At 46.8% G+C, this 57,671-nt stretch carries 54 protein-coding genes and 1 other RNA gene (2 of these 55 only partly in view); 36 read left to right on the top strand and 19 right to left on the bottom strand.

What is annotated here, in order from left to right:
* On the top strand, positions 1 to 711 hold the 3' end of the coding sequence (gene thiI, locus U0358_RS10840; protein WP_317497402.1) for a tRNA uracil 4-sulfurtransferase ThiI. It extends 741 nt beyond the left edge of the window; the window shows 711 of its 1,452 coding nt (coding positions 742-1,452); the start codon falls outside the window, past its left edge; its stop codon occupies positions 709 to 711.
* Between the two features lie 18 nt (positions 712 to 729).
* Positions 730 to 1,062 carry a VanZ family protein gene (locus U0358_RS10835; RefSeq protein ID WP_322406263.1) on the top strand — a complete coding sequence of 111 codons (333 nt, stop codon included), beginning with the start codon at positions 730 to 732 and terminating at the stop codon, positions 1,060 to 1,062.
* Here the strand turns inward: U0358_RS10835 and srmB are convergent.
* The 9 genes from srmB to U0358_RS10790 all read right to left on the bottom strand — a co-directional run bounded on the left by srmB (position 1,059) and on the right by U0358_RS10790 (position 11,785).
* Positions 1,059 to 2,288 (bottom strand): ATP-dependent RNA helicase SrmB, encoded by a 1,230-nt coding sequence (gene srmB / locus U0358_RS10830; RefSeq protein WP_317497400.1) that lies wholly within the window; start codon positions 2,286 to 2,288, stop codon positions 1,059 to 1,061. The two genes, U0358_RS10835 and srmB, sit on opposite strands and share 4 nt — an antisense overlap.
* A 34-nt stretch (positions 2,289 to 2,322) precedes the next feature.
* Positions 2,323 to 3,171 carry a universal stress protein gene (locus tag U0358_RS10825; protein WP_322406262.1) on the bottom strand — a complete coding sequence of 283 codons (849 nt, stop codon included), beginning with the start codon at positions 3,169 to 3,171 and terminating at the stop codon, positions 2,323 to 2,325.
* A 17-nt stretch (positions 3,172 to 3,188) separates the two neighbouring features.
* Positions 3,189 to 4,679 carry a SulP family inorganic anion transporter gene (locus U0358_RS10820; RefSeq protein ID WP_322406261.1) on the bottom strand — a complete coding sequence of 497 codons (1,491 nt, stop codon included), beginning with the start codon at positions 4,677 to 4,679 and terminating at the stop codon, positions 3,189 to 3,191.
* 210 nt (positions 4,680 to 4,889) lie between these two features.
* On the bottom strand, positions 4,890 to 5,567 hold the full coding sequence (locus tag U0358_RS10815; RefSeq protein WP_322406260.1) for an NADPH-dependent FMN reductase: 678 nt from the start codon (positions 5,565 to 5,567) through the stop codon (positions 4,890 to 4,892).
* Positions 5,564 to 6,784 carry an organoarsenical effux MFS transporter ArsJ gene (gene arsJ / locus U0358_RS10810; RefSeq protein WP_322406259.1) on the bottom strand — a complete coding sequence of 407 codons (1,221 nt, stop codon included), beginning with the start codon at positions 6,782 to 6,784 and terminating at the stop codon, positions 5,564 to 5,566. The genes U0358_RS10815 and arsJ overlap by 4 nt, the downstream gene beginning before the upstream one ends.
* Positions 6,784 to 7,779 (bottom strand): ArsJ-associated glyceraldehyde-3-phosphate dehydrogenase, encoded by a 996-nt coding sequence (locus tag U0358_RS10805; protein ID WP_322406258.1) that lies wholly within the window; start codon positions 7,777 to 7,779, stop codon positions 6,784 to 6,786. Before U0358_RS10805 ends, arsJ begins: the two co-directional genes overlap by 1 nt.
* 161 nt (positions 7,780 to 7,940) lie before the next feature.
* The gene (arsB, locus tag U0358_RS10800) at positions 7,941 to 8,969 is read right to left on the bottom strand and encodes an ACR3 family arsenite efflux transporter (RefSeq protein ID WP_322406256.1); all 1,029 of its coding nucleotides are present in this window, start codon (positions 8,967 to 8,969) and stop codon (positions 7,941 to 7,943) included.
* Positions 8,956 to 9,687 carry a metalloregulator ArsR/SmtB family transcription factor gene (locus U0358_RS10795; RefSeq protein WP_322406255.1) on the bottom strand — a complete coding sequence of 244 codons (732 nt, stop codon included), beginning with the start codon at positions 9,685 to 9,687 and terminating at the stop codon, positions 8,956 to 8,958. The genes arsB and U0358_RS10795 overlap by 14 nt, the downstream gene beginning before the upstream one ends.
* Before the next feature lie 433 nt (positions 9,688 to 10,120).
* Entirely contained in the window at positions 10,121 to 11,785 is a 1,665-nt protein-coding gene (locus U0358_RS10790; RefSeq protein WP_322406254.1) for a dipeptidyl-peptidase 3 family protein, read from the bottom strand.
* Between the two features lie 97 nt (positions 11,786 to 11,882).
* On the opposite strand from U0358_RS10790, the gene U0358_RS10785 reads away from it, so the two are divergent.
* Positions 11,883 to 12,731, top strand: a complete 849-nt coding sequence (locus U0358_RS10785; RefSeq protein WP_317497391.1) for an HDOD domain-containing protein — start codon at positions 11,883 to 11,885, stop codon at positions 12,729 to 12,731.
* On the opposite strand, the gene rdgC is transcribed toward U0358_RS10785, so the two are convergent.
* Together rdgC and U0358_RS10775 are read right to left on the bottom strand one after the other, a co-directional pair.
* Positions 12,728 to 13,618 (bottom strand): recombination-associated protein RdgC, encoded by an 891-nt coding sequence (gene rdgC / locus U0358_RS10780; protein ID WP_322406253.1) that lies wholly within the window; start codon positions 13,616 to 13,618, stop codon positions 12,728 to 12,730. The genes U0358_RS10785 and rdgC overlap by 4 nt on opposite strands.
* Positions 13,619 to 13,688: 70 nt before the next feature.
* Positions 13,689 to 15,422 (bottom strand): sensor histidine kinase, encoded by a 1,734-nt coding sequence (locus tag U0358_RS10775; protein WP_322406252.1) that lies wholly within the window; start codon positions 15,420 to 15,422, stop codon positions 13,689 to 13,691.
* A 176-nt stretch (positions 15,423 to 15,598) separates the two neighbouring features.
* On the opposite strand from U0358_RS10775, the gene U0358_RS10770 reads away from it, so the two are divergent.
* From U0358_RS10770 to phoU, 15 genes are all read left to right on the top strand, one after another.
* Positions 15,599 to 16,393: a DUF3450 domain-containing protein gene (locus U0358_RS10770; protein WP_317497388.1), complete on the top strand. Its 795-nt coding sequence runs from the start codon at positions 15,599 to 15,601 to the stop codon at positions 16,391 to 16,393.
* Between the two features lie 12 nt (positions 16,394 to 16,405).
* Positions 16,406 to 17,785, top strand: a complete 1,380-nt coding sequence (locus U0358_RS10765; RefSeq protein ID WP_322406251.1) for a MotA/TolQ/ExbB proton channel family protein — start codon at positions 16,406 to 16,408, stop codon at positions 17,783 to 17,785.
* A 2-nt stretch (positions 17,786 to 17,787) separates the two neighbouring features.
* Positions 17,788 to 18,318 carry a MotA/TolQ/ExbB proton channel family protein gene (locus U0358_RS10760; protein WP_322406250.1) on the top strand — a complete coding sequence of 177 codons (531 nt, stop codon included), beginning with the start codon at positions 17,788 to 17,790 and terminating at the stop codon, positions 18,316 to 18,318.
* A gap of 21 nt (positions 18,319 to 18,339) precedes the next feature.
* Positions 18,340 to 18,747: an ExbD/TolR family protein gene (locus tag U0358_RS10755; RefSeq protein ID WP_011235344.1), complete on the top strand. Its 408-nt coding sequence runs from the start codon at positions 18,340 to 18,342 to the stop codon at positions 18,745 to 18,747.
* Entirely contained in the window at positions 18,748 to 19,356 is a 609-nt protein-coding gene (locus U0358_RS10750) for an energy transducer TonB (RefSeq protein WP_322406249.1), read from the top strand.
* Positions 19,357 to 19,367: 11 nt separating this feature from the next.
* Positions 19,368 to 20,624: a tetratricopeptide repeat protein gene (locus tag U0358_RS10745; protein WP_322406248.1), complete on the top strand. Its 1,257-nt coding sequence runs from the start codon at positions 19,368 to 19,370 to the stop codon at positions 20,622 to 20,624.
* 134 nt (positions 20,625 to 20,758) lie between these two features.
* A complete protein-coding gene (locus U0358_RS10740; protein WP_322406247.1) occupies positions 20,759 to 21,733 on the top strand; it encodes a porin in 975 nt (324 codons plus the stop codon).
* Between the two features lie 89 nt (positions 21,734 to 21,822).
* Positions 21,823 to 22,740 (top strand): AEC family transporter, encoded by a 918-nt coding sequence (locus U0358_RS10735; RefSeq protein ID WP_317497382.1) that lies wholly within the window; start codon positions 21,823 to 21,825, stop codon positions 22,738 to 22,740.
* A 94-nt stretch (positions 22,741 to 22,834) separates the two neighbouring features.
* The gene (gene phoB, locus U0358_RS10730) at positions 22,835 to 23,521 is read left to right on the top strand and encodes a phosphate regulon transcriptional regulator PhoB (protein WP_011235339.1); all 687 of its coding nucleotides are present in this window, start codon (positions 22,835 to 22,837) and stop codon (positions 23,519 to 23,521) included.
* Positions 23,522 to 23,538: 17 nt separating this feature from the next.
* Positions 23,539 to 24,834: a phosphate regulon sensor histidine kinase PhoR gene (gene phoR, locus U0358_RS10725; RefSeq protein WP_322406246.1), complete on the top strand. Its 1,296-nt coding sequence runs from the start codon at positions 23,539 to 23,541 to the stop codon at positions 24,832 to 24,834.
* Between the two features lie 97 nt (positions 24,835 to 24,931).
* A complete protein-coding gene (locus tag U0358_RS10720) occupies positions 24,932 to 25,909 on the top strand; it encodes a PstS family phosphate ABC transporter substrate-binding protein (RefSeq protein WP_322406245.1) in 978 nt (325 codons plus the stop codon).
* A gap of 161 nt (positions 25,910 to 26,070) precedes the next feature.
* A complete protein-coding gene (locus tag U0358_RS10715; RefSeq protein ID WP_322406244.1) occupies positions 26,071 to 28,335 on the top strand; it encodes an ABC transporter permease subunit in 2,265 nt (754 codons plus the stop codon).
* Positions 28,336 to 28,358: 23 nt separating this feature from the next.
* Positions 28,359 to 30,014 carry a phosphate ABC transporter permease PstA gene (gene pstA / locus U0358_RS10710; RefSeq protein WP_322406243.1) on the top strand — a complete coding sequence of 552 codons (1,656 nt, stop codon included), beginning with the start codon at positions 28,359 to 28,361 and terminating at the stop codon, positions 30,012 to 30,014.
* A 46-nt stretch (positions 30,015 to 30,060) separates the two neighbouring features.
* Positions 30,061 to 30,879 carry a phosphate ABC transporter ATP-binding protein PstB gene (gene pstB / locus U0358_RS10705; protein ID WP_322406242.1) on the top strand — a complete coding sequence of 273 codons (819 nt, stop codon included), beginning with the start codon at positions 30,061 to 30,063 and terminating at the stop codon, positions 30,877 to 30,879.
* 10 nt (positions 30,880 to 30,889) lie between these two features.
* Positions 30,890 to 31,609, top strand: a complete 720-nt coding sequence (phoU, locus tag U0358_RS10700) for a phosphate signaling complex protein PhoU (protein ID WP_253618975.1) — start codon at positions 30,890 to 30,892, stop codon at positions 31,607 to 31,609.
* Here the strand turns inward: phoU and serA are convergent.
* The 3 genes from serA to U0358_RS10685 all read right to left on the bottom strand — a co-directional run bounded on the left by serA (position 31,606) and on the right by U0358_RS10685 (position 34,164).
* A complete protein-coding gene (gene serA / locus U0358_RS10695; RefSeq protein ID WP_317497376.1) occupies positions 31,606 to 32,832 on the bottom strand; it encodes a phosphoglycerate dehydrogenase in 1,227 nt (408 codons plus the stop codon). The two genes, phoU and serA, sit on opposite strands and share 4 nt — an antisense overlap.
* Positions 32,832 to 33,503: a ribose-5-phosphate isomerase RpiA gene (rpiA, locus tag U0358_RS10690; protein WP_317497375.1), complete on the bottom strand. Its 672-nt coding sequence runs from the start codon at positions 33,501 to 33,503 to the stop codon at positions 32,832 to 32,834. The genes serA and rpiA overlap by 1 nt, the downstream gene beginning before the upstream one ends.
* Positions 33,504 to 33,576: 73 nt before the next feature.
* On the bottom strand, positions 33,577 to 34,164 hold the full coding sequence (locus tag U0358_RS10685) for a 5-formyltetrahydrofolate cyclo-ligase (protein ID WP_322406241.1): 588 nt from the start codon (positions 34,162 to 34,164) through the stop codon (positions 33,577 to 33,579).
* 50 nt (positions 34,165 to 34,214) lie between these two features.
* On the opposite strand from U0358_RS10685, the gene U0358_RS10680 reads away from it, so the two are divergent.
* Complete coding sequence (locus tag U0358_RS10680) at positions 34,215 to 35,786, top strand: amidohydrolase family protein (RefSeq protein ID WP_322406240.1); 1,572 nt, start codon at positions 34,215 to 34,217, stop codon at positions 35,784 to 35,786.
* A gap of 3 nt (positions 35,787 to 35,789) precedes the next feature.
* Here the strand turns inward: U0358_RS10680 and ssrS are convergent.
* A non-coding RNA gene (gene ssrS / locus U0358_RS10675) (6S RNA) lies at positions 35,790 to 35,974 on the bottom strand.
* 34 nt (positions 35,975 to 36,008) lie between these two features.
* Complete coding sequence (gene zapA, locus U0358_RS10670) at positions 36,009 to 36,320, bottom strand: cell division protein ZapA (RefSeq protein WP_317497372.1); 312 nt, start codon at positions 36,318 to 36,320, stop codon at positions 36,009 to 36,011.
* A 133-nt stretch (positions 36,321 to 36,453) separates the two neighbouring features.
* Between zapA and U0358_RS10665 the strand changes: the two genes are divergently transcribed.
* From U0358_RS10665 to U0358_RS10650, 4 genes are read left to right on the top strand one after another with little or no spacing between them, the layout of a single operon-like run.
* The gene (locus U0358_RS10665; RefSeq protein WP_317497371.1) at positions 36,454 to 37,020 is read left to right on the top strand and encodes a UPF0149 family protein; all 567 of its coding nucleotides are present in this window, start codon (positions 36,454 to 36,456) and stop codon (positions 37,018 to 37,020) included.
* Between the two features lie 24 nt (positions 37,021 to 37,044).
* Entirely contained in the window at positions 37,045 to 38,367 is a 1,323-nt protein-coding gene (gene pepP, locus U0358_RS10660) for a Xaa-Pro aminopeptidase (protein WP_322406239.1), read from the top strand.
* Positions 38,349 to 39,515 carry a 2-octaprenyl-6-methoxyphenyl hydroxylase gene (gene ubiH, locus U0358_RS10655; RefSeq protein WP_322406238.1) on the top strand — a complete coding sequence of 389 codons (1,167 nt, stop codon included), beginning with the start codon at positions 38,349 to 38,351 and terminating at the stop codon, positions 39,513 to 39,515. Before pepP ends, ubiH begins: the two co-directional genes overlap by 19 nt.
* Entirely contained in the window at positions 39,512 to 40,705 is a 1,194-nt protein-coding gene (locus U0358_RS10650; RefSeq protein WP_322406237.1) for an FAD-dependent oxidoreductase, read from the top strand. Before ubiH ends, U0358_RS10650 begins: the two co-directional genes overlap by 4 nt.
* Before the next feature lie 189 nt (positions 40,706 to 40,894).
* Here the strand turns inward: U0358_RS10650 and U0358_RS10645 are convergent, their stop codons facing one another.
* A complete protein-coding gene (locus U0358_RS10645; RefSeq protein WP_317497367.1) occupies positions 40,895 to 41,737 on the bottom strand; it encodes a LysR family transcriptional regulator in 843 nt (280 codons plus the stop codon).
* A gap of 141 nt (positions 41,738 to 41,878) precedes the next feature.
* Here U0358_RS10645 and gcvT point away from each other — a divergent pair, with 141 nt between their 5' ends.
* The 3 genes from gcvT (at position 41,879) to gcvP (ending at position 46,412) form a co-directional block, all read left to right on the top strand.
* Positions 41,879 to 42,958, top strand: a complete 1,080-nt coding sequence (gene gcvT / locus U0358_RS10640; RefSeq protein WP_322406236.1) for a glycine cleavage system aminomethyltransferase GcvT — start codon at positions 41,879 to 41,881, stop codon at positions 42,956 to 42,958.
* A gap of 50 nt (positions 42,959 to 43,008) precedes the next feature.
* Entirely contained in the window at positions 43,009 to 43,398 is a 390-nt protein-coding gene (gene gcvH / locus U0358_RS10635) for a glycine cleavage system protein GcvH (protein WP_322406235.1), read from the top strand.
* 125 nt (positions 43,399 to 43,523) lie between these two features.
* Positions 43,524 to 46,412, top strand: a complete 2,889-nt coding sequence (gene gcvP, locus U0358_RS10630) for an aminomethyl-transferring glycine dehydrogenase (RefSeq protein WP_322406234.1) — start codon at positions 43,524 to 43,526, stop codon at positions 46,410 to 46,412.
* A gap of 96 nt (positions 46,413 to 46,508) precedes the next feature.
* Here the strand turns inward: gcvP and U0358_RS10625 are convergent, their stop codons facing one another.
* A complete protein-coding gene (locus U0358_RS10625) occupies positions 46,509 to 47,087 on the bottom strand; it encodes a hypothetical protein (RefSeq protein WP_322406233.1) in 579 nt (192 codons plus the stop codon).
* A gap of 381 nt (positions 47,088 to 47,468) precedes the next feature.
* Between U0358_RS10625 and U0358_RS10620 the strand changes: the two genes are divergently transcribed.
* The 6 genes from U0358_RS10620 to U0358_RS10595 all read left to right on the top strand — a co-directional run bounded on the left by U0358_RS10620 (position 47,469) and on the right by U0358_RS10595 (position 55,280).
* Positions 47,469 to 47,732 carry a S41 family peptidase gene (locus U0358_RS10620; protein ID WP_322406232.1) on the top strand — a complete coding sequence of 88 codons (264 nt, stop codon included), beginning with the start codon at positions 47,469 to 47,471 and terminating at the stop codon, positions 47,730 to 47,732.
* 426 nt (positions 47,733 to 48,158) lie between these two features.
* Positions 48,159 to 50,348: an AAA family ATPase gene (locus U0358_RS10615; RefSeq protein ID WP_322406231.1), complete on the top strand. Its 2,190-nt coding sequence runs from the start codon at positions 48,159 to 48,161 to the stop codon at positions 50,346 to 50,348.
* 12 nt (positions 50,349 to 50,360) lie between these two features.
* On the top strand, positions 50,361 to 52,529 hold the full coding sequence (locus U0358_RS10610) for a UvrD-helicase domain-containing protein (RefSeq protein WP_322406230.1): 2,169 nt from the start codon (positions 50,361 to 50,363) through the stop codon (positions 52,527 to 52,529).
* Between the two features lie 640 nt (positions 52,530 to 53,169).
* A complete protein-coding gene (locus U0358_RS10605; RefSeq protein WP_322406229.1) occupies positions 53,170 to 53,454 on the top strand; it encodes a hypothetical protein in 285 nt (94 codons plus the stop codon).
* Between the two features lie 183 nt (positions 53,455 to 53,637).
* Positions 53,638 to 53,958 (top strand): helix-turn-helix domain-containing protein, encoded by a 321-nt coding sequence (locus U0358_RS10600; RefSeq protein ID WP_287796225.1) that lies wholly within the window; start codon positions 53,638 to 53,640, stop codon positions 53,956 to 53,958.
* Positions 53,955 to 55,280: a type II toxin-antitoxin system HipA family toxin gene (locus U0358_RS10595; protein ID WP_322406228.1), complete on the top strand. Its 1,326-nt coding sequence runs from the start codon at positions 53,955 to 53,957 to the stop codon at positions 55,278 to 55,280. The genes U0358_RS10600 and U0358_RS10595 overlap by 4 nt, the downstream gene beginning before the upstream one ends.
* 41 nt (positions 55,281 to 55,321) lie before the next feature.
* Here the strand turns inward: U0358_RS10595 and U0358_RS10590 are convergent, their stop codons facing one another.
* Positions 55,322 to 55,669, bottom strand: coding sequence for a VOC family protein (locus U0358_RS10590; protein WP_322406227.1), 348 nt, complete (start codon positions 55,667 to 55,669; stop codon positions 55,322 to 55,324).
* A 223-nt stretch (positions 55,670 to 55,892) separates the two neighbouring features.
* Here U0358_RS10590 and U0358_RS10585 point away from each other — a divergent pair, with 223 nt between their 5' ends.
* The 4 genes from U0358_RS10585 to U0358_RS10570 form a co-directional block, all read left to right on the top strand.
* Entirely contained in the window at positions 55,893 to 56,114 is a 222-nt protein-coding gene (locus U0358_RS10585; RefSeq protein ID WP_322406226.1) for a hypothetical protein, read from the top strand.
* Between the two features lie 15 nt (positions 56,115 to 56,129).
* Positions 56,130 to 56,363 (top strand): GNAT family N-acetyltransferase, encoded by a 234-nt coding sequence (locus U0358_RS10580; RefSeq protein WP_322406224.1) that lies wholly within the window; start codon positions 56,130 to 56,132, stop codon positions 56,361 to 56,363.
* Between the two features lie 29 nt (positions 56,364 to 56,392).
* Positions 56,393 to 57,079, top strand: a complete 687-nt coding sequence (locus U0358_RS10575; protein WP_322406223.1) for a hypothetical protein — start codon at positions 56,393 to 56,395, stop codon at positions 57,077 to 57,079.
* A 219-nt stretch (positions 57,080 to 57,298) separates the two neighbouring features.
* Positions 57,299 to 57,671, top strand: partial view of a DUF4269 domain-containing protein gene (locus U0358_RS10570; protein WP_322406222.1) — the 5' portion only. Its footprint extends 155 nt past the window's final position; the window shows 373 of its 528 coding nt (coding positions 1-373); it begins with the start codon at positions 57,299 to 57,301; its stop codon lies off the right edge, out of view.

Genomic DNA, 57,671 nt, shown 5'->3' with positions numbered 1-57,671 from the left:
CCTATTGTTGACGACATTCTGACAAACGTGGATAACGGTCAGATGGGCGTGGTATTAAAACGGCAAATGCTGCGGGCTGCGGATAAAGTTGCTCGTTATGTCAAAGCGCAAGCGTTGGTCACTGGTGAAGCTATGGGGCAGGTGTCCAGCCAGACTCTGTCTAACCTGAGGGTAATTGATCAGGCTACGTCTGCTTTGGTTTTACGCCCGTTAATAACCAAAGACAAACAGGAAATTGTGGACGAAGCAAAGCGCATTGGCACCGAGCCATTGGCTAAATCCATTCCTGAATATTGCGGTGTTATTTCTAATAAGCCCACAGTTAAAGCCATTCCGGCGGTTATCGAAGCCGAAGAAGCGAAGCTTAACAAAGATTTACTGGAGCAGGTGGTTCAGGCGGCAAACGTACTGAGCATGCAGGATATAGCGACGCAAACAGACGCAGAACTGGCACTGCCGGATACCACAACGGAACTCAGTAGCCAGACAACCATCATAGATATTCGAAACGCGGAAGAAATTGAAGCAGCGCCTTTGTCAGTAACAGCCGAGGTTATTGAAATTCCATTTTTTAAGCTAGCCACTCAGTTTGCTGAACTGGATCAAAGCCGGGAATACTTGCTGTTCTGTGATCAAGGCATTATGAGTCGGATGCAAGCCTTGTTATTGCACGAAAGTGGTTATAACAACGTATCGGTTTATAAGCCCTAAATAAGAGAGAAGGAAACTATGCTGGCAAGAGCCCTTTTTTTAATTGTGTTATCGACAGCCACCTTTCTCTTTTTGTGGCAATTCCCAAGTGCCGGAGCTCAGAGCATTCCGCATCTGGATAAGCTGGTTCACTTTGGCATCTTCTTTGTTCTGGCACTAACCTTTCACAGAGCGTTTGCATTGTCAGTTAAACTGTCGCTACTGATTTTAGTTTGTTATGGCTTATTAATAGAAATAGCCCAGTCTTATGCGCCCGGGCGTAGTGCTGATGTTTACGATTGGTTAGCGGATGCCAGTGGGGTTGTTGCTTACTTTATTTTGCACCATTTATTAAGCAAGAAGCCGCGTTAACGCGACTTCTTCTTTTTATCCGTTTTCTTTTTCACTTTTTTCTTCGACCGGGACTTTTCAGTCGATGGAAATTTATATTGAGGCTTTAATCCTTCAATTGTCCGCCTGTCGAGTTTGGCGTCCAGGTAACGCTCGACACGCCCCAGTAATAGAGCATCGTGCGCTTCTACCAGTGATATAGCCGTTCCTTTTTGTCCGCCACGGGCTGTGCGCCCAATACGGTGTAGATAAACGTCAGCCTGTTTAGGTAAGTCGTAGTTAACTACCAAAGTAATGTCGTCTACATCCAGTCCTCGCGCTGCAACATCAGTAGCTACTAAGGTAATGTCTGTCGTTTGCTTAAGCTCATTCATAATGCGCTGGCGATCGCTTTGTGGCATATCACCCCGTAGCGTCACAATTTTACGGCCGGTACCAAACTGGCTGCGCAGAAAGTTTGCAATAAGCTCCACGCGCTCACGCGTTCTGACAAAGACAAACTGCCGGCCAGGGTGCGTTTGAAGCACACTCATTAACAGTTTGCGCTTATGTTCATCGGTATCCGCTAAATGAGCCCATTGAAGAATTTTACCGCGCTCACGTTTAGGTGGCTGCACATCAATGTATTCGGGCTCAGTTAATAACTCGCGGGAAAACTTAATAACGCCAGAACTGTTTAACGTTGCCGAAAGTAATAACGACTGCTGGCGATGACGTGCCTGCAATGCCATTTCTTTTACTGTTGCGGCAAACCCCATATCCAGCATGCGGTCGGCTTCATCAATAATGAGCCATTCAATGCCTTCCAGGTTGTATTGCTCGGCTTCGAGCAAATCCATAAGTCGCCCAGGAGTCGCTACCAGTATGTCGTGTGTCTTCTCTAATACCGACAGCTGCGAACCATAGTTGATGCCTCCGGTAACAACCACAGAGGTTAATCCGGTTTTGCCCTCAAACTGTTTTGCCTGCTCATGAATTTGTTCAGCCAGTTCGCGCGTTGGTGCCAGCACCAGTATACGAGCTGGTCCCGGTTGCTGACGCGGGAAATCCAGCAAATGTTGCAGTGCCGGCAGCAGGAAAGCCAAAGTTTTACCTGTTCCGGTTGGTGCGCTAATAAGTAGATCGCGACCATCCAGAGCGGCAGGAATACTTTGCTGTTGTACTTTTGCTGGTTTGTTCAGTTCGGCATCGCGAAGAACCGCTATTAAGCGGTCATCGAGGTCAAACTCTTCCCAGTCTGGCGTCATGTTATTTTCCTTGAAATCGTCTTGTCTGCTGCAATTAACGTAGCAGCAATAAAGCGGAGTTAGTTGTCTGTAGCAGGCTGGTTGTGGTGCTGCCTACTAAAAACTGACGAATACGTGAATGACCATAAGCTCCCATGACCAGAAGATCAATATTATGCTCTTCCTGGTACGCATGAAGTGCAGGCTCAACTTCGCCCGAGCGTATTTCAAACCGCGAGTCATGTCCCAGCTCTCGCAAGTGGTTAGAGGCCGCTTCGATGGATGCGCGGCTGTCGTTTGTATCAGCGCCGACCATAACCAAATGTAACGGAAGGCCTCTGAATATTGGGCTTTCCGCAAGCATGCGAATACCTTTACGGGAGGAATCACTGCCGTCGAATGCTAACATCACGTTTTTAGGCTCAGTAAATTCCTCAGGTGCGACCAGAATCGGTCTGTGCATGGTTCTTACAACGGTCTCAAGTTGGCTTCCGACACGGTTGGTACGGGTAGTTTCTTCGCCATGAAGACCCATAACAAGCAGTCTCATGGAATCCTCTATTTCTAACAAGGATTCCGCTAAGTCGCCGTGTCGCTGGCGTAAATTAACCTGTTCAACACCACTTTGGGCGGCGCGCAATTTTGCACTTTCCAACATGTGATGGCCTTGTTCTAAGGCCAACTTGCTGCGTTGCTGATCAAGTTCTGCTAGCTGCGCAAGCAAAGCCTCCCGGCTGCCTAAGCCGATGTTTCCGGTCATATTGGTTTCGGTCGGGTAACGTGCTTCGTCCAGAACATGAAAAAGCGTCAAAGGCGTTTCTAAGCGTAAGGCCGCCCAACTGGCGTAATCACAAACAGATTGAGTTGACGCAGAACCATCAATACAAGCAACAACATGTTTCATTATTGAATCCTTTTCCATTAGTGTCCGCCCATCAGCTTATCAACAGCGTCGGGTTTATCATGTACGCCAAAGCGGTCAACGATGGTCGCGCTGGCTTCATTAAGCCCTATTACTTCCACTTCAGCACCTTCACGGCGGAATTTTACTACAGCACGGTCAAGAGCATCGACGGCGGTGATATCCCAGAAATGGGCCTGGCTGAGGTCGATGACAACCTGCTCAACCCCTTCTTTGAAATCAAATGCGCCAAGAAACTTTTCAGATGAACTGAAAAATACCTGACCAATGACCCGATAAGTGCGTTTTATGCCGTCAGAGTCAATCTCCGACTTAATGTAAAGGTAATGTCCAATTTTGTTCGCAAAGAACATAGCGGCCAGCAGCACACCAACCAATACACCATAAGCCAGGTTATGCGTTGCGACAACGACCGCAACTGTTGCAACCATGACAATATTGGTGGACAGCGGATGTTTCCTTAAGTTCTTAATGGAACTCCAGCTAAAGGTACCTATAGAGACCATGATCATTACGGCAACCAGCGCCGCCATAGGAATTTGTACCAGCAGCTTGTCCAGAACCAGAACCATAATCAGCAGGAATATACCGGCAGCTAATGTAGACAACCGCGTGCGACCACCTGATTTCACATTGATAATCGACTGACCAATCATAGCGCAACCGGCCATACCGCCTAACAGACCTGCGCCGATATTAGCAACGCCCTGACCTTTACATTCGCGGTTTTTATCGCTGGGGGTATCGGTTAAGTCGTCGACAATAGTCGCTGTCATCATGGACTCAAGTAAACCCACTACGGCAAGCGCTGCCGAGTAAGGGAAGATAATGGCTAAGGTTTCGAAGTTTAATGGAACGTCAGGCCACAGGAAAATAGGCAGGGTGTCCGGCAATTTACCCATATCACCAACGGTACGAATATCCAAACCTAAGAATACGGCGACGATAGTTAGGGATACAATACAAATCAGCGGAGAGGGCAGTATTTTCCCAATAACGGGAACATAAGGAAAACCGTAAATAATGGCGAGGCCAGCTACGGTCATGGCATACACATGCCAGGTGACGTTTGTCAGTTCAGGCAACTGCGCCATAAAAATAAGAATGGCCAGAGCATTTACGAAACCGGTGACCACCGAACGCGAGACAAAGCGCATCAGTTCGTCCAGTTTAAGGTAGCCGGCAGCAATTTGCAGCAACCCGGTCAGTAGGGTGGCCGCTAGCAAGTACTCAAGCCCATGCTCTTTGACCAGCGACGCCATAAGTAACGCCATAGCACCGGTTGCGGCAGATATCATCCCCGGACGACCGCCGGTAAAGGCAATAACAACGGCAATACAGAAAGAGGCATAGAGGCCCACTTTAGGGTCAACGCCGGCGATGATAGAGAATGCGATGGCTTCAGGAATAAGCGCTAAAGCGACCACAATACCTGACAACAAATCACCACGTATATTAGAAAACCAGTTCTGCTGGATAGACTTCAACATAGATAGATAACACCAAATTTTAATAGTAAATATAAAGCGGCCGGAATGGCCAGAAAAGCAGTGAACAGCCTACTGCGCACCTGTGACAGGAAAGTGACGGCTAGGGTGGCGTAATACGCGTCAGCACGTAGGTGGCTCCTTATAGTTTGAGGCTGGTCAAAAAAAGAGCGCGAATTTTAGCATAAAATGTGCCAACTACAACCGAAAAAATTATTTTCGGTTGCTGTCTGGTGCATTGCGTTGTGACGGGTCACTTTTAAAATCGCTGACCAGCTTGCGCGGGTTCAGCGCTTCGCGTTGCTTTTGTGCCGCCTCGGCCCACCAGAATAACTGATTCAGAGTGCGGCCGAAATATTGGATCCAGCGCTCAGTGTCTTCAACCTCCTGAGTGAATTTGCCGTTTTCCTCAAACACGGTTTGCGCTTTAGGCACGTGGATCATAGCGGATACCGGCAGGCAGCCTAATTCAGACAAGAAGGTACGCATATTAACCGCCGCGCGAACGCCGCCCCACTGACCAGCTGAGTAAGTCACAATGGCACTGGGTTTATAAGAGTACAACGACGCACCGAAGTGGTTCAGTAAATTTGCTAAGGCAGGACTCATGGAGTGGTTGTACTCAGGGCTGACCACCACGTAAGCATCGGCGGCTTCTATTTTTTTAGCCAGGGCGTCCAATTGCTCGGGAACGTCTTTTTCATGGTATGAAAAATGTGGCTTAAAAACATCGTCAAATGAGTAATCTAAAGGGTCAATAAGTTCGACTTCTGCGTTATCGAAGCTTTGCTCCAGGTAATTAACGCAGGCCTTTGCTACACGTTCGCCCAACCTGGCTGGTTTGGGTGGAGTGCTGTCACGTACCGTGCCTAAAAACACTAAATATTTCATTGTGGTTCCTCCTTAACTGAATCCCGCGCTGGTAAAAAACTAATAGCGGCTGTGGATAATAGCAATAACAGCGTTGATATCATTAGGCAAGCAACCAGGCCCCATTGCTGATACACCCAACCGGATAAAACGGTACCCAATAGACGCCCGGCGGCGTTGGCCATGTAGTAAAAGCCTACGTCCAAAGACACACCGTCGGCGCGTGAGTAAGAGACAATAAGGTAACTGTGCAACGACGAATTAATGGCAAACAGAATGCCGAACAGCCCTAAGCCAATAATAATGCTCTGGGTAACGGGTAAGCCCTGCCAAAGTGCCAGAGCAAGCGCTAGAGGGCTAAGAGTCAGTAGCGCATTCCATATAACAGCCTGAGTTTTCGGTACATCATTGCCCGTTTTTGTGAATTTAGGCGCAATGCTTTGCACAAAACCGTAGCCAATAACCCACAAGGCCAAAAAGCTGCCGACTTGCCAGTGGTTCCAGTCCAGCTGGCTGGCTAAGAACACGGGTAAGGCAACCACAAACCAGACGTCGCGGGCACCAAAGAGTAAAAAGCGAGCGCCCGATAAAATATTGATAGGTCGGCTTTTCGATAAAATGTCCTTAAACTTAGGCTTGAATTTGGCCTTACCCGACTCTTTTTTCAGGAAAATTAAACTGGCTACCCAGACCAGGCTGAGCATAACCGCCATGGAGAGCACGGCACCCTGGAAGCCAATTAAGGTAAGCAACAAGCCACCAAGGAAAAAGCCAACGCCTTTTAAGGTGTTTTTTGAACCGGTTAGTATGGCGACCCACTTATATAGCTGGCCTTGTTTGTCGTCCGGCACCAGCAGTTTAATGGTGCTTTTGGCGCTCATTTTATTGAGGTCTTTGGCAATGCCAGACAACGCCTGTGCGGCCATCACCCAAATGACGGTGAGCATAGAACCCGGTACAAGCAGCATGGCAAGCGCCACAATCTGTATACCGAGCCCAATGTTCATGGTGCGATTGAGCCCCCAACGAGCCCCCAGCCAGCCACCAAATAAGTTGGTGACTATGCCGAAAAACTCGTAGAACAGGAACAACATAGCCACTTCAAGCGCACTGTAACCCAACTGGTGGAAGTGCAGCACCACCAGCATGCGCAGTGCGCCGTCGGTCAGGGTAAAAGCCCAGTAGTTACCCGTAACAATTAAGTATTGGCGTATAGCCGGCGACAGCTGACTCAGCATTAGCCGACCTTTTCGACCAGTTCAACCGCGCGGTTGGCATAACCCCATTCATTGTCGTACCAGGCATAAATTTTCACGTGCGTGCCGTTAATAACCTTGGTCGACAGCGCATCCACAATGCTGGAGCGAGGGTCGGTTTTGTAATCTATTGATACTAACGGTCGCTTTTCATAGCCAAGAATGTCTTTGAGTTCGCCTTCAGAAGCCTCTTTCATCCAGCCATTAATTTCTTCAACAGAAGTGGCTTTTTCCACCTCGAACACGCAGTCGGTTAATGACGCGTTTGCTAGAGGTACACGTACCGCGTGTCCGTCAATTTTGTCCTTAAGTTCCGGGAAAATCTCCACAATGGCGGTTGCCGAACCGGTGGATGTCGGAATTAAGCTCATGCCACAGGCGCGTGCGCGCCGTAAGTCTTTGTGCGGCGCGTCCAGAATGGTCTGCGTATTGGTTAAATCATGAATGGTGGTAATTGACGCATGCTTAATACCAATTTTGTCCTGTAGTACTTTGACCACAGGTGCCAGACAGTTGGTGGTGCAGGATGCAGCGGTGAGTATTTGATGCTTCTCAGGGTCGTAAAGGTGATCATTAACGCCCAAAACAATGTTCAGCGCGCCGGGCTCTTTGACCGGAGCTGAAACCACCACGCGCTTAACGCCCTGTGACAGGTAATCGTTGAGCACTTTCACTGTTTTCATCTTGCCGGAGGCTTCCAGAACCACATCACAACCACTCCAGTCATTGTCAGCAATGGTTTTGTGTTGAGTGAAAGTTATGCGTTCATCACCAATTTGAATGGCGTTGTCCTGACCTTCGGCTTCATAACCCCAGCGACCATGTACCGAGTCAAAATTCAGTAAATGGGCAAAAGTAGCCGCATCAGCGCCCGGGTCATTCACCTGAGCAATTTCCAGATCAGGGTTTTCCCATGCTACGCGAAGCGCCAAACGACCAATACGACCCAAACCGTTAATTCCAACCTTAATAGTCATAAAAGACTCCTTTTGTGTATCTCTTACCTGCCTGCTATAGGGCTCGGGGGGAGTTTGCTGTCTTGTTTCGCTTAAGCATTGCGCCCCCTATGGCGGAGACGCTACAAGCTCATCCATGAGGGCTTGACGAAGGCCATCCTTGGCCTTCGACACTCCACGCCTTAACTTGATGCAAACCAGTGTTTGGTTTTATTCGCGAACCAGACTAATGAGAGCATCACCGGTACTTCTACCAGCACACCAACAACCGTGGCTAACGCTGCACCGGACTGCAAACCAAATAATGAAATAGCTACAGCAACGGCCAGTTCGAAAAAGTTTGAGGTACCAATTAAGCAGGCCGGAGCCGCAATGCGGTGGGGCAGCTTAATGAGTAACGCAATAATAAAGGTAATAGCAAAAACGCCGTACGTCTGTACCAATAATGGCGTAGCAATCATGGCGATATCCAGCGGACGGCTCAGTAGAACTTCGGCCTGAAACCCAAACAGCAGTACCACGGTCAGAAGCAGACCGACGATTGACCAGGGTTTCATGTTCTGATCAAAGTTCGCGAGTGCTTTATCACTGTCTGAATTTGAGCGTGTAATGTACTGACGCGTTATAAATCCGGCAATAAGCGGGGCAATAACATAGAGCCCCACACTTAATAGCAGGGTTTGCCAGGGCACAATAATATCTGTAACACCGAGTAACAAGGCGGCAATAGGCGCAAAGGCGAAAATCATAATAATATCGTTAACCGACACTTGTACCAGCGTGTAGTTAGCGTCGCCTTTGGTCAGCTGGCTCCAGATAAAAACCATGGCAGTACAGGGCGCAACCCCTAATAAAATGACTCCGGCCAGGTATTCATTTGCAGTTTCGGGCTCAATAAAGTCGGCAAATATACCTTTGAAGAATAGCCAGCCCACCAAGGCCATGGTAAAAGGTTTCACCAGCCAGTTAATGATAACCGTCAGAATTAAACCTTTGGGCTCTTTCGCTATTTGCGTGATAGCAGCAAAGTTCACCTGCACCATGACCGGGTAAATCATCAGCCAGATAAGTACTGCAATAATTAAGTTAACCTGAGCAAATTCAAAAGCTGAAAGCCATTCGAAAACGCTAGGGAAGAAGCTGCCCAGGGCGGTTCCGGCAATAATAGCTAAAGCTACCCAGGCAGAGAGAAAACGTTCAAACACACCCATTATCGATGTCCTTTATCAGTTGGGGATTATAGTCGGCGGTGGTGATAATGATTTTACGCATCCAGTCAGGCAGTGCCGGATTCAGCTGGTAGTAAACCCAGCGTTGGTTTTTGCGGTCAATCAATAGGCCGTATTCGCGTAGCTGTGCCAAATGGCGCGAAACCTTAGGCTGCGACATGGCGGTAGCATCAACAAACTCGCATACACACAGTTCTTGGTGTTTTGCTAACAGGCTTATCATGGTTAAACGTAGCGGGTCCGACATAATTTTGAAGAAATCTTCCGGTGCATTAAATAAATGCGGGTTGCCAATGTTTTTGCGCAAAATGAGCAAAAACATTTTGATACGCTCACTCAGTTCATGAGCGGTCTTCTTAAAGGCATTGGGCTTTTTACTGTTTACCGGATCGGGGAAGTTCCAGGCGATAAAGTGATTTTCTTTGTATTGTAGCTGGCATTCAGAGCGGGCGCGGTCACACAGGCTGATAACGTAATCAAATTCATCAATGCTTAAATCTGAGATGGTCTTTGAGCATAACCCTTCGGTACTAATCCCAAGGGCTTGCAGCGCTTCAATAGCTTTAGGTTCAGGCTGGGTTGGTTCAGTGCCAGCACTGTAAACTTCCAGTTCATCATTACCAAACTGTCGCAAAATGGCTTCGGCTATTAAAGAGCGAGCCGAGTTGGCCGTACAGAGAAACAGAACCTTCGTGGTCATGGGTATCACTATATATTCGATATTTCATATATATGGTAGATCGAATATGTGGAAGGTGCAACAGGATAGGGACTGAACCAAGAGCGCTGAGGTTACAAGAACCATTGTGGAGGACGCCCGTGAATACATCCCTGTAGGGCTTGGGCAGCGCCATCCGTGGCGCTGCACACCTCCACCGTGGTCCGCTGTAACCGTCGTACGCGCTCCTGTTTCAGTCCCTATCCTAATATCAATGCCAGGCTGGATCTCGCAGATGTAGATAGGGCAGGTTGCTCACTTTAAGCGTTATGAATGTTGAGCCCCTTGTGGCGGAGTGTCGAAGGCCAAGGATGGCCTTCGTCAAGCGTTCATGGATGAACTCGTAGCGTCTCCGTCACAAGGGGCTCAATGTTCAAGCGAAAAAAGTGAGCAACCTGTCCCGTTAGCGCCCAGGCTACAGCCCCAGCACCTCTTTGCCTTGGTCAAAGGTGACGTCAACCGGTATGCCGGCGTCGGTCAGTTTGTCTAAATCGGCTTTTAGCTGTGGGCTGACAACGCCTAGCGTTGCGACTAGTTCAGCTACGCCGTTGTAATCGCCGTCGCCTTGCAGTGTCAGAATTTTTTCCGACAGGCTGTTCATAGCGCCACGCATTTTTTCCATATTAATGGCGTATTGGCCGCTGGCGTTACGCTCAAAGGCACCTGCGTCAGCAAAGTAGTTAAAGCGGATCATGTTGGCTTTGCCGTGCGCACTTGAGGCCCCAAAACGAACGGAGCGGAAAATACTGGCCATAAAGGTGGTGTAGTAGTCTTTCAGTTCGCCTTCGGCTAGAACGCCTTGTTCGAATAACTGAGTCACCATGTACAAACCCAGAATATCGGCTTTGCCTTCTTCTAAAGCCGAAGCGTGTTCTTTTAACGCTGAGCGCACGGTGCCTTTGTCATTCAGAGTATTTTTAATGCCTAAGCCGTGAGCCACTTCGTGAAACATGGTGTTGGCAAAAAAGGCGTTGAAGGTAATGTCTTCACGTTGCTCGGGTACAATGAGCTGTTCGGCAATTGGCACCAGAATTTTATCGAACTTAGCTTGCATGGCGTTTTTAAGTTGCAGGCGACGTGTACCTTTTTCTAACTGAACTTCTTCGTCGTTAGGCAGGTTAATAGCAATGGTTTTACTGCCAGCATTTGAATGACCGGCATAATACACCACATCGTATGCGTTTAGCTGAGCATTAGCACCGGGTTTTTCTGCTTTGTAAGCCGACTCAACCGGCAGACCTTCCTGCAATTGCGGCAAGTATTGAGCATACTTTTCCAGACGTTGGCTCCAGGCTTTATCTTTTATTAACACGTAAGATTCAAAAGCGGTTTTGTAACCAAATAAATGGTCTTCATAATTCTCAATAGGACCGATAACCACATCAATATCGTTACCTGTCATGTCCATCCAGGCCATATCGGAAGGTTGATACTCATTACTTAAAAAGGCATCGGCGCGCAAACGCAGGTACTCTGAGAAATCGTCGTTTTCTGCTAAATCAGCAGCTTCACGCAGTAAATCAGCAGCTTTAGTCAAAGACTCTTTATAAGCTTCTGAGTAGGCAACTGTTTTTAATTCGCCTTCATCGTCGCGACGCAACAAGGTGTATAAGCTGTCTTTGTCCGCAAGCTCTGCGTTTTCAAATTCCGTTTTGGTCATGTCGGCAGGGTAAAAGTTGGCGCCTGCCGGTTTGTCTTCAAAACCGGTTAAGAAAGGCTGGTTATTGTTTAGCCTATCCCATGGTCCGTAGTTAATAACAGTAAACTCGCGGGCTTTTTCTTCCACTTGGTTTAAAAGCTCCTGTTTTTCACCCGAAAACGCCTGCTGCCAAAACAGGTTGTCCATAATTTTTGACGCGTCTATGAGTAAACCAACCATTTTTTTCTGCTCGCCTGATAAATGCGACAGGTCTGTTTTTAGTTGGTAGGGCGTGTAAATATCCAGTCTTTGTTCTGTCCCCGCAACTAATTCGTAGTGACCTTTTTGTCCGCTATCAGGGCTTTGTGTGGTGGTTTGAGGCTCGCTGCAACCCATTAAAACCAGCGCAAGTGGTGCTAAGCTAAACAGTGTTTTTTTCATAATAGGACGTTTCTAAAAATTGAGTTGTTGTAAAGTTCTGTTAATCTACTTCCAAGCTTTTTCAGAAGCAAGAAAACCATAATAATAAGGAACTAAAATGTCATCGCAAAATGCACTCTACCTGCTAATTGACGAGCGACTCAGACGTGATGAATTAAAACTTCCCGGCTTACCTGAAACGGCAGAGCAAGTGCGTAATGCCACCATGGATCCAGACTGCAACCTGCACGACCTCAGTCATATTATCCAGCAAGATACCGTTTTGACAGCGCGGCTTATTCGCCTGGCCAACAGTGCTTACCTTGGCGGCAGAAATAAAGCCGAAAGCTTAATGCAGGCGTTAACTCGTATTGGTATGCGGCGCATTCGGACACTGGCACTCGCGATGGCTATGGAACAGGTATTCAAACCGGGTAATGACATAGTGCAAATGTTTTCCCGGAAGTTTATTGTCGAAAGCAGAGAAATTGCCGCGGCAGCCGTTGTTATAACCGAAGACTTACAACGCAGAGGCATTGGCCACCGATTGCATCAGGACGTGGCGCTGTTAGCTGGGATGGTGTCGCGCATTGGCGTTGCTCCAATTTTGCATATGGCCAATGAGTTTGAAGACAGCTTTGCCAATCCTTCTTTTATTAAAGAGTGTATTACCCAGTTCAGCTCAACTTTAGGCAGTAATATTCTCAGTTATTGGCAGTTTACGCCAAACTTAGTGCAGGTGCCGCCTCACTATTACAGTGGCAGAATGACCTTAAACGATGCGATAACCGTGAACTATTGTGACATTGTGCATTTGGCTGCTTTGTTAACCGGAAACGTGAAACCTGGCAAGGACAGTGTGACTCTGGTTGAGTATCAAATGCTGGGGGTCATCAAGACCGATGATTTTTGGCAGCAGGAGTCTGTGCAGAAATCCTACCGCCAAATGCTGGATTTGCTGTCTTAGCCAAACGCTTTCTTTAAATCGTCAAACAAAAGCCCGACTTCAGCGCTCACCAGTGCAAAGTCGGCGTCGATTTTTTCTTCCGGGCTAGGGTCAACTAAATCGTCTTTGGCGTCGAGCAGGCGGTCTGTTGGCTTAACTCGTTTTAACGCCATATCCGACTCGATAATAAACTCTAAGTTTTCCTGCCATACCAGACCCAAACGAGTGACTTGCTTGCCACCAGCCAGGTGTGCGTGAATATCCTCTCGGGTTAAGTCTTCCTGCTTGCAGCGAATAATGCCGCCGTCCGCTTGTGGTGAACGCAGTTCTGCTTCATCACCAAACTCGAATGGGTTTGGCAATTCAGCATTTTGTAACCAGGCCGTAAGATAAGTTTCAACTGCGTCATTCGGGCTTACCGGGCGTACAGGTAACGAGCCGACGGATGAGCGTAACAGGCCTAAAAAGTCTTCGGCTTTATTGGCTGCTGACTCATCAACAGCAATAATTTGGCGGTCGAGGTCGATGTAACCCCAGCTTTGGCGAAAACGGCTGAATGCCTGTGGCAGAAGCTGGTGAATTAAGTCTTCTTTTAAGTTTTGTTTTTCTTTGCGAGGCACCGAGCGGCCTTCGGCTTCACTGATTTGGCGTACCTTTTCATCCAGCTGGGCGTTAACAACCGTGCTGGGAAGTACTTTTTCTTCTCGTTTGGCACACAGCAGCCAGCAATTACCCAGGCTGTGGGTTAGTACTTCATTGTCTGCGCCAAAAGGCGAACACCAGCCAAATGAGCTTTGATCCGAACGCGAACAGGGATGAAAGCTGTGCTCAGCTAATTGCTCAGAGAAATCATCAGGCAGAGAAAAGGTTTCGCTGAATTGATAAAAACGAAGATTTTTAAACCACATAGGTAAGCGTTCCTGTCGCAACAAAAAACAAAAATAAGGGCAGGGATTGTAGCCCGTTAGGGCAGAGCTGTCAGTTTAAAACCTGTACAGAAAAAGAAAAGAAATAGCTTAAACCTTTGCCGGGTTCGCTTTCAGCGCTGATTTCACCAGACAGTGTCTGAGTGACCAGGTTTCGGACAATATGCGTACCCAGGCCGCTGCCACCCTGGTCTCTTTTCGTGGTAAAGAAGGGGTCGAATAGCCGTTTAAGCTGAGTCTCAGATAAACCATTACCATTATCTGAATAGTGAACCTGAAGGGTCTCACCCTCAAGCCGGATAGAAATGACCATAAGCCCCTGACTAATCCCGTCAAAGGCGTGGCGTAGCGAGTTAAGAATCAGATTTGTGAAAATCTGCGATAACGCGCCGGCCGGGCAGCGTATGAAAATGTCATCGGCACATTCAAGACGCACCTGATGGTTGGTCTTTTTAAGGTGAGGCTGCAAGGACTGAACTAAATCTTCGATATAGCTTTTCAGATTAATGTCGCGGATAGCGTCTGACGCCTGGTCGACCGCTACTTGTTTAAAGCTGCTAATAAGATCAGACGCGCGATGCAGGTTACTGTCCAGTAAATTAAGGCTTTCGCGACCTTCCTCTATAAACTTCTTCAGCTGCGTCTGCGTCAGTTCTTTATTAAGCAGCGACTGATCGAGAGTGTCGAGCTTCTCGCGTAAATAAGAAGACGCTGTAACGCTAATGCCTATGGGCGTATTCACGTCGTGCGTAATACCGGCAACCAGCCCGCCCAGCGACGCCATTTTTTCCGATTCTATAAGTTGCTGCTGAGTTTCACGCAAGTTATTCAGTGAAGACTCCAGCCGCTGGTTAGACTGACGCAGTGTATTTTCAATTGCGCGGCGCTGGCCAACTTCGCGCTCCAGTTTCTCCTGACGCATTTCCAGCTCGTTTTTACGTTGTTCAAGGTCAAGCATAACCTGACTTAAACTGGAGGTTTTGCGCGCCACTTCCTGTTCAAGAATGGCATTTTGCTCGTCAAGTTGACGGTTAGCCGCTTTGAGCTTTTTCTGGGTTCGGTCCAGGTCCGACTGATATTCCTCAATATTATCCAGCAGCTGGTTATAGGCCTGCTCTACCAGCACCAGTTCATTGTTGTGCTGGTCAGCTAAGCGAATTCTGGAGCGTTCTAAGTTATCCAGCCGGAAGCCTTTAATTTGCTGAGTTAAGTCACTGAGTGGCCGGTTCAGCATGCGGTTAAAAGCAATAGTGAAAAGCACAATAAGGAAGAGACTTTTAATAATGGCGTTACCGATAATAAAGGCAAGGCTCACTTTAATGCGGTCAATAGCAATGTCGCGGGACGTAAACAGGCTAACATCACCCACTTTGGTGGAGTGACCGGAAAATTCAAATATGAGTGAATCGTAGTAGCCGAAAATGCCCTTACGTTCTGGCAGAAGAGCCCCTTCGCTATTGTCATCAGGTAAGTCGCTCATGGCTGTGGTTTCGCCCAGCTGCACCAAAATATTACCGGCATCGTCGCGAATAAGAACACCGGCAATAGCGGGAATACTAATAAGGCCGTCGGCAATGGTATCAATTTGATTGCTATTGAACTCCCAAAGCGAACGCGTCAGGGAGCCATTAAAGGTGCTTTGCTGGTTCTGCAGTTCGGCAATCAGTACCCGCTTAGTGTCAAAGTATTCAGCCCCAATTTGTATCGCGGTCACAATTAACGTCAACAAAAAGTAGACGGAAAGCACACGAGTTAATAAGGAGGATGAAATACTTTTAATTGCCATAGACTGAGGTCAACGAGTTGTATAGATAGGGATAAACTAATTCATTGACTGAAATAACGCAATAAAGCAATCCGGCCAATTAAAAGCACTGACACAAAAATGACATATTACAGTCATTAAGCTGTCACGAAAAGTCACTAGAGTCGCCACAAATTAATTCACAAAGGTCATAACTTATGAAGTTAATTACTTCTGCTGGCGCTTTAGCTGTTGCAGCCTTAGTCGCGGCTCCGGCTTATTCGCAACAGGACACACTGGAACCTGTGGTCGAGCAGGCATCCTCTATTAATGAGTCTGCCCGTCAGTCGCAGCTGACTATAGACCAAATTTCCGATGATATGCAGGAACGACTGCAACAGTATAAACGCATCATGAAAGAAATTGATGGGTTAAAGGTTTATACCGCGCAAGTCGAGCAGCAAATCGATAGCCAGGAAAGCGAAAAAAGCGACATTAATAACTCTATTGATCAAGTCAGTTATGTCGAGCGCCAAATTACCCCATTAATGTTGCGGATGATTGACTCGCTTGAGTCTTTTGTTGAATTAGACGCACCGTTCTTGCAGACCGAGCGAAGTGAACGCTTACAGCAGCTGAACGACCTGATGGAAAGAGCCAACGTCGATGTCTCTGAGAAGTTCCGCCGGGTTATGGAAGCTTACCAGATAGAAGCTGAATATGGTCGCAACATTGAAGCTTATACCGCCGAACACGAAATTGATGGTCAGCAACAAGACGTTACCTTCCTGCGTGTTGGCCGTGTCGCCTTAATTTATAAAACCCGCGACGGTCAGCATTTGGGGTTATGGAACCAACAAACGCGCAGCTGGGAAGAGCTTGATAGTAAGCACTTACCTGAAATTGACGAAGCTATTCGTATTGCCAGAAAACAACTGGCCCCAGATTTACTGATGATGCCGCTGTTCGCAAATAAATCGACCAGTTCTACTAACAACGGCAGCGGCCAATAAGGAATGATAGCCATGAGATTAAGTAAGCAGATTGCAAAATGGTTCTCAGTAACGCTACTGGCCATCACTTCTGGTGCGGCTTTGGCAGCACCGGTTCCGCAGGAACCCATTAATTTAGATGAGCTTTTACAGCAACTGCAACAGGGCAAGTTCTCACAGTCAGAGAACAATAAAGAGCGTGAACAGCGCTTTCGTGAAAAAGAGCAAGAACAAAAAGCCATGCTGGAAGACGCCATTGCCGAGCGCAATCGTCTGGAACAACGGGCGGAGCAACTGGAAACTCAGTTTGAACAAAATGAGACCGACCTTGGCAATTTAAGCGATACCCTTACACAGCGCATGGGTTCACTTAAAGAGCTGTTCGGTGTGTTGCAGCAGGTTGCTAACGATGCCTCCAGCAGTTTTGATAATTCGGTTATTTCGGCTCAGTACCCCGGGCGTGCCGAGAATTTATCAGAACTTGCTGAACGTATGGGCTCCTCGTCCAAGCTGGCTTCTATTGAAGACATAGAAAGCGTCTGGTTTGCCTTGCAACAGGAAATGACCGAATCCGGAAAAGTTGCTGAATTTACCACTCAGGTTACCGCAGCAAACGGCGATAAGTCAGAAAAAGAAGTGGTTCGGGTTGGTGCATTCAACCTGGTTGCAGACGGCAAGTATCTGGAACGCGTTGGTGAAACCGGTTCGGTTGCCGAACTGATACGTCAGCCGGCGGGTCGTTATCTGGGTACTGCAGAAGACATTCAGAAAACTGATAGCGGTATTGTGACTTTTGGTCTTGATCCCACCGGTGGCTCAATCCTGAGTCTGTTAGTTCAGGCGCCAAGCCTGGGTGAGCGTGTCGATCAGGGCGGAACCGTTGGTTACATCATTTTAGCCTTGGGTGCTATCGGTCTGCTGTTTGCGCTGGAACGTTTTGTTTCACTGATGCTGCTGGGTAACAAAGTGAAACGTCAGCTGAAAAAAGACAAGCCAAGTGACGATAACCCGCTGGGCCGCGTTATGCTCATTAAGGATAAATACCCACAGGCAGATACCGAAACTCTCGAGCTTAAATTGAGCGAAGGTATTTTACGGGAAGTGCCTAAGATTACCCGCAACCTGACGTTCATTAAGATTATTTCAGTCGTCGCACCGCTAATGGGTTTGCTGGGAACCGTAACCGGTATGATCAAAACCTTCCAGGCCATTACCTTGTTTGGTACGGGTGACCCGAAACTGATGGCGGGCGGTATTTCGCAAGCCCTGGTAACAACGGTACTGGGTCTGGTGGTTGCGATTCCAATGACGTTACTGTTCGCGACGTTGCATACGCGTAGCAAAAACCTGATTCATATACTGCAGGAACAAGCATCCGGCATTATCGCGGAGCGGTCTGAGCGAGGAGAGTAACCGTGTTATTCCTCATTGAATTCAGTAATGCGATTAGAGATTTCATCGAGGCCGGCGGACAAGTTCTGCTGGTCATCGGAATCCTCATTTTTACCATGTGGCTGATGATTCTTGAACGCATTTTTTATTACCTTAATGGCCACCGCGCTTGTGTGAAGGACGTACGTAAACGCTGGCAGGAACGGGAAGACAAGTCGTCCTGGAATGCAGAGCAAATTCGGCAGGCAATGATTTCCCGCGTAAGCCTGGCATTAGGTGGAAACTTACCGGTGATAAAAGCGTTAGTTGCACTGTGCCCACTGCTGGGGCTGATGGGTACCGTAACCGGCATGATTGAAGTGTTTGATGTGATGGCTGTGACCGGAACCGGTAGTGCCCGCTCCATGGCGTCGGGTGTTTCAAAAGCCACCATTCCGACCATGGCGGGTATGGTTGGCGCTTTGTCGGGTGTGTTTGCCGCGACCTGGTTGCAACGAACCACACGTCGCGAGCGCATGAAGCTGGAAGACAAAATTTTATTGGAACGTCACTAAGGTGATGTCGAGGACAGGATTATGAAGCAGCATTTTGCCAATTTAATTGAAGAAGAAGAAAGTGCTATCGATATGACCCCCATGCTGGATGTGGTGTTCATTATGTTGATTTTCTTCATTGTCACGGCTTCTTTCGTGAAAGAAGCCGGTATTGATGTGAATCGCCCTGATGCCGCTACTGCTGTGCAGAAAGATCGTGCCAATATTTTAATCGCGATAAGCGAAAGCAACGAAATTTGGATTGATAAGCGCCAGGTGGATGTACGGGCAGTGCAGGCCAACATCGAACGTTTGTACGCGGAAAACCCGCAGGGGTCTGTGGTGATTCAGGCGGACCAGGAGTCAAACACCCGGGTGTTAATTAAGGTAATGGATGCAGCCCGCTCGGCGGGGGTTTACGACGTTTCTGTAGCAACGGATGAAGAGTAAATGATGAGATTCCTGGCAGCATTACTGGTTGCAGCTTTTGTCACCATTGGTTTGTTTTACCTGATGCAGTCTTTGATCAGTGGTGGCGAAGGGGCAATGAGCGAACCGCCGCGAGGCAGCGTGCTGGACTTTGTGCGCACGCCTGAGCCTGAAGAGGTGCAGGAAAAGGAGCGCAAGCCTGAACGCCCTCCGGAACCCGAGCAGCCACCAGAGGATATGCCTCAGCCGCAAATGAACAATGATATTGCGGAAACTGATGGCGGCTCAGGTTATGACTTTTCGGCCAATATGGACAGCGGCGCAGACATTGGCAATGGCATGTCGCTGCAAGCAAGCGACGGTGAGTATCTGCCTATTGTGAAGGTTCAGGCAGCTTACCCTCGCCGGGCTTTGCAGCGTGGTATAGAAGGTTATGTGGTGGTGGAGTTTACTGTAACAAAGCAGGGTTCGGTGCGTGACCCGGTCGTGGTAGAAGCCGAACCTGAAGGAATTTTCGATCAGGCCGCAATGGATGCCGTTCTGAAATTTAAATACAAACCTCGGGTTATTGATGGTGAAGCGGTAGAAGTGGATGGTGTCCGCAACCGCATGACCTTTGAAATGAACTGATTGGGTGACTTATGAAATTTAAATTCATTGCTTTTGCGGCTTGCGTTTGCTGGCTGGCCTTTGCCCATCCGGTGCTGGCACAACAAACTGAGCGGGTTCCGGCGTTACGGGAAAAAGTGTACGGACAACTAGCCCGGGCGCAGGAACAGGCCGATAACGGTAACCTTGCCGAAGGTATTTCGATACTGGGTGAAGTGGCAGAAAAAGCGGATAGCATGAACAGCTACGAGCGCGCCATGATGTGGAACTTTTACGGTTTCATGTATTACGAACAGGGCAATACCAAGGAAGCGATCAACTACTTTGAAAAGGTGGTCAAAGAGTCTCCTATTCCTGAGTCGCTGGAGAAAAGCACCTTGTTCAGTTTGGCTCAGCTGGCCTTAAGTGATGGCCAGTTCCAACGTGCAATTGGCTTTTTAGACCAATGGGAAGGCCTTGCCGAAGAAGATGAAATGGGTAAAGCCTGGGTGTTAAAAGCACAGGCTTATTATCAGGCCGATAAACACCGCGAAGCTCTGCCTCTTATTGATAAAGCCATTGCCTCGGTTGATGCGAAAAATAAAATACCCGATGAAAACTGGCTGATTTTAAAACGCGCATTGCACTACGAGCTGGAGCAGCCGGATCAGGTTGCCAAAGTCATGGAGCGTTTAGTGACCAGTTACAGCAAGCCGGAGTACTGGGTGCAGCTGGCCGGTGTTTACGCGCAGTTAGAACAGGATGCGAAACAGCTGGCGGTGCTGGAAGCAGCACATCAGCAAGGTTTTATTGAAACGGGTAGTGAATGGCGTCAGTTAGCGCAGGCATACTATTTCAATGAGTTACCGTATAAAGCAGCAGAAAGCATGCAGGAAGCCATGTCGAAAGGCAAAGTTGATGCCTCTGTCGATAACTTGAAATTTATGGCTCAGGCCTATACTCAGGCGAAAGAAAATGAAAAAGCCATTAGCGCCTACAAGAAAGCGTCAGAAAAGGTTGAGCACGGAAACTTTGCAGCACAAATAGCTCAGTTGTATCTGGCTCTGGATAATAATGAAAAAGCGGTGGAATACGCTAAACAGGCCTTTAATAAAGGTGAGCTGGATAACGAGGGTAATTTGTATCTGGCTGAAGGAATGGCGCAACTGAACTTAAAACATTATGAGCAGGCGATTGAGTCTTTTGAGCAGGCAGCGGAAATTGAAGGAGCGGAACGCTCAGCCAAACAATGGCTTAAATACGCGAAAAGTCAGCATAAGCAGCAACAGCAAATGGCAAGCTTACAATAAACGAGTATTTATAACCTTATTCCAACAACAATGTCATTTGATTGACTAAAAAACGAAAAATAACTGTAATAATTTTTTCATTCATTATAATGTGCGCGAAATTTATACAGTTTTAACGTTTTTGGGTGAAGATAATGATGAATAAATACTCGGTTCCGTTACTGATTGCTGCCACCGCAGCCAGTTTTTCGGCTTTCGCTAATAATGATGACAGTTTAACGGTTTACGGTCGGGCAAATGTTTCGTTCCAGAGTAGTGACGATGGTTTTGGTTCAGAAACAGAGGTAGTAAGTAACTCATCGCGTTTTGGTTTCAAAGGTGCCAGTGAACTGGAGTCTGATTTAGAAGTCTTTTATCAAATTGAATTTGGCGTTGATTTAGCCGACTCCGATGATGAAAAAGACGCAGTAACTAACCGGAACCAGGTTGTCGGATTGCGCGGCAATTTTGGTAAAGTGATGATTGGCCGTTACGATACGTTTTTAAAAGATTCGCAGGGATCTGTGGATGCATTTAAAGATTATGAAGCTGACTTAAAAAGTTTATTCAAGGGTGAAAATCGAGCGGATAACACTCTGACTTATTACTCACCGTCTTACAAAGGTTTTAGTTTTGGCGTTACTTACGTAGCGTCAGAAAATGACAATGTTGATGACGGCTATTCTTTTGGCTTGTTATACGGTGACAGCAAACTAAAGAAAACCAATTACTACGCAGCATTGGCTATTGACCGCGATGTGGATAGCTATGACATTATTCAGCTAACGGGCGCGACTAAATTTGGAAAAACCCGTGTTGGTGTGGTTCTGCAGCAGTTTGAAACCATTAATGGCTCAAATGATTCTGACGGCTTCTTAATCAGCGCTGCCCATCCTTATGAGAACTGGGTTTTTAAAGCACAGTATCAGGCAATAGATGATGACAGCGACAGCGACGCGTCAATTTCCGTTGGTGCCGATTACTTCTTCAGCGGTGACACTCGCGTTTATGCCTGGTACACCGGCCGTGAATGCGACATCGCGTCTTACTCAACCCGCGGTTGTGGTGCAAACCCAGGCGTAGAGCAGGACTTTGTTGCAGTCGGCATTCGCCACGACTTTTCCTGGTAATCGCTTTCTTCTAAAGAAAAACACAAAAGTAGCCTGACACTTTTTGTCAGGCTACACTATAGCGGTCACTCTCAACCTATCTGTACGCTATGATCAACCTCGCTGTATTGGGGCTCTACTTACTCATTGGTTTTATCCTGAAGCGTACCGGCAAGTGCCCGGAAAATACCGCGCAAGTTCTTAATCTCTATGTTATCTACGCTGCCTTGCCCGGCGTTATATTCAGTAAAGTTCCGGCTCTGGAGTTTTCCACTGATCTGCTGATCCCAGTTGTTATTCCCTGGGTTCTTTTAGTCTTTAGTGCTGTTTTCATATGGTTGTTAGGGCGAGCCTTTAAATGGCCTCGGGAAGTGGTCGGCGCATTACTTATTTGTGTGCCATTGGGCAATACCTCGTTTTTTGGTTTCCCAATGATAGAAGCCTTCTACGGCAGTGACGCCATTGTCTACGGATTACTGTACGACCAGTTTGGTTCCTTTTTTGGTCTGGCAATTTACTCGACCATTGTTATCGCTTTGTACCGTGAACAGGACGATAAACCCACAGTGGCCAGTGTTACCCGTCAAATTGTGACGTTTCCGCCTTTTATTGCGCTAATTATTGCGTTGTTAACAAAGTCTCTGGTTTATCCGGAAGTTTTTCAGCGGCTCATTGATTCGTTGGCGGTGACATTAGTGCCGGTCATTATGATAGCGGTAGGTTTTCAGTTGAAATTCCGTTTGCCTAAGGGCAGTAAAACGCCATTAACTATCGGTTTACTGACTAAGTTGGTCTTAATGCCTCTTATTACCGTTGGCTTGTTGTATGGCTTCGGTTTTGACAGTACTCTGGTTCAGGTCACTATTTTTGAAAGTGCCATGCCGCCTATGATAACAGCAGGCGCAGTGGCTATTATGGCTGGGCTGGCGCCGCGTTTGTCGGCGGCTATGGTCGGTTACGGCATCTTATTTGCCTTTGTTTCCTTACCCATTGTTTACCAATTATTACAGTTACTCTCTGCGCATTGATATAAGAAATTTGACAGAGATGTGTCTAGATTCATAAAAGTGTCATATTCTTTCGTAATAATTGAAGCATCAGTTCATATTAGGGAAACAATGCATGTCACGTAGAATTCTAATAGTTGAAGATGAAGCGCCTATTCGTGAGATGTTGAGCTTTGTTATGGAACAACACGGTTATCAAGCTGTGGAAGCCAACGACTTTGACGCTGCTGTCGATAAAATTGCTGAACCATACCCAGACATGGTGTTACTGGACTGGATGCTTCCGGGCGGTTCGGGTCTGCAACTGGCAAAAAAAATTAAAGGCGATGATTTCACCCGCAATATCCCCATTATTATGCTCACGGCACGAGGCGAGGAAGAGGATAAAGTGAAAGGCCTGGAAGTCGGCGCTGATGACTATATTACCAAACCTTTTTCTCCAAAAGAGCTGATGGCCCGCATGCGCGCCGTTTTTCGCCGCGTTGCACCAACCGTGCTCGATGAACCGCTGGAAGTTGAAGGTTTAAAACTCGATCCAGTCTCGCACCGTATTTCGGTCGACGACAAAGGCATCGACATGGGGCCGACCGAGTTTAAGTTATTGCACTTTTTTATGACACACCCGGAGCGGGTATACAGCCGTGAACAGCTGCTGGACCACGTTTGGGGTACTAACGTGTATGTTGAAGACCGGACGGTCGATGTTCATATCCGTCGTCTGCGTAAAGCCCTGACCGAACATGGTTACGACCGTTTGATTCAAACGGTTCGGGGAGTTGGCTATCGTTTTTCAAGTCGCTAAGCTCAGGCTGATTTAATATGGACAGGAACTACTCTAACTGGCAGTCATTAACTCATCTTGCCTTATTCCTGCTGCCTTTTTTATTTATTGGCTGGCTGTTTGACCTGTTCTGGCCGGTCATGGCTTTGGCGTTATTAGGACTGGTTTGCTGGCATTATTACTATCAGCAAAAGCTCATTAAATGGTTGTGGCAAAGTCGCACTTTAATGCCGCCGTCTGCGCCGGGCAGTTGGTCTTATATTTACGATGGTATTTATCGCTCGCAGCGACGCAGTCAGAAAAGACGTAAATCTTTAGCTCGCTTATTACGACGTTTTCGTGAAGCGGCTGAAGCTTTGCCTGACGCTGCTATTGTGTTCCGTGCCGACGGTGCATTGCTGTGGAGTAATAAGCTGGCGCAGTTTTATTTCGGTTTGCGTTGGCCAGACGATGCCGGACAGCGGTTATCTAACCTGATTCGACACCCTGAATTCTATGCCTTCCTGAACGCCGGTAATTTTGAAGAAGAACTGACGATCCCTTCGCCCATTCGTGAAAGTCTGGACATTGAAATTCGCATTATGCCGTACAGCGAAGACCAGTTTCTTCTGGTTGCCCGTGACGTAACTCAGGTAAAGCGACTGGAGAACTTACGTCGTGAGTTTGTGGCAAACGTGTCTCACGAACTGAAAACGCCGCTGACAGTATTGCAGGGTTATCTGGAAATGATGGATGAGCCGCAACAGACGCCGCCAGCCATGCTGAAAAAAGCAGTCGAAAACATGAATGCCCAAAGTACCCGCATGGCCAACCTGGTCGATCAACTGCTCACGTTGTCGCGCATGGAAACGCCAAGCAACGATGTCTTTGACCACGAAGTTGATACGCCAGCTTTGCTAGAGCAGTTAGAGTCTGAAGCGAAGCGTTTAAATGAAACGAAACAACATAAGATTGAGTTTGACGTTGCACCTGTACGGGTTTACGGCAAAGAAAACTTGCTGCGCAGTGCGATGCAGAACTTAATAACGAACGCCATTAATTACACACCCGACGGCGGTGAAATAAAAGTCACCTGGAAAACCATAGCCGGCGGCGTTGAGTTTAGCGTGAAAGATAATGGTAAAGGCATTGCTGCAGAACACTTGCCGCGCCTTACCGAACGTTTCTACCGGGTTGAGGATGATCGCAACAGTGCCAGTGGCGGTACTGGTTTGGGGCTGTCGATAGTGAAGCACGCAATAGAACATCACAACTCGCAATTGGACATTAATAGCTCGCTGGAAAAGGGCAGTCGTTTTTCATTTCGAATACCGAGTGGACTATTAGTCAGCTAGTCATAAAATTTTCATATTGTCATAAAGCTGTCACATAACCGTCTTAAACTGACCACAATTCGAAAACAGTTCAATAACCTTTAGAGGTGAATACACTATGTTTCAATCAACTTTGAACAAAACATTAACCGGTTTAGTGGTTGCGGGTTCACTGGCGTTTAGCTCGTTAGCTGCGGCAACTGACGATTTACCAGAATACGAAAAAGTCAGCGGTTTATCAGGCAACTTATCTTCAGTTGGTTCTGATACCTTAGCTAATATGGTGACCTTCTGGAGTGAAGAGTTTAAGCGCAACTACCCAAGCGTGAACATTCAGGTTCAGGCGGCTGGTTCTTCAACAGCGCCTCCGGCCTTAACTGAAGGTACGTCAAACTTCGGTCCTATGAGTCGTGCAATGAAGTCAAAAGAAATCGAATCTTTTGAAAAACGCCACGGTTACAAGCCAACTCCGGTCCGCGTTGCCATTGATGCGCTGGCGGTATTCGTACACAAAGATAACCCAATTGAAGGACTGACTATTCCAGAAGTTGATGCAATATTCTCATCAACTCGCAAATGTGGCTTGAACGAGCAAGTGAACCGTTGGGGCGACCTGGGTATGGAAGGTGAGTGGACGAATCGTGACTTACAGCTTTATGGCCGTAACTCAGTATCCGGCACCTACGGTTACTTTAAAGAAGTGGGGTTATGTGACGGCGATTTTCGTTCAAATGTGAACGAGCAACCAGGCTCAGCGTCTGTTGTGCAGTCAGTCTCAACTTCAATTAATGCGATTGGTTATTCCGGTATTGGTTATGTGACGTCAGGCGTTAAAGCGGTACCTATCGCGAAAGCTGAAGGTCAGGAATTTATTGGCGCGACACCTGAGAATGCGTTGGCAGGTCAGTACCCATTAGCTCGCTTCCTTTACATTTACGTGAATAAGCACCCGACGAAACCTCTGGGCAAAGCAGAAGGTGAATTCCTACGCATGATTTTGTCAAAAACAGGTCAGGATATCGTCAATAAAGACGGTTACATCGGATTGCCAAATGCGGTGGTAGAAGCTGAACTGAAGAAGCTTGGCTTAGAATAATTTTCTCTAAAAACTGAATGGCCGGTAGCTTGCTACCGGCTTTTTTATAACTATTACTGCATTATTAAGAAAATATGACAGTGGTGTAACAATACTGTCATATTTTTCAACTAAACTGTTTGCAGAATTTTAGTAACGCGTATTCAAACCTGAGGTTTCTGATGGCATCACTGTCAGCTCAACAATTAGCCGCTAACCGGGGACGACTATTTAAAGATCGTGCCGCTCGCTATGGTGTCACTTTAGGTGGCATTATGGTGCTGGTAGCGCTGTTGCTTATCTTTTTCTATCTGCTTTATGTTGTTCAGCCTATTTTCGAGTCGGTTTCCTTAAAAGAGGAACAGAGCTTTTCATTGCCAAACAGTGATGATGTAGAAGCACTTGGCATGGAAGAGCAGGCCGAAATTGGCTACCGTCTAATGAAATCGGGGAAATTTGAGTTCTTCGCACTGGCTGATAAGTCCATCGTTAAGCGCAAGGCTGGCGATATCATCGACTCAAAAGAAGTGGTCCCTGATGACAAAATAACCAGCTTTGCCAGTACTCTGCCGGTCAACAAGCAGTACGCATACGGTCTGAGCGACGGTACAGCGATGGTGGCTCAGCCTAAATTTAAAGTGTCTTTTGCTGAAGACCCTGAAAAAGGCACACTTGAGCGCACGATAACGCCGCGTGTGGAGGTATTGAATAATGGCGAACCATTAGTTGTCGATGAAAGTGGTCAGGCTTTAGAAAAACTGGCTTACGAGAGTGACGGTGACACCATGATGTTTGCTGCTGTGCAGGGCGGCAATAATCTGCTTATTACTAAGTACGCAGCAGAAGAAAACTTTATGACTGGCGAAACGACATTAAAGCCGGTTTTTCATAAAGTGACGCTAAACGGTACTATCGATGACTTAATTGTCACCCCGGACTTACGCCAGGTTATGGCGCGTCGCGGTAACCGAATTCATGTATTCGATGTCGGAATTTCAGGTCAGGTAAGTGAGCGTGAATTAATGCTGGTTAATGCGCGTGAGCAGGGTAATGCCACGGGCCTCTATTTAATGGCCGGAGCAAGCTCTATATTGGTGACTCATGATACCGGGCTGGTAACACAGTGGTTCCAGGTATCGACAGATGAAGGTCGTCAATATCAATACATTCGCTCATTTGATGCTGGCTCGCCGGTTAAAGATATTGAAGTTGAATACTATCGGCGTACTTTTTATACCGTTTCAGAAAATGGGGAACTGGGTATATTCTATACGACATCAGAGGCGGACTTGTACCGGGGGAATCCTCTCGAGGCGAGTTTAGAGCATGTCATGGTCGACCCACGTGCCAACTACCTGATTATGCAAAGTGGTGATCGCTTCAGTGTGTTTGATATTAAGAACGAACACCCCGAGGTTACCTGGAGCGCTATGTGGCAGGAAGTCTGGTATGAAGGATACCCTGAGCCTGACTACACCTGGCAGTCGACCTCTGGTTCCGATGACTTCGAAGCTAAATACAGCTTGGTCCCCATTGCTTTTGGTACCATCAAAGCCGCAGCGTATGCAATGCTGTTTGCTGTGCCTATTGGTTTGGCCGCAGCGGTTTATACGGCGTACTTTATGTCTCCGTCGGTACGAAAATACGTCAAACCGACCGTTGAAATCATGGAAGCCTTACCGACGGTTATTCTCGGCTTTTTGGCGGGTCTTTGGCTGGCGCCGATAATTGAGAGGTATCTTCCGGGCCTGATAGCCGTTTTTCTGCTGGTGCCGTCAGCAATTATATTGACTGCATTCCTGTGGTCGAAGTTACCATCCCATATTCGTAACACCGTTACCGACGGACGTGCGGCTTTACTGCTCATACCTATCGTTATTTTGGTCGGGTGGTTATCGTTTGGCCTTAGCCCCTGGGTTGAGCAAGTGTTGTTCGATGGCAATGTGCGTGGCTATTTAACCAATGAGCTTGGTATAACCTTTGACCAACGTAACTCGCTGGTTGTTGGTATAGCGATGGGCTTTGCGGTTATTCCGACCATTTTCTCAATTGCGGAAGACGCCGTATTCAGTGTACCGAAACATTTATCGAATGGTTCGCTGGCGCTGGGCGCTACACCATGGCAAACCTTGACTAAAGTGGTGCTGCTAACAGCCAGCCCGGGAATTTTCTCGGCAGTTATGATGGGGCTTGGGCGTGCCGTAGGTGAAACCATGATTGTTCTGATGGCTACTGGTAACACACCCATCATGGACTGGAATATCTTCGAAGGTATGCGCACCTTGTCTGCAAATATAGCGGTCGAGATGCCGGAGTCGGAGGTTGGCAGTTCACACTACCGAATCTTGTTCCTGGCAGCCTTTGTGCTGTTCATATTTACCTTTTTCTTTAACACCATTGCTGAATTTGTCCGCCAACGTCTGCGCGACAAATACAGCTCGATGTAATTCCGGAACAGAGGTTTAATTCAATGAATACATGGTTTAAGTCCGGAAAGCCCTGGATCTGGTTAACCGCCGGTTCAGTCAGTATCAGCCTGATTGCGGTTATCGGATTGGTCATAATGATTGGCTGGCGTGGATTGTCGTTTTTCTGGCCCGCCGCCATTCATGAAATGTCGATCGAACAGGCTGACGGTTCAACCCGCACGCTCATTGGTGAAATTTATGAGAGCGAGTCGGTGCCGATATCACGAGTCAGTAACTCGGGTACCATCATGGATGGTTACGAAGAAGAGGAAGTGACTCGTTACCTGATGAAAATTGGTAACCGTGAGTACGTACCTCTCGATTTTGCCTGGGTGTTAGGGCCGGCGATTCGCAGCGATGAAACACCGGCTGAACTGGCGGTTATTGAGCGCACCAAAGATGGCAACTTCTATGGCTATCCAGTTGCGATTGAGCAGCAGGGGGAGCAAGTTGCGACAGAAGGCAACTTGCGAGAAGAGCTGTTTCAACGTATGGAACGAGCAGTCGAGCTGAATGAACAAGCAATGGCACTGCAGGAAGGTGAAATTGGCGCTATTAATTATGAGTTAACGCAATTGAACCTGCAACGCCGTGGCCTTGAGCTTAGCGGTACTCTGACTGAAGAAGCGATAAACGACATTGAACGCCGTCGTGAAGAGTTGCAGAGTCAGTATCTGGAGTATGAGAAAGAGCTGTTTGCACTTCGTGATAAAGCGGGACGCGATTCGCTGATCATGCGCGATATGCGTGGTGAGGAAATCAAAGTGCCTATGTACCGGGTGCTGGACGTTAACTTTCCTAATGACATGGGCTTTTTTGCCAAACTGGGCCACTTTTTCCAACAAATTGGCAAATTTGTGTCAGAGCCACCTCGCGAAGCGAATACCGAAGGCGGGGTGTTCCCTGCGATTTTCGGTACCGTATTTATGGTGCTGTTAATGTCCGTTATTGTCGCTCCGTTTGGTGTTATTGCGGCCGTCTACTTACATGAATACGCGGGCAAAAATGCCGTCACTAAATTAATTCGTATTGCTGTCATTAACCTCGCCGGGGTACCGTCGATTGTTTACGGCGTATTTGGTCTAGGCTTCTTTGTTTATATGGTGGGTGGTAGTCTCGATCAAATTTTCTACCCCGAAGCCTTACCGAATCCGACTTTTGGTACGCCGGGCGTTTTATGGTCTGCTGTTACTCTGGCGATATTGACATTGCCTGTGGTGATTGTTGCGACCGAGGAGGGACTTTCGCGAATCCCACCAGCATTGCGTGAAGGCAGCTTGTCTTTGGGTGCAACGAAGTGGGAAACCATTTGGCGTATTGTTCTGCCGATGGCATCACCGGCTATTATGACCGGTCTGATTCTCGCGGTCGCCAGGGCAGCTGGTGAGGTTGCACCACTGATGCTGGTTGGGGTCGTTAAATCGGCACCTATGCTGCCGGTGGACGGAAACTTCCCTTACTTCCATCTGGATAGAAAATTTATGCACCTGGGCTTCCATATTTACGACGTAGGCTTCCAGAGCCCGAACGTCGAGGCAGCCCGGCCGTTGGTTTACGCCACGTCATTCTTGCTGATCACCATTATTGTTGGTTTGAATTTAACGGCCATTGGCGTGCGTAACCACTTACGTGAAAAATACCGCTCACTTGAGCACTAAAGTTGAGCATGAAAGTTTTGATGAATTAGCGAAAAGGTCTGAACTTATGATTTCGGTAAATCCGAGTACAAGCAACTTAGAAAAGCTGGACTTACACAACTTGCCAGCAGAACAGACTGCTTTAGATATTAAAGACCTGAGTCTTTACTACGGTGAAGATCAGGCGTTGCACAATATTTCTATGCGAATTCCCAATAACCGTGTAACGGCGTTTATCGGGCCATCGGGCTGTGGTAAATCAACGCTTTTGCGCTGCATTAACCGCATGAACGATCTCGTCGAAATTTGTCGTATCGAGGGTCAGATTGATATGCACGGCCACAATATCTACGACAAAAATGTTGATGTTGCTGCTCTGCGTCGCCGCGTAGGTATGGTATTCCAGCGCCCGAATCCATTCCCTAAATCTATTTATGAGAATGTGGTTTATGGTCTACGCTTACAGGGTGTAAAAGACAAACGTGTACTGGATGAAGCGGTGGAAAAGTCCTTGCGCGGCGCGGCCTTATGGGATGAAGTAAAAGACCGGTTAAACGCTAGTGCGTTTAGCTTGTCGGGCGGTCAGCAGCAGCGAGTGGTTATCGCGCGCTCTATTGCCATTGAACCGGAAATTCTTTTGTTGGACGAACCAACGTCTGCTTTGGATCCTATTTCTACTTTGACCATTGAAGAACTGATCACCGATTTGAAAGACAAATATACGGTGGTAATTGTTACGCATAACATGCAGCAGGCTGCTCGTGTCTCAGACCAGACCGCATTTTTGTATATGGGTAAACTGATTGAGTACGCCGATACTGATACTCTGTTTACGACCCCGTCTGAGAAGCAAACAGAAGATTATATTACCGGTCGTTACGGTTAAGGAGAGTGTCATGGATAAGATGAATATGAACAAGCACATTTCCGGCAAGTTCAACGAGGAACTTGAGGCTGTGCGTAACCGTGTATTGAGCATGGGGGGCTTAGTTGAAAAACAGCTGCAGGATGCGTTGCTTGCAATTCAGAAAGGCGACGCCGAGCTGGCCGAAAAAGTACTGAGCAGTGACCATAAAGTCAATAAGCTGGAAGTGCAGATTGACGAAGAGTGCGTGCATATTATTGCTAAGCGTCAACCGGCTGCCAGTGACCTGCGTCTGGTTATTGCTATTATCAAAACCATTGCTGATTTAGAGCGTATTGGTGATGAAGCTGAACGCATTGCTAAGGTTGCAAAAGAAAGCTTCAACAACGATCAGCAGCAGCTGTTGGTGAGTCTGGAGAACCTTGGACAGCAAGTATTAAGCATGTTGCATAAAGTTCTGGACGCTTTTGCGCGCATGGATCTTGAATCGGCTTACGACGTGCATCAACAGGACGAACAGGCTGACCGTCAATATGAGGCGCTGACACGTCAGCTTATGACTTACATGATGGAAGACTCTCGCTCTATTCCAAAAATCATGAATGTTCTTTGGTCTGCACGTTCTTTAGAGCGTATTGGTGACCGTTGTCAGAATATTGCCGAGTACATTATCTTCTTTGTGAAAGGCAAAGACGTGCGCCATGTCTCACCAGAGAGCATGGAACGCACGGTTATGGGTAAAAAAGACTAGAATAAGCGCCGGGCGCGAATCGTGCCCGGAATGTCTTTCAGTTGCTGCAATACATCGGCACCGTTATCGCTGTCGATGTCCATCACCACGTAGCCAACGTCCTCATCCGTTTGTAAGTACTGACCTACCACGTTAATTTCGTTGTCACTGATAATGCGGTTAATGGCGTTTAGCATACCCGGCTGGTTTTTATGAATATGCAGTAGGCGTTGCGCTGTTGCGTGTGTCGGCAGGCTAACTTCAGGGAAGTTCACCGCAGAAAGAGTAGAGCCGTTATCGGAATAACGCACCAGCTTTCCGGCCACTTCAACGCCAATGTTTTCCTGAGCTTCTAAGGTTGAACCGCCAATGTGGGGGGTTAACAGACAGTTTTTCAGGCCGCGCAAAGGGGACAGGAATTCATCGCTGTTGCCTTTGGGTTCAACCGGGAACACATCAATAGCTGCGCCGGCAAGGTGCCGTGACGACAAGGCTTCGGCAAGAGCGTCGATGTCCACAACGGTTCCGCGCGACGCGTTAATCAGCAGGCTGCCTGGCTTCATACGCTCAATTTGGCGGCGGCCTATCATCCACTGAGTTTGCTCATTTTCCGGCACGTGCAAAGTGATGATGTCGGCCTGTGCCAGCAAGTCGTCCAGAGTGGGAACGGACTGAGCATTGCCCATGGGCAGTTTGTCTTCAATATCAAAGTAACGAATGTGCATACCGAGTTGCTCGGCCAGAACACTGAGCTGGCTGCCGATATGACCATAGCCGACGATGCCCAGTATCTTTCCGCGTGCCTCATAAGACTGCTTAGCTGACTTCAGCCAGCCGCCTTCGTGAGCTACAGCATTTTTTTCCGGAATGCCGCGTAACAACATAATAACTTCGGCTAAAACCAGCTCAGCAACACTGCGGGTATTTGAAAAAGGCGCATTAAAAACAATAACACCGTGCTTTTTCGCCGCTCCTAAGTCAACCTGATTGGTACCAATGCAAAAGCAACCCACGGCAATGAGCTTTTCGGCAGCGGCAAACACTCGGTCATTTAACTGGCTGCGTGAGCGTATACCAAGAATATGAGCGTCTTTAATTTTTTCGCACAGCTCGTCTTCATTCAACGACGTCTGCAGAATTTCCAGATTATGGTAGCCATGATGCCGAAACAGCTGAATGGCGCTTTCGTGAACGCCTTCCAGCAGCAAAACTTTGATTTTGTCTTTTGCCAGTGATATCTGCATTAGCCACTTACCTTCAGGGTTTGTACTCCGTCTTCACGAGCAATTAAAGCGATATCAGCGCCACGCTGGGCAAACAGTCCGTTAGTGACCACGCCGACAATATTATTCAGCTCAGCTTCAAGTTTCATTGGCTCCATAATATCGAAGTTATGCACGTCGAGGATCCAGTTGCCGTTGTCGGTGGTAAAACCCTGACGCCACACCGGGTCGCCGCCCAGTTTCACAATTTCACGGGCAACGTAAGAGCGCGCCATAGGAATCACTTCAACCGGTACCGGGAATTGACCCAGGCGGCCAACCATTTTGCTTTCATCTGCAACGCAAACAAACTTCCTGGCTACGGCGGCAATAATTTTCTCGCGGGTTAATGCACCACCGCCGCCTTTAATCATTTGGCCGTGCTCAGTAATTTCGTCAGCTCCGTCTACGTAAACGGGCACCTCCACAACTGAGTTAAGCTCAAACACTTCAATGCCGTGAGACTTCAAGCGCTCCGTTGAGGCTTCAGAACTGGATACCGCGCCTTCTATGTCATGCTTTCGTTCGGCCAGTGCATCGATAAAAAAGTTTACCGTTGAGCCGGTGCCGACTCCGACCACAGTGCCGTCTTCAATGTATTGCATAGCAGCTTCTGCTGCCGCTTTTTTGAGTGCATCAGCGTTGCCTGACATGAGCGTTTTTCTCCGTTTGTTTTTTATGCGCCAGTATAAGGAATTTGTTGGTTTTTATCGACGTTTCTTTACTTCAGAAACGCCAGTGCTTTGCCGGTGTGATCACTTCCGGTAATGGAATGTCCCAGCTTTCGGCAGGAATCCTTTCAAGCTGTTGTTCGTTATAGCTTAACCCTATAGGTGATAAGTTGGGTTGATAACCGTTATGCCATTGAGCCAGAGTACGATCATAATAGCCGCCGCCCATACCCAGCCGGTTTCCGTTTTGATCGAATCCGACAAGAGGCATAAGTAGTATCTGAATATCCGATAGTGGCACCACGTTCTGTACGTTTAATTCGGGCTCCTGAATACCGTACTTGTTCAGCGTCATAGGGGTATCAGGAGTATAGCGTAAAAACAGCAAATGACCTTTAGCAAACGGGTGAAGCACCGGCAAAACGGTGTGAAACTCCAGTTGCCACAGCTTTTCAATAACCGGAGCGGTTGGCAGTTCACCGTCAAAACTTTTATAGACGGCTACTGTGGTTTGCGCTGGTTGCAGATGGCTTAAACACTGCTGCAGTCTGTTGGCAACATCGTGCGCTGCCGTCTGTTGCTGTTCGGCGGGTAAATTGCGGCGAATCTGCTGTAACTTGCGTCTAAGGTTCTGTCGGGTCATGCTAGAGTCTGCTTTGAGTTAAACGCTGAAGAATATCCTGAGGATAACCGATGAAAACGATAAAAACGATAGCTTTAGCCATGGTTGCTATGGCCTTTACGGTTGCAGCCTATGCTGTGCAAGCACCACCAAAAGCCCCGGAACGTGACCGTGGCGAAGGTCCATACGAACGCCTTATTTTACGTGGCGGCACATTAATTAACGGTGAAGGTGCGCCGCCATTTGGCCCGGTGGATATTGTCATTGAGAACGATCGTATCGTGAATATTGTCAGCGTGGGTAACCCAGGCGTGCCAATTAAGCCGGAAGGGCGGCCTGAAGCGGGCGCAAACGACAAAGAACTGGATGTGAGCGGACAATATATTTTACCGGGCTTTGTCGATATGCACGCGCACATTGGCGGCTCGGCAAAAGGCATTCCGGCGGAATACGTGCTGAAGCTATGGTTAGGACATGGTATTACCACCATTCGTGAGCCGGGCAGCTTTAACGGTCTGGACTGGGTTCAGTGGCATGAAGAACGCGCTGCGGACAACCGCATTACGTCGCCGCGAATTATTCCCTACGTTGGTTTCGGACAAGGCTGGGATAAACCCATTTATAATGGCGAACAGGCGCGCGAGTGGGTTCGGTATATAAAAGACCAGGGCGCAAAAGGCATTAAGTTTTTCGGTGCCTCGCGTAAGGTGATGGAAGCGGCGCTGGACGAAGCCAACGAGCAGGGCTTAGGCACTATGATGCATCACGCGCAACTGAATGTGATGTCAATGAGCGCACTGGATTCGGCGCGCCTGGGCCTAACTTCAATGGAGCACTGGTATGGTTTGCCGGAGGCTTTGTTTGAAGAGCAGCGCGTGCAGGACTACCCGGCAGATTATAACTACAACAACGAGCAAAACCGTTTTGAAGAAGCCGGGCGTTTATGGAAGCCGGCGGCAGAGCCGGGCTCTGAAAAATGGAACGCGGTGCGTGACGAACTCATTGAACTGGATTTCACCATTAACCCCACCTTAACCATTTACGAAGCCTCGCGTGACTTAATGCGTGAGCGCCAGGCCATATGGCACGACGAATATACTCTGCCACGGTTATGGGACTTTTTTGAACCCAGCCGCTATGCACATGGTTCGTACTGGTTTGACTGGACCACGGACAACGAAATTGCCTGGAAAAAGAATTACCAGAAGTGGATGGCCTTCTTAAAAGACTACCACGCCAACGGCGGTCGCATTACGGTGGGTTCTGACGCCGGGTACATCTACAAAATTTACGGTTTTGGTTACATTCGCGAGCTGGAGTTACTGCGCGAAGCGGGTCTAAACGCGTTAGAGGTTATTCATGCGGCCAGCCTGGCAGGTGCCGAAGCACTGAACATGGAAGACGAGATTGGTTCAGTGGCCATTGGTAAAAAAGCCGATATGGTCATTGTGAATGAAAACCCGATGGATAACTTTAAAGTGCTGTACGGCACCGGGCATTTCAAACTAAATGACAATAACCAGCCCATGCGCACTGAAGGCATCCAGTACACCATTAAGGACGGTATTATTTTCGATGCTCAGCAACTGTTGCAGGACGTTAAAGCCATTGTTGCTGAGGAAAAGGCGGATCGCGAAAAATAAGGGTGGCTTCCCAAGGTGCCGCTGCTGGCTGTAGCCCTTGAACCCATTGGTTCAAGGCGGGGAGCAAATGGTATCTGCCGTAGGCTTCCCGGTTCAAGCCGGGCTTGCTCATGGCAGGCCAGTGATCCCCTTTTAATACAAGCATCGGCTCAGGGACATAAGCCTGCTGGCAAACACCCCAGGAAACCGCAAAAGGTTTACAATGTTGCTTTAGGTTGACCGTTAACGGTTACGTTGTGAGCGTTGCTCACTCATAGCCTGTTCAATGGTTGCCTGAAGCAACTGAATTTTCTCTTCCAGTTTAGCAGTTTTTGCAGATTGTTCATTCTGATCCTGAATCCATTCATGACACAAGTTCAGAGCTGTCATTACTGCTATCTGTTCCACGTTAGTCAGTTGGGTCCGCTCCTTGGTTTTTTCAAGCCTTTCGTTAAGCGCATCTGCCGCATGCTGTAACGCACTTTCCTGACCAACCGGACAGGCTACTTTGTAGTTACGTTCCAGTAATTTTATATCCATGGTTTTTGCGGCCATTCAAAGACTCCTTGCAACTGACTCAACAGCGTTGATAAGGGCATTATGGCATGAGCTACCGGTGTTTGTCAGCTAGCGATTACGTAAAGCCAGTGTTAGGATTAGGGCAAGATTAACCAAAGGCAGAATGTGAATGTCGACACGTTTTAATTATGACCGTTTAGTTGAGCTTTACGCACAATACGATATGACGCCCAGTGCGTCGGAAGTGCAGGGCATGTTAACCGGGCTAATAGCCACCGGTAGCGACGCCAAAAGCAATGAATTAATGATATTAATGTCAGACCTGGCATACGACGGCCAGGGCTTGCCTGTCGAGCTGGAGAATTTGCTGCAGCAACAGGCCGAAGAAATTGAGCACTCGCTGGGCGACGAGGACTTAGGCTACCGCTTACTATTACCTGAAGACACAACGCCGTTATCTGACCGATTAAGCGCACTGGCTGGTTGGGTCAATGCCTTTTTAGTGGGCTACGGTGTGAACCAGGAAAATATGACCAACTTAAGTGGTGACTTAAAAGAAGCCATTGAAGACATGGTCGAGCTGGCAAAAATAGAATTTACTGACGATGGTGATGAGGAAGAAGAACGAGCCTACACCGAAATTGTCGAGTATCTGCGTGTTTCAGCCATGATGTGCTACACCGAGTTAGGCCGAAAAGAGCAGCCCGCGAACCAGCCGCCCAAAACTTTACATTAATTACTGACGGAGTTGAGGTCGTTGATGAAAGACGTTATTCCGCAGGACGAATTTAACCAGCGCCGGCAGCAGTTATTGCAATTGTTGCCGGCAAATTCACTGGCATTGGTTGCCGCCAGCAGCGAAGTTACCCGTAGCAACGATACCGAGTTTCCGTTCCGGCAAAACAGCGACTTTTTCTATTTAACCGGTTTTAACGAACCGGACGCTGTCTTGCTGCTGATCAACGACAGCAACCCACGCAGTGTTTTATTCTGTCAGGACAAAGACCCAAAGCACGAAGTCTGGCATGGCTTGCGTCTGGGGTATGAAAATGCCGTTGAAGCCTTAGGTGTCGACAGCGCAGAAGACCTGGATACTTTGCCCGAGCGCTTACCCGAATTGTTGCAGGGCATTGAATCGGTTTTTTACCCTATGGGTGAAGATTCAATACTGGCCGAGTTAGTCAGTGAAGCTCGTGACGAAGTGAGTGTTAAAGCCAGACGAAGCGGCAAGCTGGCGCCTCAGAGCTTGTCTGACTTGAGGCCTAACCTGGATGCCATGCGTTTAATTAAGTCCGACGCAGAAATTGCAGTCATGAAAGAAGCGGCACGCATCAGTTCGGGAGCGTTTCGTCGCATTATGCGTTTTGTTGAAGACGGAAAGCATGAGTATCAGGTAGCGGCGGAGTTGCATCACGAGTTTGCTATGAACGGCGCTTTGCATCCGGCCTATGGCATTATTAGTGGCGGCGGTGCAAACGCCTGCATTTTGCATTACACCGACAACCGCGACGTACTGCACGACGGCGATTTGCTATTAGTGGATGCCGGTGCCGAATATCAGGGCTATGCCGCCGATATTACCCGTACTTTCCCGGTGAATGGCAAGTTCAGTGAGCCACAAAGCATACTTTACAACTTAGTGCTGAAAGCTCAGCAGGCCGCCTTTGCTGAAATAAAACCCGGCAGTAATCTGGTTAAGGCGAGCGAAGCCGCAGCGCGGGTGATTAGCGACGGTCTTACCGAGTTGGGTATTTTAACCGGTGATGCCGAAGAGAACTTTAAAGAGCAGCGCTGGAAAACCTACTTTATTCACGGATTAGGTCACTGGCTGGGTCTGGACGTTCACGATGTGGGTCGCTATCGCAACAGTGAAGGCGAGCCGGTTTCCTTTAAGCCGGGCATGGTACTGACGGTAGAACCGGGCATTTATATTCCGGAAGACGCCGAGGTTGATGAAAAGTGGCGCGGCATTGGCATTCGCATTGAAGATGACCTGGTAGTAACAGCCGATGGCTTTGACAACATGACCGCGGGCGTACCGAAAACCATTGAAGAGATTGAAGAATGGATGAAAAGCCAGTAACTCAGGCTGATGTGGTTATAGCCGGAGGCAGCTTAGTGGGTGCCTTAACCGGCTTAATGCTGGCGCAGCAGCGGCCGGACTGGCGTATTGTGGTGTGTGAACCACGCGCCGAAGGCCCGCCTGCTGACAAACGCATTATTGCGCTGGCAGCTGCCTCAGCAAAGCGCTTACAAAGCCTTGGCGCGCTCGATGGCATTGACAGCACGCCGATAAAACACATTCATATTTCTGATCGTGGTTTTGCCGGCGCAGCCGAATTACACGCGGAACATGAAAAAGTTGAGGCGCTGGGGCGCGTGGTTTCCGCTTCAGAGCTGGTGAATAACCTATACCTGAGTTGCCAGAAACAGCCTAATTTAAACTGGTTGTCCGGTGTGCGACTGGAGTCGCTGAAACAGCGGCAGGATTACGTTGAACTCACTCTGGATAACGCGCAGAAATTGCAGACTAAGTTGCTGATTGGCGCCGATGGCCAGAACTCGTTAGTGCGCGAGCAGCTTGAGTTAAAATCTGATACCTACGACTACGGTCAGTTTGGCTGCATTGCCACCTTAGACATGAAACAGCCCTTAGATGGCTGGGCTTTTGAGCGTTTTACCGAAGCCGGACCCATTGCTTTGTTACCTATGCAGAATTCGCAGGCCTCATTGGTGTGGAGCTTTACCGAAAAGCAGCGTGAAGCCGCCGAACAATGGTCAGATACCGAATTTTTACACCGTTGTCAGCAGGCCTTTGGCTACCGTGCAGGCTTATTTACCGGAGTGTCGAAGCGGGTTTTTTATCCTCTCATTTTACGCCGGGCTAAACGCTCAACCCATCACCGCAGTGTCATTATTGGTAACGCCTCGCATGCCTTACACCCCATAGCCGGACAGGGGTTTAATCTGGGCCTGCGGGATACCGAAGTGTTGTGTGAAGTACTGGCAACAACCGATGACCCCGGCAATTTCCGCGTTTTACAAGGCTACGAGCAGAACCGCGAACGCGACTATCAGGCCATTATTAAGCTGACCGACGGCCTGGTGCGTGGTTTCTCCAACCATTATTTACCCACCGTTTTGGGTCGCAACAGTGCGCTGATGTTACTGCAGCATTGTTCGCCTCTGAAATCCGCCTTTGCACGCTTAACCATGGGGATGCAACCATGACCATGAAACGCAAAAAGTTAGATGTTGTGATTGTCGGTGGCGGCATGATTGGCCTGAGTCTGGCGATACGCCTGGCTCAGCAGAACCGGCGAGTGATGGTGCTGGAAAGGCATTCGCAACCTGAGCTTTCTGAAGAGCTGGCTTTACGGGTGAGTGCGTTGAATGATCGCAGTCGCAGCGTATTAAAAGACTGCGGTGCCTGGCCTTTAGTGCAGGAACACCGAAGTGGCCCCTACCAGAGCATGCAAGTGTGGGACAAAGACAGCCCCGCTCATATTGAGTTTTCAGCAAAGGAAATTAACGCCGCAGATTTAGGCGCTATTGTTGAAAACAATGTTGTGGAGCACTTCTTGTGGCAATGTGCCGAACAGGCCGGTGTTGAGATTTTACAGACTCAGGAGTGGACAATGGTTCACGCCGGTGATGAGTCTCACCCCGCGGAAATAGAAGTTGGTGAGTGGTTACTGTCAGCTGATCTTATAATTGGTGCCGACGGTGGTCGCTCGAAAGTGCGTCAGTATGCTGAGTTACCAATTTCTTTCTGGGACTACGGACAGCAAGGCATTGTGGCGAACATTCGCACGGAACAACCGCATAATGGTGTGGCACGTCAGGTGTTTTTACCCACCGGGCCGCTGGCGCTTCTGCCAACGCCTGACTCTCATACGGCTTCTATTGTCTGGTCTGCCGATGAAGATCTTGCCAGAAAATTGCTTGATGAGCCGCCTGAGCGCTTTGCAAAACAGGTGGAAACAGAGTCAGGGCGGGTATTAGGTGCCTGTGAGTGTGTGTCTGATATAAAAGCCTTTCCGCTTAGAATGCAGTACGCCCGCCAATGGTATCAGCATCGTATTGTCTTGGCTGGTGACGCGGCTCACACTATTCACCCGTTGGCCGGGCAGGGCGCGAACTTAGGTTTTGGTGACGTGAAAGCCTTAACCGAGAAAGTTGAGGGTGTGGATTTATCTTCGCTGGCGCAATTGCACCGTTCCTTGAGTGCGTATCAGCGCGAGCGCAAAGCCGACGCTCAGTTAATGATAGCCGCAATGGAAACGTTCAAACGCGGTTTCGGCACAGCAAACCCAGTAGTGAAAGGCCTACGCGCACTGGCTTTCGCACTGCCAAACAAACTCACCTTTTTAAAACGCAAGCTAGCCGAAATCGCGCTGGGCACTGACCCCCAGAGCTAGGCGGCTGTGGTTGGCACCTATTGGTCAGGGAGACGCCCGTGAATACGTCCCTGTAGGGCTTGGGCGTCGCCATCCATGGCGCCGCACACTCCCTGACCAATAGGTACCAACCATAAGCGCCACCTATCTCAGCGGCTCAGCACCCACCAGATGTAGATAAAAGCCTGACGTTCACGTCAGGTGAGGTGTTCAAATTCGGGCTTTCAGATAATCCGCTAATTGAGAAGCCGCGCTTGAAGCGCCGCCGGCCAGGCGCATAATGACGTTGACTGAACCCGGGGCTGGCAATTTTTTCCCATTGGCAAGCGCATCAATTACCGAAACACTGTCTGGTACCGTACTGCGGGCCAGTACGGTTATTCCCAAACTGCTGTGCAGTGCGGCGGTAAGCCCTGAGAAGTCTGTATTGGTGTAGGTGATTCTGTAGGGCTGATGTATCCGTTGCAGGCTCTGTTCGGCACGGCGGCGGTAAATGCATCCTTCCGGAGCCACAACTAAAGGCAAGCTGGGCTGTTCAACCAATGCGGGGGAGCCCACCCAAACCAGCTCTTCGCGCTGAATCAGTACATCGCTTTTATTGGTCTGTTCGCGCAGTGCCAGAATAATATCAAACTGCTGCCCTAGCCCGGACAGTAAGTCTTTACTCAACGCGGAAGTCACCTGCAGCGTAACCTGTGGGTAAACCTGAGCAAACTGCCCCAATACTTTGGGCAACAGACTGGACGCGAATTCACTGGTAATGCCCAGCCGCACTTTACCGCTAACCTGTTGCGGCTCGAACTGCGCCCAGGCCTGGTCATTCAGTGCTAACATTCTCTGTGCGTAGTCAAACAGCACGTCACCGTCGGCAGTAAGGGCAAAGCCGTTGCCCTGGCGGGTTAGCAATTCAACGCCCAGTTGCTGCTCCAGCTTTTTAAGCTGCAAACTAATAGCTGGCTGAGAACGCCCCATGCGTTCGCCGGCAAGTGTCATACTGCCCAGCTCAATCACCGCACTAAAACTGCGTAAGGCTTCTAAGGATAAATGTTTCATTGGTTCGCTTTATAAAGTCATTACTGGGTATTTGAAAAAATAATACTATTATAAGCATTATTGATTTTAAGTTTAAACGAATCACGCCTATAATTTGCGCCCATACACACGCACATAAAGTGAACAGAAAAGGAACACGGTATGGGTAGCAGAACGCCACTGTACGAAGCACACGTAAAAGCGGGTGCAAAGATGGTTGATTTTCACGGCTGGGACATGCCGCTGAACTACGGCTCACAAATTGAAGAGCACCATGCTGTACGCCGTGACTGCGGTGTTTTCGATGTGTCGCACATGACCATTGTTGACGTAGAAGGCCCTCAGGCTCAGGCGTTTTTGCGTTACCTGCTGGCTAACGACGTTGTCAAGCTAAAAACCGAAGGCAAAGCACAATACACCAGCATGTTGAATGAAAACGGCGGTGTTATTGATGACCTTATTGTGTATTTCTTCTCAGAAACTGCTTATCGCATGGTTGTTAACTCAGCCACCCGTGACCGCGACCTGGCATGGATTGAAAAAGTTGCGGCCGATTTTGATGTCACCACCAAAGAGCGTGACGACATGGGTATGTTGGCGCTGCAGGGCCCTAAAGCCGCTGACAAAATTCAAAACGTATTAACCGCAGAGCAGTACGCAGAAATTGACGGCATGAAGCCTTTTGTGGGTAAAGACGTTGGCGATTACTTTATTGCGACCACAGGTTATACCGGCGAAAAAGGCTACGAAATTGTGGTTCCGGCCGAGCGGCTTGAAGCCCTTTGGAATGACTTGCTAAAAGCCGAGGTTGCTCCTTGTGGACTGGGTGCTCGTGATACACTGCGTTTAGAAGCTGGCATGAATCTGTATGGTCAGGACATGGATGAGAACATCACGCCGCTGGAAGCCAATATGGGCTGGAGCGTAGCGTTTGAACCGGCTGATCGCGACTTCATTGGTCGTAAAGCATTAGAGCAGAAAAAAGCTGAAGGTCACGACAAGTTAGTTGGCCTTGTGATGGAAGAGAAAGGTGTACTGCGTCACGGTCAAAAAGTAACCGTTGAGGGTGGCGAAGGTATCATCACTTCTGGTACATTCTCGCCTACACTTGGTTTCTCAGTTGCAATGGCTCGCGTTCCATCAAGTGTTGGTGATACAGCGGAAGTGGAAATGCGTAAAAAACAAATGCCGGTGAAGGTAGTTAAGCCAGGTTTCGTCAGAAACGGTCAATCTGTTTTATAATCGAACAAGATTCAATACATTCCGGCTACGCCGGTTAGAAGGAAAGTAAAATGAGCAATATTCCAGCAGATCTGAAATACGCATCAACTCACGAGTGGGTTCGTGACGAGGGCGACGGTACCTTTACTGTAGGTATCTCTGAGCATGCGCAGGAGCTTCTTGGCGACATGGTGTTTGTTGAGTTACCTGACGTAGGTGACAAAGTGGCAACAGGCGACGACATCGCTGTAGCTGAATCTGTAAAAGCGGCGTCAGACATCTACGCACCAATGACCGGTGAAGTGGTTGCGGTTAACGAAGACCTGGAAGACGCGCCTGAAACCGTCAACAACGACCCTTACGGTGACGGCTGGTTATTCCGTATAAAAGCAGATGACAGCAGCGAGCTGGACAACTTGCTGGACGCAAATGCTTACGAGGCTTCAATAGACGAGGACTGAGGCCATTGGCGCATAGCACCAATGACACAGAGCGTCCTGAGCCCCGGAATTTAGCCGGGGTTCATTGTTTTTTGTATCCGATAAGTTTTCGATAAATTTCCGATAAATGTACGAGGCTGAGTCAAATGAGCAGTACTACCCTGACGCAATTAGAGCACCACGATGAATTCATTAGCCGCCATATTGGCCCAGGCGCTGATGAACAAAAAGCCATGCTGGCTGAGCTGGGTGTAGATTCTTTAGAAGCATTAACCAAAGACACTGTGCCTGGTGCGATTCTTCGTGAACCGTTCCTGCAAACAGGGGAGCCGCAAACTGAACGCGAAGCTCTGGCTCGTCTTAAAAACATCGCGAAAAAGAACCAAATTTGTACCTCGTACATTGGTATGGGTTACTACGACACCGTAGTGCCGAACGTTATTTTGCGTAACGTGCTGGAAAACCCGGGTTGGTACACCGCGTACACGCCGTATCAGCCGGAAATTGCTCAGGGCCGTTTAGAAGCGCTGCTTAACTTCCAGCAAATGACTATGGACTTAACCGGCCTGGATTTAGCCAGCGCCTCACTGCTGGACGAAGCCACTGCCGCCGCCGAAGCTATGGCGATGGCGAAGCGGGTTTCTAAGAACAAAAAGTCCAACGCGTTTTTCATTGCCGACAACGTTTACACGCAAACCATTGACGTGGTGAAAACCCGTGCCGAATACTTTGGTTTCGACATTATTGTCGGACCGGCGCGTGAAGCCTCTGACCACGATGTGTTTGGCGCACTGTTGCAATACCCGGACAAACAAGGCCAGTTGCACAACATTGAACAGTTAATTGGTGAGTTGCAGGAGAAAAAGGCCATTGTCGCCGTTGCTTCTGACTTAATGAGCCTGTTAATGGTGAAGTCACCGGGCGAAATGGGCGCGGACATGGTGTTCGGTAACGCTCAGCGTTTTGGTGTACCAATGGGCTATGGTGGTCCTCACGCCGCGTTCTTCGCTACCCGCGACAAGTTTAAGCGCTCATTGCCAGGTCGTATTATTGGGGTTTCTAAAGATTCGCGCGGACGCCCTGCATTGCGTATGGCTATGCAGACTCGTGAGCAACACATACGCCGCGAAAAAGCGAACTCAAACATTTGTACCGCGCAGGTGCTGCTGGCGAACATGGCGTCGTTTTACGCTGTGTATCATGGCCCGGAAGGCTTGCGTCGTATTGCCAACCGCATTCACCGTTTAACCGACATTGTCGCGTCAGGTATGCAGGACAAAGGTGTGAAGCTGGTGAACAGCCACTGGTTTGACACCTTAACCTTTGAAATGAAAGAAAACGCCGCAGACGTATTGGCGCGCAGCAAAGCGCTGGGTCTTAACCTACGCGTTGACGGCGAAGGCGTATTTGGTATCAGCCTTGACGAAGCCAAAACGCGTGATGACGTTGAAAACTTATTTGCCGCGCTGTTTGGCGACAACCACGGTTTAGACATCGACGTACTGGACAGCCGTGTTGCTGGCGGTGACGTGGAATCTATCCCTGCTGACTTAGTGCGTACTTCTCAGTATTTACAGCACCCGGTATTTAACGAGTATCACTCTGAAACCGAAATGCTGCGTTACATCAAAAAGCTGGAAAACAAAGACTTAGCCCTGAACCACTCAATGATTTCTCTGGGCTCATGCACCATGAAGCTGAACGCCACCGCCGAGATGATTCCGGTGACCTGGCCTGAGTTTGGTCAGTTGCATCCGTTCTGCCCGGCAGAGCAGGCGGAAGGCTATTACGAGTTGGTTTCTACTTTGTCTGAGTGGTTAATTGATGTAACCGGTTACGACGCTATGTCTATGCAGCCGAACTCCGGTGCGCAGGGCGAGTACGCAGGCCTGCTGGCTATTCAGAAGTACCATGAAAGCCGCGGCGACGGGCACCGCGACATTTGCCTTATTCCGAGCTCTGCACACGGTACCAACCCGGCTTCAGCTCAGATGATGAACATGAAAGTGGTGGTCGTTGACTGTGACAAGCACGGCAACGTGGATATGGACGACTTAAAAGCGAAAGCTGAAGAAGCCGGCGAGAACCTGTCGTGCATTATGGTCACTTACCCGTCTACCCACGGTGTTTATGAAGAAGGCATTAAAGACATTTGTGACCTGGTTCACAGCTATGGCGGTCAGGTTTACATGGACGGCGCCAACATGAACGCACAGGTTGGCGTAACCTCACCGGGTTACATTGGTTCTGACGTATCGCACCTGAACCTGCACAAAACTTTCTGTATTCCGCACGGTGGAGGCGGCCCGGGTATGGGTCCCATTGGCGTGAAGCAGCATTTGGCTGAGTTCCTGCCAAACCACTCCATTGTGAATATTGACGGGCCTAAAGCAGGCAACGGCGCGGTATCTGCTGCGCAGTTTGGTAGTGCCAGCATTCTGACCATTTCATGGATGTACATTGCCATGATGGGCGGACGCGGCTTACGTGAAGCCTCAGAAACCGCTATTTTGAACGCCAACTACCTGGCTGAGAAGCTGAGTGAGCACTTCAAAATCTTGTATCGTGGTCGCAACAACCGTGTTGCGCACGAGTGCATTATCGACTTGCGCCCAATGAAAGACGCTGCCGGCATTGCTGAAATTGATGTAGCTAAGCGCTTGCAGGACTACGGCTTCCATTCGCCAACCATGAGCTTCCCGGTAGCGGGTACCATTATGGTTGAGCCGACCGAGTCTGAGTCTAAGGCTGAGCTGGACCGCTTTATTGAAGCTTTGGTTAGCATTAAAGCCGAAGCCGAGAAAGTAGCCGCCGGTGAATGGCCAAAAGACAACAACCCACTGGTGAATGCACCGCATACGCTAGCCGACATTACCGATGCAGAATGGGACCGACCATACGATAGAAAAACAGCAACCTATCCGGTTGAAGCTGTTGGCTACGACAAATTCTGGCCAACCGTTAACCGTATTGATGATGTATTTGGCGACCGTAACCTGATGTGTTCATGCCCGAGCATTGAAGAGTATCGGTAGATGGGGAGCCTGACGTTCACGTCAGGTTCGATGCATCACTGACATGACTTTGGAGCCCGCTTTTAGCGGGCTTTTTTTATTACTATTAATAGTCCGCTACGCGGTCTGGCGCCTTCTTTCTGCTGACAAGCTTGTCCTGGCCCAACGAAAAAGGTAGAGAATAATTAGTTTGGTACAGGCACTAACTGTCGCTAGCAGTAGTAGAGGCCAACCATCTTCGAGTCCCATGGCAAAAGCAAATGCTATTGTCGACATATCCATAAGCAAAATGAATTGACTCATCTTGATATCTAAAGCGCCGGTACTGCCCAATTTCAGAACTTGGATGATCTGATGAGTATAACCTTGCGCAAGAAAGATGGTAATGACAACAATCATTATCGTCATTAAATGACGTCCTTCATCTTCGTAAGTGCCTGCTGTCAGTCCGAAAAAAGCTCCTGATGCGAGCAGGAAAATCGCTAAAATAAAGAAAGTTAGAGGAGCAGCCGTTTTCCGGTCAAACCATATTTCATACAAAATAACAGCTACTAGCAGAGCCGCAGACAATCTCGGCCAGACAATGAAGTGATTAAAAGGCTCTATTGACATGCCATATACGAAGAAAGAGTAGTAAGCCAAAAAGCTCACGAAAAACTTATTAAGAGAGAGGGCTTCAGTTGATCTTCTATTCAAGTTGCCTTTTTTCCGTGACCAAATTGTCCGTACCTGAGAGAAAACACCAACCAAGCTGACTACAATCAAGATTGAATTCAAAGTCCCAAAGAAGTTGAAAAGCATAATATTTCGATTTAGTTAATTTGTCGACAATATACTCTTTAATTTTGATTATTTTAAATAAAGTTAGGTTATTCTTACTATATTGTCGACAATATTCCGGCTTAAAGTGAATCGCCACTGATTTGATAGACACCTCATAGCCATAGCAATGGAATTCATGGCTACTTTGTAAAACCTGATGGCTCCAAGACTGGTTGGGGGACATATGATGGACAAAATTTCCTCAATAATCAGTTTATTATTGGAATTGAAAAACCTCTAGTGGGAGATGTAAACATGCCAATAGCAGTCTTAAGTAGCGAATGGGCGGTAAGCTCAGGCGATGCGTTATTAGTCGCTTTTAAGGATAAAGCTAATGTTCGTTCGTTTGGCGAACCACTTTGTGGCATGTCGACCGCTAATCGACCTTTCAAGCTAAGTATTGGCTCTAGTTTAAATATTACGACAGCTAAGATGGCAAGTGAGAACGGTACAATATTCGGTGGAAGGATTCCAGTTGATGAATCCTCTAGTCGTCCAGTCGAAGATGTGATTCAGTGAATCAACGAAACTGTCGAATAATGACTCGGGCATGTCCGCGATTCGTTTAAGCACTGACTGTTTAGTGCAAAGAGCGGGTACTCACGTAGACGAAAGTATCGCAAGTAAAATTTTGACGCATCGAGAAGGGTACATAAAAGGGCATCAACTACTAGGGCTAAAGCAGCTCCAAATATAAAAAAGTTCTAATTATTGCAATTAAGCAAAGGTTCAACAGCTATAACTTGACTCTCTGATATATTTTTCAACGAATACCTCCCTAACCTTTGCTCATAGAAACCGAACGAAAAGATGATAGCGAAAAAAAAGTAACGTTTCCTTGCAATTTATTTATGACTTAATTCATAGTGTGAGTTTAGAGCTACTACCTAGTATAGCTCTTCTGATATTAGCATGGGCACATAAATAGACGAGAGAGCTCTGAAAATGCATTTAACAAGCTTTAAAATCGAAAACTACCGTAAATTTGGAAGTAGAAGAAACACTATATTCTTTGTCGAACCTAACGCAATTCGACCTGAAGACGAAAAAGTTGATGCGACGTCTGATGTCGCCGCATCAACGACTTTAATCATTGGGAAAAATAATTCAGGCAAAACAACTATAGCAAACGCTTTAAAGCTTATATGCGAAAACCGACAGCCTCGAGCCGCTGATTTCAATATTAGCTACATAAAAAGCTTATTAGATAGTTATAAAAAGAGTAACTTTAACGTAAAAAACCTACCAGAGCTTTCGTTTACTTTAGTGGCCCATATCGAAACAGGAAGCAATGACTTAATAGCCAACCTAGATGAGTTTGTAACTATAGAAAACAGCGAGAATCCTCAAAAAGAGGTTGAAATATCAGTAAAAATAGTAATATCTGAATCTTTGGCTTACTTAGAAGCAGTTCAAAAGCTAATAAAGTTTTACAAGGAAAAAAAGCTTGAGGAATCGAAACTAATAAGCATGTTCGAAAGTCTCCTAAATCAAGAGTCCGATTTTTTTGACTTTGAAACACACAAAAAAAATCTATTCAAAACTAAGTTACTAAACTCATACGGGCAGGAAAGCAAGAAATTTCAGTTCAAGGACCTTATAAACTTACGAGAAATCAAAGCTAACCGTCACTTAAAAGATGATGTTCTGACGGAGGTATTCAATAAAATAATAAAGTTTCAGTTCGATAACGATAAAGAATCTAAAGACAAGTTAAGTGAAGAAATTGAAAAGGTAAACGAAAATCTAACACAAACTGTCAATGGAAAAAATAAAAATGTATCTAAAGTTTTAAGAGAAATAGAGAACACTAACAAAGTAGATCTAGGTTTAACAGGAAATGTTACATATGAAAGAATAGTCAAAGGATTAATAAAGTATAACTTCTCGGACGATGAGGACTTAATCCCAGAAGAACAGTTTGGACTTGGATATGTAAACTTACTAAATATAATTGGAGAGATAATACATTATATTGATAGTTACAAATCAGGAAGCCAAAATAGCCGAATAAACCTCCTATTCATCGAAGAACCCGAAGCTTTTATGCATCCGCAAATGCAAGAGTTCTTCATAAAAAGAATAGATGCTGCTGTTCAAAGAGCTTTGGAGATTGCAAATGAAAATTCTGATGAAAAGAAGTCTTTAAACTGCCAAATAATAATCACGACTCATTCCTCTCATATAGTAAACAGTAAAATACATAGCTCTAACTCCTTTAACAATATAAATTACTTATCAACAAAAGAAAGAAAAGTTTCTTCTATAAAATTGAATGACAGAGTAATTAAAAATAGAGGACAACAATTCAGTTTCAGTTCAGATGACTTGGTATTTCTGCAAAAGCATATAAAATATAAGGTCTCTGAAATATTTTTCGCTGACGCTGTAGTTTTTGTTGAAGGTGCCACTGAAGAGGCATTATTAAAATTCTACATTGACAATGACCAAGACCTGAGAAATAACTACATCTGTATATTTAACATTAATGGCGCACATGCGCACGTCTACTTTCCTTTAGTAAGAACACTTAAAATTCCCACGTTAGTTATTACCGATATAGATATTAAAAGAAGAGCCTGTGAAATCGGCCAGAAGCATAAAGCCAACAATAGAGATTGTGATTTATGCGGACACAAGAAAGGAGCCAGTGACAATAATAGCCACGATTACAAACAAATTTCCTCATTACAAGGAAGAGAAACAACAAATAATACAATAATAACTTTTAATCAGAATGGAAAAAATCTAGATAACATTAAGTACTATGAACGTGAAAACTTTAAAGTAGTTTTCCAATGCTCAAAGATACATGGTTATTATGCCACTAGCCTTGAAGAGTCTTTTATATTAACTAATTATGATAATTCGATAGTTAACTCTTCACTAGAAAATATCAAGCCTAAAATATATAGTGACATTTTAGGTGAGACAAGGGATAAAAAAAATATTATTAATTCCTCTTATAAGCTTCAGTCAAAGCTAGCGAGAGATAAAAATGAATTTACGAGTGAAATATTATATAGAAGTATAGTTCAAGGCATAGATAAAGCACCAAAATTACCAGATTATATTATGGATGGCTTCAAATGGCTCAAAGAAAAACTTACTCCTTCAAGAAGAACTGAAAAGTAAAGCGAGAATAAAATGACTCAGGATTTAGACGTTAACTACAAACTTATAGAGTGTATTGACCAATTCAAAAGCTTCTACTTTCAAGCGGGGGCAGGAGCCGGAAAAACCCATGCCTTAGTAAATATAATAGATTACATACTGAGAAAAAAATTCTTGCAGCTTAGAAGAAACAACCAAATCGTTTCATGCGTAACTTATACAAACGTAGCTGCTAATGAAATAAAGAACAGAATAGGGAGCTCTGATGTACTAGCGGTGTCTACTATTCATGAAATGCTATGGAATCTGATTCAAAATCATCAGCCTCAACTCATAGAGCTTCACCATCGTAAGATTAAAGATGAGATTCAGTTGATAGAAACAGAGCTATCTAATCCCGACATAAAAAAGCTGATTTTTTACACATCACTAAGCGATGAAGAACGGCGAATTTTGGATACGTTTATATACGAATCTAAGAATACTTACTATCGAACAAGAAACCTTAAGTCGAAAGAGCTAAAAGAGGAGTATAAAATATACTACGAGGAGTTTGGGGAAGAAAATGTAAAAAGATGGTTAAAGAATGTTAGTAATTTTAGACAGTTAGCTAGTAAGATTTACACATTAAAACGACTCAAAGCGTGTAGTCAGAAGATAACGAATAAAGAGCCAGGCTACACACTTGTGGAGTATGATAGCAACTACAATGTAGATAGGCTCTATATAATGAAGTTTAGCCATGATACTCTGCTAGAGTATTCACTTCAGTTGGTCCAAGGCTACCCAGTGCTCAGGCAGCTAATTTTGGATAGATCTCCCTACTTCTTCATTGACGAATATCAAGACACCTCGGAGAATGTTATATCTATTTTGAAATTAATACATGAACACTCAGAAAAGCACAAAAGAGACTGGGTTGTCGGTTATTTCGGAGATTCGTCCCAGAATATTTATGAGGATGGAGTAGGAGGAAACCTTGCCACCCTTCATCAAGGGCTGGTGAGAATAAAGCATGAGTTTAATAGAAGATCACATGAACAAATTATTGGCATTATCAATAAAATTAGAACCGACGGAATAGAACAATCTCGCTTAGATAAATCTAAGTCAAAAGGGTTAGTTGAGTTTTACAAATTAAATAACAAGTCAAGTAAAGAGGAGTTAGAAAGCGTACCCCACTTTTTGGAAGAATATAAAGAGGACCTTAGAAAATCCGCTCCAAAATCTAAGATAACATGCTTGGTTCTAACCAATAAACTAATGTGTCAATTAAATGGGTTTGGAGATATATATGATGCAGTAAGCTCCGCTGACAACATATATTTTGACGATATAAAAAATAAGCTGCTATCTAACGATTTGAATAAGTTACACCCTGTGATTCGATTAATTCTAAGGATAGTGACTAAGTTTAATAATATAAATAATAGCAAGTCTACTTACCATGATATTTTTGAGCGGTCAGTTAAAAATTTGAGTTTTAAATCAGCGAACGAATTAATTAATAATATAAGATCTATAAAACCAAATACCTTACATGACTTAATAAAAAACATGTCGGATCTATATGAATCTCAGAAAGACCATCTTGGCGTTAAAGAATACATAGAGAGCTGTTTAGGACCCGCAAAATCTGATTTGGATACCTATCCGTCTATTGAAAGTATGATAAGAGCTCAGATTCTAGATCTAATGATTGCCCCTACGTTTCCAAGTGATACAAGTATTGATTCTAATAGTAACGAAATCTCCGACGATGAATCAAATGCTATATCTGATGAAGAAATTGATCGAGTGAACTCTATTCTAGGTATTGAGATTGGAAAGTGGCGTATATGGGCTGATTTTGTCAACCAGAAATTAGACAAAGACATTACCTATCGCACTTATCACAGCACTAAAGGTGAGGAATACGAAAATGTTGCAGTAATCATGGGCCACAATTTTGGCGGCAGTCATCAAGGAAAGGGAAAGTTTAAAAAATATTTCGAGTTTATCGCCCTAGACGAGCATAGCTGCATGGAGCGGTTCACAGATGAAGATACCAAGAAGGATATCGAAAATACAAGGCATCTTGTCTATGTAGCATGCTCTAGGGCGGAGAAGAACTTAAAGGTATTGTATATAGATGACACTTCAGATATCGAACAAGGTATAAAATCTATCTTTGGAGAAATAAAGGAGTGGGTTTACCACTAACTTCTATCTCTAAGTTAAAATATTGGCGTTTGGGTTCTACCCAGATTTTACGACACATCCAAAACGAGGCCATATGTGCCCATAAGGAGTGTTTATGAAAAAAACGAAAAAATTACAGCCTAGAGTTTAAACGCGAAGCCGTCGCTCTGAAAAAAAACTGGGGGTGAATTGCTGTCAGGCTGCTATAGAAATCGGTATGAATCCGAATTTACTCAGTTGGTGGAGGCGGGAAGCATAGCCATCCTCTGACGAAGCCTTCAAAGGCTCAGGTAATCATCGCGATGAAGAAGAAAAGCTCGGAGGGTATTGAGGAGCGACTAAGATTGCTTGACCAGTAAATCAATGGCGCTAAAGAAATCTACTAACGTACGCTTGCAAAATACCCAAGGAAAGGGCTGGCTAGAGACCATATTATGGATGCTATGATGTGTTTGTTTATCGCTAATACGCTTGATGGCGAGAGAGGGATACTTCCCGAAATAATTGATAGGGATAGCAAAGGTACTGAAATGGCGATGCATTTTTAGATACCCTCTAAGTAAGAGACAAGATAGGAGGGTCTTACATCCTGTGAGGAGAAATGAAAACAGTGAGTTTGAATAAAGCACAAGAATAAAATTGGCAATAAGGAGGTTGAGATATGGAATTTTGGTTCCCATTCCTTTTCGGGTTTGCTCCGGTTATCGGTTTGGCGCTTTTCTTAAATATTGGAACGAGCAAGAAGCCCTGGAAACTCTTATTTGGCTCATTACTAATTGTTTTACTCGGCTCCAGTTACGCACTAAGTTTTGTTGAGCTTGGGCAACGATATGGACAAGTCATTAATGAGCAAGTAGGTAGTTCACTATTAATTTTTGTTTCAATTATTGGTGGGGCACTCATCAGTTTAGCCCTGAGTGAAATTCGAACTTCCAAGGTTGGTTAGCAGGTAATCGAGAGAAACACCAAACACCAAACACCAAAACCACCAATAGCCCTTTTAAAGATTTTTATCGTTAACCATTAAATTTAAAGTCCATATAAAGTCTTTTATATAAAAACAATTACGTCCTCTAAATAGTCTGCTACACTCTAATTATTAGTTTAAAGCCTATTTAAGGTTCTTTATATGGATTCTGAGCGTGTTTCAGCAATCATTGGTCAGCGAGTCAGGCAGTATCGACTGAACCAGGACTTAACTCAGGAGGACTTAGCTACCTTAGCGAATGTCTCACTGAATGCCGTTAAATCTGCCGAGGGTGGTAAAAGCACCTTACCGACTTATGTCGCCATTCTTCAGGCTTTGGGTCATATCGACAATCTACTGGCCGCATTCCCGGACGAGGGCGTTTCTCCTGTGCAACTACTCAAAAGTAGCACCAAACAGAAGAAACGAGCGAGCGGTAAAACACGTGTGAAACCTGCTGACAATGAGGAGCTGGACTGGTGATTAATACCATTGAAGTTCGCTACAAAGGCGAGCCTGTCGGTGCCTTAAGTTATAACAAGGGCGACACGGCGGCGCGGTTCGAGTACTTATCTGAATTTGTCGAAAAAGACATTCCGCTGGCGCCTTTAACCATGCCCGCCGAGAAAGGAAGAATTTACTCCTTTCCGGGGTTAAATTGGGATACCTTCAGAGGCCTGCCGGGTATGCTGGCGGATTCTTTGCCCGACGACTTTGGTAATGCGGTACTGAACCAATGGGTTGCGCAACAGCCTGATCGCACCGAGCCTCTGAGCCCGCTTGAGCGGCTTCAGTATACCGGCGAGCGGGGGATGGGCGCTCTTGAGTATCACCCTGCGCGTAAGAATCAAACCAACGCAAAAAATAAAGATATAGAGCTTGAGAGCTTAATGAGACTAGCGCAGGAAGTACTGGATGCACGAAAGGGATTTCGTCAGCGAACACACTTTGACGACGCGGCAGACAAAGAAATGATGCAGGCCTTATTAGCGGTTGGCACCAGCGCCGGTGGCGCAAGGCCGAAAGCGGTGCTGGCGTTTAATAAGGACTTTAGTCAGGTTCGTTCAGGGCAGGGGCTTGTGCCCGAAGGCTTTGAGCATTACTTGCTGAAGTTTGACGGAGTAAAGGAGCGCGACCCTTCTCAGCAAACCTTTGGCGACCCGCTCGGTTACGGTGCCATGGAGTATGTGTATTACTTAATGGCCACGCAAGCCGGCATTCATATGATGCCATGCCACCTGCTGGATGAAGGCAACCGACGCCATTTTGTGACCAAGCGCTTTGACAGAATAGGCAATGAGAAAAGGCATATTCAAACGCTTACGGCTATTAAGCACGTGAACTATCATGACATTGGTGCGTTTTCTTATGAAGAGCTGTTTCAGGTTGCCCGCCAGCTAAGGTTGCCACGGGCGGACGCTATAGACTTGTTTCGCCGTATGGTCTTTAACCATGTAGCGACCAACCACGATGATCACTCTAAGAACTTTGGTTTTATGCTGGAGGACAAGCAATGGCGGTTAAGCCCGGCTTACGACGTTGCCTTTAGCTACAAACCCGGAAACCCCTGGGTAGAGCAGCACTGGATGTCTTTAAATGGCAAGCGCAGCGGGCATACTCGTGCTGACTTTTATGCGCTGGCGGACGTTCAGCTCCCGCGGGTAGAGCGCAAAGAAATAGATGCAATTATTGATGGTGTGATAAACGCGGTGTCTCAGTGGCGGGAGTTAGCCACTGAACATGAGGTGCCTAAAGCGCTTGCCGATTCAATAGAGGGTCATCTCAGGCTGAAAGATTTTGCCTGATAGGCGTTTATCGAAAATTGCGCCCAGTGTCGGCTTTTCGATTATTCTGACCATACTGCGTATTCGTTGCCGCTAGGGCAAGTAAATTGAAAGCGTCGACCACCGGGAAAATCAAATATAGGTTTGAGGATTTTACCGCCTGCATCCTCGACACTTTTCAGGCTTTGCTCAAGGTCTTTGCTGTATAAAACCACCAGCGCACTGCCGCTCGACGTTTGAGCAACTAAGTCGGATTGGTAAAAGCCGCCATCAATTCCGGCATTTTGAATAGCAGCGTATTCTGGACCGTAGTCCACAAACTCCCAGCCAAAAGCTTGCTGAAAGAAGCGCTTGGTTGCTTCAAGGCTCCGCGCCGGAAGTTCTATGTAATTAATTTTAGTTAAGTTCATGGTGTGCCTCGCATAGGGCTTTTTGAGAAACGATTTTACCTTTAGTCCTAGTTTAACCTAACGCTCATTTTTATCAGTATTATTGCTCATTTATTGTTGTATCGGCTAATTAACTCATTTAATGTCAGATACATAATAAATAATTAAAGTTAGATATTGCGCACGGGTTATAGCGTAAATGAGCATGCGCAGTATATAAATGGTAAGTTTTTGGGAGACATGGATGATTATCAGGAAGATGGAAGAGAAGGACCTTGAAGCTGTAAGTGCAATTTGCAGGGATTCTTTTTCACAGTCTGTTGCAGGCACATTGTCTGATGAGGGGATTACAACCTTTTTGAGTATCGCTGCGCGCGATGCATTCCTCGATAGAATGAAAGGCGATAACTTGATGTTGGTTGCTCAGAACAATGAAAATGTCGAAGGTGTCATCGAGTTAAAGTAAGGTCGCCATGTTGCGATGCTTTTTATTCGTCCGGAATCCCAGAAAAGTGGGATTGGAAGAAAGCTGCTTATATCCGCCTTGAATCATGCGAGAGTTGAAACTGTTACCGTCAGCGCGTCGCTATCTTCAGTGACCGCTTATGAAAATTATGGGTTTGAGTGCAGTGGCGAAGTGGGCGAATCGGCAGGCTTGGTTTATCAGCCTATGGTGCTCAAACTTAACAAGGCAATGCACGCGACAAGCGCGTGATTGCGGCGTTAGTTTCACAAGGAAAGTTTGTGCGAATATTTAAAATTCTTTTATCTGTTTTTATATTGCTTCTTTTTGCGTCTTTTATCTTCTTTAAAAAGGGGGCGATAGCATGCGAAATGATCGGGCAGACACATTTTTCTCAGACTTCAACAAACCTCTATGTTGATGACAGCCTCGACGAAGCACAGAAATCGAACTTGGTAGAAGCAATAGATGATGCAATCGAAAGAGTGTCAAATGTTTATGGTAAGCCTATATCTTCACCAAGAATCATTGCTACAACTAAGAATAAGTACTCCAGTTTTGGCTTTAATCCAACGGGTATGCAAACATCAGGGTTCTTTAGAGAGTGCATATTTCTAGGTCCTAAGGGGCTTAACACGGACGTGATAGCGCATGAATTTGTTCATGCAGAGGTGAGGCACAGAACTGACCTTTTTGCAGAGCTTACGCAATTGCCAGCCTGGTTTATTGAAGGAACAGGTATTAAAGTTGACTATCGCAAACCTTTTTTACTTGAAAATATAGAGATAACAGAGGACGACCTGGCAAAAGTTAAATCCATTTTTTTTCTAAGCGACTTTCCAAATACAAGTGTTAAATACTACCAAGCATCAAGAGTAGCTGTTGAACCAATGCATACTAAAAGTTTGTACTCAGGATTGGAAAGGTTAAACAACGGAGAGAAGTTTGAAGTGGTATTTGGGTTGTGAGACTAACAACGCTACTACGGAAAATTTATTCGCTGAGGCTCCTGTATTTCCGCAGAACGCGGCGTTATATTTCACCAGTAGTCAGCGTTAATGGGTAATTGGGATGGTGCAATATTTCGCAGTATCGGGTGGGTTCTACTTCTCGGGCTGGGCTACGCTTCAGGCTCTAATATTTAGGTTCTATGTGTTTAAATCAAAAAAATATAACAATAGGCTGGAATGAATAGCAAAATAGCGCGCGCCAACAAAGCGTTAGAAGAATCAGGAGTTCTGATCAAACTCAACGCATATTCGCCGGAAGTTGTTAGTACGATATTTGTTTCTCTGGATACGAGAGAAAGCGACATCGATATCGTTTGTACGTACCAGGAACAAGAAGCGTTTATTGAGACATTTGAATCGGCATATTCCGGCTATGAAGCTTACAGCATGCGCCCACGCAAAGATCACGCTTTAGGTCAGTTTCACTGTAACCAATTTTTAATTGAAGTCTATGCGTCAAAAACGCCATTGGAGTCGCAGGCTGCATTTCGCCATTATCAAGTGATGAAACGCCTTGTAAAAATCGGGGGCAATGAGTTCATCGACAGGA

The organism is Idiomarina sp. PL1-037 (assembly GCF_034422975.1).
GTDB lineage: Bacteria > Pseudomonadota > Gammaproteobacteria > Enterobacterales > Alteromonadaceae > Idiomarina.
Note: the sequence above shows the minus strand (reverse complement) of the source record. Positions and strands in the feature narration are given on the sequence as shown.

Excerpts from the sequence above, each read along its gene's own strand:
- U0358_RS10835 (WP_322406263.1), top strand. The coding sequence starts at position 730 with ATGCTGGCAAGAGCCCTTTTTTTAATTGTGTTATCGACAGCCACCTTT.
- srmB (WP_317497400.1), bottom strand. The coding sequence starts at position 2,288 with ATGACGCCAGACTGGGAAGAGTTTGACCTCGATGACCGCTTAATAGCG.
- U0358_RS10825 (WP_322406262.1), bottom strand. The coding sequence starts at position 3,171 with ATGAAACATGTTGTTGCTTGTATTGATGGTTCTGCGTCAACTCAATCT.
- U0358_RS10820 (WP_322406261.1), bottom strand. The coding sequence starts at position 4,679 with ATGTTGAAGTCTATCCAGCAGAACTGGTTTTCTAATATACGTGGTGAT.
- U0358_RS10815 (WP_322406260.1), bottom strand. The coding sequence starts at position 5,567 with ATGAAATATTTAGTGTTTTTAGGCACGGTACGTGACAGCACTCCACCC.
- arsJ (WP_322406259.1), bottom strand. The coding sequence starts at position 6,784 with ATGCTGAGTCAGCTGTCGCCGGCTATACGCCAATACTTAATTGTTACG.
- U0358_RS10805 (WP_322406258.1), bottom strand. The coding sequence starts at position 7,779 with ATGACTATTAAGGTTGGAATTAACGGTTTGGGTCGTATTGGTCGTTTG.
- arsB (WP_322406256.1), bottom strand. The coding sequence starts at position 8,969 with ATGGGTGTGTTTGAACGTTTTCTCTCTGCCTGGGTAGCTTTAGCTATT.
- U0358_RS10795 (WP_322406255.1), bottom strand. The coding sequence starts at position 9,687 with ATGACCACGAAGGTTCTGTTTCTCTGTACGGCCAACTCGGCTCGCTCT.
- U0358_RS10790 (WP_322406254.1), bottom strand. The coding sequence starts at position 11,785 with ATGAAAAAAACACTGTTTAGCTTAGCACCACTTGCGCTGGTTTTAATG.
- U0358_RS10785 (WP_317497391.1), top strand. The coding sequence starts at position 11,883 with ATGTCATCGCAAAATGCACTCTACCTGCTAATTGACGAGCGACTCAGA.
- rdgC (WP_322406253.1), bottom strand. The coding sequence starts at position 13,618 with ATGTGGTTTAAAAATCTTCGTTTTTATCAATTCAGCGAAACCTTTTCT.
- U0358_RS10775 (WP_322406252.1), bottom strand. The coding sequence starts at position 15,422 with ATGGCAATTAAAAGTATTTCATCCTCCTTATTAACTCGTGTGCTTTCC.
- U0358_RS10770 (WP_317497388.1), top strand. The coding sequence starts at position 15,599 with ATGAAGTTAATTACTTCTGCTGGCGCTTTAGCTGTTGCAGCCTTAGTC.
- U0358_RS10765 (WP_322406251.1), top strand. The coding sequence starts at position 16,406 with ATGAGATTAAGTAAGCAGATTGCAAAATGGTTCTCAGTAACGCTACTG.
- U0358_RS10755 (WP_011235344.1), top strand. The coding sequence starts at position 18,340 with ATGAAGCAGCATTTTGCCAATTTAATTGAAGAAGAAGAAAGTGCTATC.
- U0358_RS10750 (WP_322406249.1), top strand. The coding sequence starts at position 18,748 with ATGATGAGATTCCTGGCAGCATTACTGGTTGCAGCTTTTGTCACCATT.
- U0358_RS10745 (WP_322406248.1), top strand. The coding sequence starts at position 19,368 with ATGAAATTTAAATTCATTGCTTTTGCGGCTTGCGTTTGCTGGCTGGCC.
- U0358_RS10740 (WP_322406247.1), top strand. The coding sequence starts at position 20,759 with ATGATGAATAAATACTCGGTTCCGTTACTGATTGCTGCCACCGCAGCC.
- U0358_RS10735 (WP_317497382.1), top strand. The coding sequence starts at position 21,823 with ATGATCAACCTCGCTGTATTGGGGCTCTACTTACTCATTGGTTTTATC.
- phoB (WP_011235339.1), top strand. The coding sequence starts at position 22,835 with ATGTCACGTAGAATTCTAATAGTTGAAGATGAAGCGCCTATTCGTGAG.
- phoR (WP_322406246.1), top strand. The coding sequence starts at position 23,539 with ATGGACAGGAACTACTCTAACTGGCAGTCATTAACTCATCTTGCCTTA.
- U0358_RS10720 (WP_322406245.1), top strand. The coding sequence starts at position 24,932 with ATGTTTCAATCAACTTTGAACAAAACATTAACCGGTTTAGTGGTTGCG.
- U0358_RS10715 (WP_322406244.1), top strand. The coding sequence starts at position 26,071 with ATGGCATCACTGTCAGCTCAACAATTAGCCGCTAACCGGGGACGACTA.
- pstA (WP_322406243.1), top strand. The coding sequence starts at position 28,359 with ATGAATACATGGTTTAAGTCCGGAAAGCCCTGGATCTGGTTAACCGCC.
- pstB (WP_322406242.1), top strand. The coding sequence starts at position 30,061 with ATGATTTCGGTAAATCCGAGTACAAGCAACTTAGAAAAGCTGGACTTA.
- phoU (WP_253618975.1), top strand. The coding sequence starts at position 30,890 with ATGGATAAGATGAATATGAACAAGCACATTTCCGGCAAGTTCAACGAG.
- serA (WP_317497376.1), bottom strand. The coding sequence starts at position 32,832 with ATGCAGATATCACTGGCAAAAGACAAAATCAAAGTTTTGCTGCTGGAA.
- rpiA (WP_317497375.1), bottom strand. The coding sequence starts at position 33,503 with ATGTCAGGCAACGCTGATGCACTCAAAAAAGCGGCAGCAGAAGCTGCT.
- U0358_RS10685 (WP_322406241.1), bottom strand. The coding sequence starts at position 34,164 with ATGACCCGACAGAACCTTAGACGCAAGTTACAGCAGATTCGCCGCAAT.
- U0358_RS10680 (WP_322406240.1), top strand. The coding sequence starts at position 34,215 with ATGAAAACGATAAAAACGATAGCTTTAGCCATGGTTGCTATGGCCTTT.
- zapA (WP_317497372.1), bottom strand. The coding sequence starts at position 36,320 with ATGGCCGCAAAAACCATGGATATAAAATTACTGGAACGTAACTACAAA.
- U0358_RS10665 (WP_317497371.1), top strand. The coding sequence starts at position 36,454 with ATGTCGACACGTTTTAATTATGACCGTTTAGTTGAGCTTTACGCACAA.
- pepP (WP_322406239.1), top strand. The coding sequence starts at position 37,045 with ATGAAAGACGTTATTCCGCAGGACGAATTTAACCAGCGCCGGCAGCAG.
- ubiH (WP_322406238.1), top strand. The coding sequence starts at position 38,349 with ATGGATGAAAAGCCAGTAACTCAGGCTGATGTGGTTATAGCCGGAGGC.
- U0358_RS10650 (WP_322406237.1), top strand. The coding sequence starts at position 39,512 with ATGACCATGAAACGCAAAAAGTTAGATGTTGTGATTGTCGGTGGCGGC.
- U0358_RS10645 (WP_317497367.1), bottom strand. The coding sequence starts at position 41,737 with ATGAAACATTTATCCTTAGAAGCCTTACGCAGTTTTAGTGCGGTGATT.
- gcvT (WP_322406236.1), top strand. The coding sequence starts at position 41,879 with ATGGGTAGCAGAACGCCACTGTACGAAGCACACGTAAAAGCGGGTGCA.
- gcvH (WP_322406235.1), top strand. The coding sequence starts at position 43,009 with ATGAGCAATATTCCAGCAGATCTGAAATACGCATCAACTCACGAGTGG.
- gcvP (WP_322406234.1), top strand. The coding sequence starts at position 43,524 with ATGAGCAGTACTACCCTGACGCAATTAGAGCACCACGATGAATTCATT.
- U0358_RS10620 (WP_322406232.1), top strand. The coding sequence starts at position 47,469 with ATGCCAATAGCAGTCTTAAGTAGCGAATGGGCGGTAAGCTCAGGCGAT.
- U0358_RS10615 (WP_322406231.1), top strand. The coding sequence starts at position 48,159 with ATGCATTTAACAAGCTTTAAAATCGAAAACTACCGTAAATTTGGAAGT.
- U0358_RS10610 (WP_322406230.1), top strand. The coding sequence starts at position 50,361 with ATGACTCAGGATTTAGACGTTAACTACAAACTTATAGAGTGTATTGAC.
- U0358_RS10605 (WP_322406229.1), top strand. The coding sequence starts at position 53,170 with ATGGAATTTTGGTTCCCATTCCTTTTCGGGTTTGCTCCGGTTATCGGT.
- U0358_RS10600 (WP_287796225.1), top strand. The coding sequence starts at position 53,638 with ATGGATTCTGAGCGTGTTTCAGCAATCATTGGTCAGCGAGTCAGGCAG.
- U0358_RS10590 (WP_322406227.1), bottom strand. The coding sequence starts at position 55,669 with ATGAACTTAACTAAAATTAATTACATAGAACTTCCGGCGCGGAGCCTT.
- U0358_RS10585 (WP_322406226.1), top strand. The coding sequence starts at position 55,893 with ATGATTATCAGGAAGATGGAAGAGAAGGACCTTGAAGCTGTAAGTGCA.
- U0358_RS10580 (WP_322406224.1), top strand. The coding sequence starts at position 56,130 with ATGCTTTTTATTCGTCCGGAATCCCAGAAAAGTGGGATTGGAAGAAAG.